This window comes from Seohaeicola zhoushanensis (assembly GCF_014656415.1).
GTDB lineage: Bacteria > Pseudomonadota > Alphaproteobacteria > Rhodobacterales > Rhodobacteraceae > Seohaeicola_A > Seohaeicola_A zhoushanensis.
In genome coordinates this window covers 692,652-748,303 of record NZ_BNCJ01000002.1, presented here as the reverse complement: position 1 = coordinate 748,303, position 55,652 = coordinate 692,652, and the positions used below count along the sequence as shown (strand labels likewise).

At 67.4% G+C, this 55,652-nt stretch carries 55 protein-coding genes and 2 tRNA genes (2 of these 57 cut by a window edge); 35 read left to right on the top strand and 22 right to left on the bottom strand.

Going from position 1 to position 55,652, the window contains the following annotated elements:
• The 3 genes from mraZ to IE266_RS07640 all read right to left on the bottom strand — a co-directional run.
• Window positions 1–77, bottom strand: partial view of a division/cell wall cluster transcriptional repressor MraZ gene (gene mraZ, locus IE266_RS07650; protein ID WP_189679433.1) — the start only. Its footprint begins 439 nt before the window's first position; the window shows 77 of its 516 coding nt (coding positions 1–77); it begins with the start codon at window positions 75–77; the stop codon falls past the left edge of the window.
• 1,358 nt (window positions 78–1,435) lie between these two features.
• Window positions 1,436–3,784: an ATP-dependent helicase gene (locus IE266_RS07645; protein ID WP_189679432.1), complete on the bottom strand. Its 2,349-nt coding sequence runs from the start codon at window positions 3,782–3,784 to the stop codon at window positions 1,436–1,438.
• Window positions 3,785–3,830: 46 nt separating this feature from the next.
• Complete coding sequence (locus IE266_RS07640) at window positions 3,831–4,406, bottom strand: MarR family winged helix-turn-helix transcriptional regulator (RefSeq protein WP_229863923.1); 576 nt, start codon at window positions 4,404–4,406, stop codon at window positions 3,831–3,833.
• Between the two features lie 127 nt (window positions 4,407–4,533).
• Between IE266_RS07640 and IE266_RS07635 the strand changes: the two genes are divergently transcribed.
• The 7 genes from IE266_RS07635 to IE266_RS07605 all read left to right on the top strand — a co-directional run bounded on the left by IE266_RS07635 (window position 4,534) and on the right by IE266_RS07605 (window position 12,217).
• The gene (locus IE266_RS07635) at window positions 4,534–6,030 is read left to right on the top strand and encodes an MDR family MFS transporter (protein WP_189679431.1); all 1,497 of its coding nucleotides are present in this window, start codon (window positions 4,534–4,536) and stop codon (window positions 6,028–6,030) included.
• 39 nt (window positions 6,031–6,069) lie between these two features.
• Window positions 6,070–7,233: an alpha-hydroxy acid oxidase gene (locus IE266_RS07630; protein WP_189679495.1), complete on the top strand. Its 1,164-nt coding sequence runs from the start codon at window positions 6,070–6,072 to the stop codon at window positions 7,231–7,233.
• A gap of 93 nt (window positions 7,234–7,326) precedes the next feature.
• A complete protein-coding gene (locus IE266_RS07625) occupies window positions 7,327–10,770 on the top strand; it encodes a pyruvate carboxylase (protein ID WP_189679430.1) in 3,444 nt (1,147 codons plus the stop codon).
• 213 nt (window positions 10,771–10,983) lie between these two features.
• Window positions 10,984–11,373, top strand: a complete 390-nt coding sequence (locus tag IE266_RS07620; RefSeq protein ID WP_189679429.1) for an MAPEG family protein — start codon at window positions 10,984–10,986, stop codon at window positions 11,371–11,373.
• Entirely contained in the window at window positions 11,370–11,894 is a 525-nt protein-coding gene (locus tag IE266_RS07615) for a DUF1697 domain-containing protein (protein ID WP_189679428.1), read from the top strand. The genes IE266_RS07620 and IE266_RS07615 overlap by 4 nt, the downstream gene beginning before the upstream one ends.
• Before the next feature lie 78 nt (window positions 11,895–11,972).
• Window positions 11,973–12,047, top strand: a tRNA-Gly gene (locus IE266_RS07610).
• 95 nt (window positions 12,048–12,142) lie between these two features.
• Window positions 12,143–12,217: transfer RNA gene (locus tag IE266_RS07605), tRNA-Gly, on the top strand.
• A gap of 159 nt (window positions 12,218–12,376) precedes the next feature.
• Here IE266_RS07605 and IE266_RS07600 read toward each other — a convergent pair.
• From IE266_RS07600 to IE266_RS07565, 7 genes are all read right to left on the bottom strand, one after another.
• Complete coding sequence (locus tag IE266_RS07600; protein WP_189679427.1) at window positions 12,377–13,678, bottom strand: calcium-binding protein; 1,302 nt, start codon at window positions 13,676–13,678, stop codon at window positions 12,377–12,379.
• 237 nt (window positions 13,679–13,915) lie between these two features.
• Window positions 13,916–15,895, bottom strand: a complete 1,980-nt coding sequence (locus IE266_RS27280) for an aminotransferase class V-fold PLP-dependent enzyme (protein ID WP_373310531.1) — start codon at window positions 15,893–15,895, stop codon at window positions 13,916–13,918.
• Between the two features lie 69 nt (window positions 15,896–15,964).
• Window positions 15,965–16,609, bottom strand: a complete 645-nt coding sequence (locus IE266_RS07585) for an aspartate/glutamate racemase family protein (protein ID WP_189679426.1) — start codon at window positions 16,607–16,609, stop codon at window positions 15,965–15,967.
• Window positions 16,610–17,446 (bottom strand): ABC transporter permease, encoded by an 837-nt coding sequence (locus IE266_RS07580; RefSeq protein WP_189679425.1) that lies wholly within the window; start codon window positions 17,444–17,446, stop codon window positions 16,610–16,612.
• Between the two features lie 2 nt (window positions 17,447–17,448).
• Window positions 17,449–18,345: an ABC transporter permease gene (locus IE266_RS07575; RefSeq protein ID WP_373310530.1), complete on the bottom strand. Its 897-nt coding sequence runs from the start codon at window positions 18,343–18,345 to the stop codon at window positions 17,449–17,451.
• Window positions 18,346–18,449: 104 nt separating this feature from the next.
• A complete protein-coding gene (locus IE266_RS07570) occupies window positions 18,450–19,715 on the bottom strand; it encodes an ABC transporter substrate-binding protein (RefSeq protein ID WP_189679424.1) in 1,266 nt (421 codons plus the stop codon).
• Between the two features lie 29 nt (window positions 19,716–19,744).
• On the bottom strand, window positions 19,745–20,719 hold the full coding sequence (locus IE266_RS07565; protein ID WP_189679423.1) for an ABC transporter ATP-binding protein: 975 nt from the start codon (window positions 20,717–20,719) through the stop codon (window positions 19,745–19,747).
• A 238-nt stretch (window positions 20,720–20,957) separates the two neighbouring features.
• Here IE266_RS07565 and IE266_RS07560 point away from each other — a divergent pair, with 238 nt between their 5' ends.
• The 9 genes from IE266_RS07560 to IE266_RS07520 all read left to right on the top strand — a co-directional run bounded on the left by IE266_RS07560 (window position 20,958) and on the right by IE266_RS07520 (window position 29,156).
• Complete coding sequence (locus IE266_RS07560; protein ID WP_189679422.1) at window positions 20,958–21,644, top strand: GntR family transcriptional regulator; 687 nt, start codon at window positions 20,958–20,960, stop codon at window positions 21,642–21,644.
• Window positions 21,641–22,468, top strand: a complete 828-nt coding sequence (locus IE266_RS07555; RefSeq protein ID WP_189679421.1) for a GNAT family N-acetyltransferase — start codon at window positions 21,641–21,643, stop codon at window positions 22,466–22,468. Before IE266_RS07560 ends, IE266_RS07555 begins: the two co-directional genes overlap by 4 nt.
• A gap of 333 nt (window positions 22,469–22,801) precedes the next feature.
• On the top strand, window positions 22,802–23,188 hold the full coding sequence (locus tag IE266_RS07550) for a cupin domain-containing protein (protein WP_189679420.1): 387 nt from the start codon (window positions 22,802–22,804) through the stop codon (window positions 23,186–23,188).
• A gap of 72 nt (window positions 23,189–23,260) precedes the next feature.
• A complete protein-coding gene (locus IE266_RS07545; RefSeq protein WP_189679419.1) occupies window positions 23,261–24,208 on the top strand; it encodes a diacylglycerol/lipid kinase family protein in 948 nt (315 codons plus the stop codon).
• On the top strand, window positions 24,205–25,062 hold the full coding sequence (locus IE266_RS07540) for a metallophosphoesterase family protein (RefSeq protein WP_189679418.1): 858 nt from the start codon (window positions 24,205–24,207) through the stop codon (window positions 25,060–25,062). The genes IE266_RS07545 and IE266_RS07540 overlap by 4 nt, the downstream gene beginning before the upstream one ends.
• A 123-nt stretch (window positions 25,063–25,185) precedes the next feature.
• Window positions 25,186–26,478, top strand: a complete 1,293-nt coding sequence (locus IE266_RS07535; protein WP_189679417.1) for a hypothetical protein — start codon at window positions 25,186–25,188, stop codon at window positions 26,476–26,478.
• Between the two features lie 70 nt (window positions 26,479–26,548).
• The gene (gene gatB, locus IE266_RS07530; RefSeq protein WP_189679416.1) at window positions 26,549–28,060 is read left to right on the top strand and encodes an Asp-tRNA(Asn)/Glu-tRNA(Gln) amidotransferase subunit GatB; all 1,512 of its coding nucleotides are present in this window, start codon (window positions 26,549–26,551) and stop codon (window positions 28,058–28,060) included.
• Window positions 28,057–28,545: a thioesterase family protein gene (locus IE266_RS07525; RefSeq protein WP_229863922.1), complete on the top strand. Its 489-nt coding sequence runs from the start codon at window positions 28,057–28,059 to the stop codon at window positions 28,543–28,545. The genes gatB and IE266_RS07525 overlap by 4 nt, the downstream gene beginning before the upstream one ends.
• A gap of 71 nt (window positions 28,546–28,616) precedes the next feature.
• The gene (locus IE266_RS07520) at window positions 28,617–29,156 is read left to right on the top strand and encodes a DUF4177 domain-containing protein (RefSeq protein WP_189679415.1); all 540 of its coding nucleotides are present in this window, start codon (window positions 28,617–28,619) and stop codon (window positions 29,154–29,156) included.
• Between the two features lie 21 nt (window positions 29,157–29,177).
• Here the strand turns inward: IE266_RS07520 and IE266_RS07515 are convergent, their stop codons facing one another.
• Complete coding sequence (locus IE266_RS07515) at window positions 29,178–29,453, bottom strand: BolA family protein (RefSeq protein WP_189679491.1); 276 nt, start codon at window positions 29,451–29,453, stop codon at window positions 29,178–29,180.
• An 88-nt stretch (window positions 29,454–29,541) separates the two neighbouring features.
• Between IE266_RS07515 and IE266_RS07510 the strand changes: the two genes are divergently transcribed.
• The gene (locus IE266_RS07510) at window positions 29,542–30,168 is read left to right on the top strand and encodes a J domain-containing protein (RefSeq protein ID WP_189679414.1); all 627 of its coding nucleotides are present in this window, start codon (window positions 29,542–29,544) and stop codon (window positions 30,166–30,168) included.
• 9 nt (window positions 30,169–30,177) lie between these two features.
• On the opposite strand, the gene IE266_RS07505 is transcribed toward IE266_RS07510, so the two are convergent.
• The 4 genes from IE266_RS07505 to IE266_RS07490 form a co-directional block, all read right to left on the bottom strand.
• Complete coding sequence (locus IE266_RS07505; protein ID WP_189679413.1) at window positions 30,178–30,276, bottom strand: DUF2474 domain-containing protein; 99 nt, start codon at window positions 30,274–30,276, stop codon at window positions 30,178–30,180.
• Complete coding sequence (gene cydB, locus IE266_RS07500) at window positions 30,276–31,304, bottom strand: cytochrome d ubiquinol oxidase subunit II (protein ID WP_189679412.1); 1,029 nt, start codon at window positions 31,302–31,304, stop codon at window positions 30,276–30,278. The genes IE266_RS07505 and cydB overlap by 1 nt, the downstream gene beginning before the upstream one ends.
• Window positions 31,304–32,716, bottom strand: coding sequence for a cytochrome ubiquinol oxidase subunit I (locus tag IE266_RS07495; protein ID WP_308434573.1), 1,413 nt, complete (start codon window positions 32,714–32,716; stop codon window positions 31,304–31,306). Before IE266_RS07495 ends, cydB begins: the two co-directional genes overlap by 1 nt.
• 181 nt (window positions 32,717–32,897) lie before the next feature.
• Window positions 32,898–33,452, bottom strand: a complete 555-nt coding sequence (locus IE266_RS07490) for a fasciclin domain-containing protein (RefSeq protein ID WP_189679411.1) — start codon at window positions 33,450–33,452, stop codon at window positions 32,898–32,900.
• Window positions 33,453–33,698: 246 nt separating this feature from the next.
• Between IE266_RS07490 and cobS the strand changes: the two genes are divergently transcribed.
• From cobS to IE266_RS07475, 3 genes are all read left to right on the top strand, one after another.
• Entirely contained in the window at window positions 33,699–34,685 is a 987-nt protein-coding gene (gene cobS, locus IE266_RS07485; protein ID WP_189679410.1) for a cobaltochelatase subunit CobS, read from the top strand.
• A gap of 136 nt (window positions 34,686–34,821) precedes the next feature.
• Window positions 34,822–35,196 carry a hypothetical protein gene (locus IE266_RS07480; protein WP_189679409.1) on the top strand — a complete coding sequence of 125 codons (375 nt, stop codon included), beginning with the start codon at window positions 34,822–34,824 and terminating at the stop codon, window positions 35,194–35,196.
• 60 nt (window positions 35,197–35,256) lie between these two features.
• Window positions 35,257–35,940 carry an aspartate/glutamate racemase family protein gene (locus IE266_RS07475; protein WP_189679408.1) on the top strand — a complete coding sequence of 228 codons (684 nt, stop codon included), beginning with the start codon at window positions 35,257–35,259 and terminating at the stop codon, window positions 35,938–35,940.
• 4 nt (window positions 35,941–35,944) lie between these two features.
• On the opposite strand, the gene IE266_RS07470 is transcribed toward IE266_RS07475, so the two are convergent.
• Window positions 35,945–36,553 (bottom strand): NADPH-dependent FMN reductase, encoded by a 609-nt coding sequence (locus IE266_RS07470; RefSeq protein ID WP_189679407.1) that lies wholly within the window; start codon window positions 36,551–36,553, stop codon window positions 35,945–35,947.
• Window positions 36,554–36,744: 191 nt separating this feature from the next.
• On the opposite strand from IE266_RS07470, the gene IE266_RS07465 reads away from it, so the two are divergent.
• Window positions 36,745–37,065, top strand: a complete 321-nt coding sequence (locus tag IE266_RS07465; RefSeq protein WP_229863920.1) for a winged helix-turn-helix transcriptional regulator — start codon at window positions 36,745–36,747, stop codon at window positions 37,063–37,065.
• Between the two features lie 112 nt (window positions 37,066–37,177).
• On the top strand, window positions 37,178–39,052 hold the full coding sequence (gene cobT / locus IE266_RS07460) for a cobaltochelatase subunit CobT (protein WP_189679405.1): 1,875 nt from the start codon (window positions 37,178–37,180) through the stop codon (window positions 39,050–39,052).
• 21 nt (window positions 39,053–39,073) lie between these two features.
• Here cobT and IE266_RS07455 read toward each other — a convergent pair whose 3' ends face one another.
• Window positions 39,074–39,904, bottom strand: a complete 831-nt coding sequence (locus IE266_RS07455) for a class I SAM-dependent methyltransferase (RefSeq protein ID WP_189679404.1) — start codon at window positions 39,902–39,904, stop codon at window positions 39,074–39,076.
• A gap of 94 nt (window positions 39,905–39,998) precedes the next feature.
• On the opposite strand from IE266_RS07455, the gene IE266_RS07450 reads away from it, so the two are divergent.
• The 4 genes from IE266_RS07450 (at window position 39,999) to IE266_RS07435 (ending at window position 43,112) form a co-directional block, all read left to right on the top strand.
• On the top strand, window positions 39,999–41,786 hold the full coding sequence (locus IE266_RS07450; protein ID WP_189679403.1) for an aminopeptidase P family protein: 1,788 nt from the start codon (window positions 39,999–40,001) through the stop codon (window positions 41,784–41,786).
• Window positions 41,787–41,820: 34 nt separating this feature from the next.
• The gene (locus tag IE266_RS07445) at window positions 41,821–42,165 is read left to right on the top strand and encodes a DUF427 domain-containing protein (protein WP_189679402.1); all 345 of its coding nucleotides are present in this window, start codon (window positions 41,821–41,823) and stop codon (window positions 42,163–42,165) included.
• 75 nt (window positions 42,166–42,240) lie between these two features.
• Window positions 42,241–42,720, top strand: coding sequence for a hypothetical protein (locus IE266_RS07440; RefSeq protein ID WP_189679401.1), 480 nt, complete (start codon window positions 42,241–42,243; stop codon window positions 42,718–42,720).
• Window positions 42,684–43,112 (top strand): hypothetical protein, encoded by a 429-nt coding sequence (locus IE266_RS07435; RefSeq protein WP_189679400.1) that lies wholly within the window; start codon window positions 42,684–42,686, stop codon window positions 43,110–43,112. Before IE266_RS07440 ends, IE266_RS07435 begins: the two co-directional genes overlap by 37 nt.
• Window positions 43,113–43,174: 62 nt before the next feature.
• Here IE266_RS07435 and IE266_RS07430 read toward each other — a convergent pair whose 3' ends face one another.
• The 4 genes from IE266_RS07430 to IE266_RS07415 are packed head-to-tail and all read right to left on the bottom strand — an operon-like array spanning window position 43,175 to window position 45,608.
• The gene (locus IE266_RS07430; RefSeq protein WP_189679399.1) at window positions 43,175–43,654 is read right to left on the bottom strand and encodes a DUF6505 family protein; all 480 of its coding nucleotides are present in this window, start codon (window positions 43,652–43,654) and stop codon (window positions 43,175–43,177) included.
• On the bottom strand, window positions 43,651–44,355 hold the full coding sequence (locus tag IE266_RS07425) for a biotin/lipoate--protein ligase family protein (protein ID WP_189679398.1): 705 nt from the start codon (window positions 44,353–44,355) through the stop codon (window positions 43,651–43,653). Before IE266_RS07425 ends, IE266_RS07430 begins: the two co-directional genes overlap by 4 nt.
• Window positions 44,352–45,413 (bottom strand): Mrp/NBP35 family ATP-binding protein, encoded by a 1,062-nt coding sequence (locus IE266_RS07420; RefSeq protein ID WP_189679397.1) that lies wholly within the window; start codon window positions 45,411–45,413, stop codon window positions 44,352–44,354. Before IE266_RS07420 ends, IE266_RS07425 begins: the two co-directional genes overlap by 4 nt.
• Window positions 45,414–45,608, bottom strand: a complete 195-nt coding sequence (locus IE266_RS07415) for a DUF6494 family protein (protein ID WP_189679396.1) — start codon at window positions 45,606–45,608, stop codon at window positions 45,414–45,416. It lies immediately after the preceding gene.
• Window positions 45,609–45,672: 64 nt separating this feature from the next.
• Between IE266_RS07415 and IE266_RS07410 the strand changes: the two genes are divergently transcribed.
• On the top strand, window positions 45,673–46,401 hold the full coding sequence (locus IE266_RS07410; protein WP_189679395.1) for a hypothetical protein: 729 nt from the start codon (window positions 45,673–45,675) through the stop codon (window positions 46,399–46,401).
• Here IE266_RS07410 and IE266_RS07405 read toward each other — a convergent pair.
• Window positions 46,395–48,347, bottom strand: a complete 1,953-nt coding sequence (locus tag IE266_RS07405) for a 4Fe-4S binding protein (RefSeq protein ID WP_189679394.1) — start codon at window positions 48,345–48,347, stop codon at window positions 46,395–46,397. The genes IE266_RS07410 and IE266_RS07405 overlap by 7 nt on opposite strands.
• A 178-nt stretch (window positions 48,348–48,525) precedes the next feature.
• On the opposite strand from IE266_RS07405, the gene IE266_RS07400 reads away from it, so the two are divergent.
• The 8 genes from IE266_RS07400 to IE266_RS07365 all read left to right on the top strand — a co-directional run.
• Complete coding sequence (locus IE266_RS07400; RefSeq protein ID WP_229863919.1) at window positions 48,526–49,083, top strand: DUF3305 domain-containing protein; 558 nt, start codon at window positions 48,526–48,528, stop codon at window positions 49,081–49,083.
• Window positions 49,080–49,658, top strand: coding sequence for a DUF3306 domain-containing protein (locus tag IE266_RS07395; RefSeq protein WP_189679393.1), 579 nt, complete (start codon window positions 49,080–49,082; stop codon window positions 49,656–49,658). The genes IE266_RS07400 and IE266_RS07395 overlap by 4 nt, the downstream gene beginning before the upstream one ends.
• Entirely contained in the window at window positions 49,655–50,263 is a 609-nt protein-coding gene (locus IE266_RS07390) for a TorD/DmsD family molecular chaperone (RefSeq protein WP_189679392.1), read from the top strand. Before IE266_RS07395 ends, IE266_RS07390 begins: the two co-directional genes overlap by 4 nt.
• A gap of 35 nt (window positions 50,264–50,298) precedes the next feature.
• Window positions 50,299–50,490 (top strand): ubiquinol-cytochrome c reductase iron-sulfur subunit N-terminal domain-containing protein, encoded by a 192-nt coding sequence (locus IE266_RS07385; RefSeq protein WP_189679391.1) that lies wholly within the window; start codon window positions 50,299–50,301, stop codon window positions 50,488–50,490.
• Window positions 50,491–50,570: 80 nt separating this feature from the next.
• Window positions 50,571–53,564 (top strand): formate dehydrogenase subunit alpha, encoded by a 2,994-nt coding sequence (locus IE266_RS07380; protein ID WP_189679390.1) that lies wholly within the window; start codon window positions 50,571–50,573, stop codon window positions 53,562–53,564.
• A gap of 13 nt (window positions 53,565–53,577) precedes the next feature.
• Window positions 53,578–54,171, top strand: a complete 594-nt coding sequence (gene fdh3B / locus IE266_RS07375) for a formate dehydrogenase FDH3 subunit beta (RefSeq protein ID WP_189679389.1) — start codon at window positions 53,578–53,580, stop codon at window positions 54,169–54,171.
• A gap of 150 nt (window positions 54,172–54,321) precedes the next feature.
• Window positions 54,322–55,578 (top strand): formate dehydrogenase subunit gamma, encoded by a 1,257-nt coding sequence (locus IE266_RS07370; RefSeq protein WP_189679388.1) that lies wholly within the window; start codon window positions 54,322–54,324, stop codon window positions 55,576–55,578.
• Window positions 55,579–55,581: 3 nt separating this feature from the next.
• On the top strand, window positions 55,582–55,652 hold the 5' end (the start) of the coding sequence (locus IE266_RS07365) for a c-type cytochrome (protein WP_189679387.1). The gene runs 1,204 nt beyond the window's last position; only the first 71 of its 1,275 coding nucleotides appear in the window; it begins with the start codon at window positions 55,582–55,584; its stop codon lies off the right edge, out of view.

Genomic DNA, 55,652 nt, shown 5'->3' with positions numbered 1-55,652 from the left:
CGAAAAGAGGCCGGGATCGAGACCCTGCCCTTACCGTCGATCTTGTTGAGGCTCTCGCCCCTGAAGCTCCGGCTCACCTTGCCTGCCCTTTTGTCCGCGCCCCCGCGTCCTTGAAATCGGTCCCCAGAAAGGAAAACGGCGGGTTGATCTGCTGCCACTGATCAACCCGCCGCCCTCGTCCCGCCTCGCGGGGTGTCCAGCTGCGCGCGCCACCTGGGGGGATGCTGCTCGCACACGCGCCGGATCTCTGTCGTCTGATGAAGCCGTTTGCCTGTATGAAACCTTAGGTTTTTCTTTTGTTTACGGGACCTTGGGTAGGTCCTCTTTGCCGTCCTCATCCGATGACCAAGGGATGCCACGGGAATTCATGGAAATCAACGGGAATTTTTGGGCAAGCACCCCACAGAGGCCATTCGGGGCAGTTCAGACACAGTTTTCATCTATAGGGAGGCAGAGCCAATTCGCGGGTGTGGTAGACCACCGAAAATTTTCCACAATATATTGATTGAACGGGTTCCCACCCAGCCGCTCCCATGAATTCCCGAAAAAATCCCAGGGCCAGCCGGGCCCGCGCCGATGTTGCTAATTCGTTCGCAAATCACGCCGCGATTCCCCCGCAGCTCCCGCGAAATCGCGACGAATCACCGGCGCGTGATCCGGAATCGGGCGTTTTCCCATCCCGGTGCCATGAAATCCCGGCCCGCGTTCGCGAACCGCCTGCAACTTGGGCAACACCCCAGGCGCGGCGCCGCTTCCTCGGACATATGGTGCACCGGCACCACACCTTCGGCCCGCCCATGCGCGTACTGCATGGCAGCAATGAGTTTTCCCCTATTGTGCACCTGCAGCAATCGTTTATGTTGAGAGCATGTTAAGGCGACGACATACGGCGCCGAAGCAACGAGACGAAAATGACGACCTACACTGCCTTCATCCAACCGCGCGCCGACATGGCCGTGCAGATCGCCGAGAGCATCGGCAGGTTCGCACGCCGCATCGTGTCCCTGCGGCGGAAGGGTTGACAAGGTCGCCGCGGTCAGCGCAATAGCGCAGCCAAGGCGGCCCGAAGGCAAAGACGATTGAATATAGGCCCTTAGCGGCCAGAGATACAAGGATCAGGCGCTTCTCTCCTCCTCCCTGAGGCGTCTGTAACCAGCGGCGGCATCATCCTCCTCCCCGATGCCGCCGCACCAAATACCACCGGCGAAAGCCGTGGAACGAAGCTCTCGGGTCGCTCCTCCTCCCTCGCGCCCGAGTGCTCAAAGAGACGGCGGCGCCCCTCCTCCTCCCTGGCGCCGCCGTTTTGTTTTTTCAGCCCCCCATTCGCAATGCTGCACAGCAGCGTAGATCGGCATCTGCGATGCTGCACAGCAGAATTGAATTGTGAAAGTTTTGTTACAAGCCCTGCCCCAGACGCAGGGCTCGGGCCTTTCGCTCAGAAGGGAATATCGTCCGCCGCCGTGACGAAACGCGCGACAACCTTCTTGATGCCGGCCTTCTCGAAGGAAATTTCCAGCTTGTCGCCCTCGATGGCGATGATCTCGCCATAGCCGAACTTCTGGTGGAAAACCCGCTCGCCCGTGGTGAAGGCGCTGACCGCGTCAAGGTCGATCACCGTGTTGCGGCTTTCCGAGGGCTGCGACAGCCCCCGCTGCCCGGCGCGCGACTGCAGCCGCTTCCAGCCCGGCGAGTTGTAGCCATCCGCCGCCGCCACCCGTTCCGACATCCCCGCCGAAGGGCGCGGCGCGGCCGACCCATAGCCGCCGCCATAGAGGCCCGGCGGCGTCAGCACCTCGACATGTTCCTCGGGCAGCTCGTCGATGAAACGCGAGGGCAGTGCCGACTGCCACTGACCGAACACCCGCCGGTTGCCGGCAAAGGAGATCGTGCAGACCTCCTCGGCGCGGGTGATTCCCACGTAGGCCAGCCGCCGCTCTTCCTCGAGGCCCTTGATCCCGCTCTCGTCCATCGAACGATGCGAGGGGAACAGCCCGTCTTCCCAGCCGGGCAGGAAGACCGCCGGGAACTCCAGCCCCTTGGCCGCGTGCAGCGTCATGATGCTGACCTTGGCGCCGTCCTCGGCCTGGTCGTTGTCCATGATCAGCGCGACATGTTCGAGGAAGCCTTGAAGATTGTCGAAGTTCTCCAGCGCCTTGACCAGTTCCTTGAGGTTCTCCAGCCGCCCCGGTGCCTCGGGCGTCTTCTCGTTCTGCCACATCGCGGTATAGCCCGATTCATCGAGGATGATCTCGGCCAGCTCGGTATGCGGAATGTCCTTGTCGCCGGCCATCCGGCCCCAGCGGTCCAGGCTCTCGACCAGGAAGCGCAGCTCGCCGCCGCCCTTGCCGGTGACATCGCCGTCCTGCAAGGCAAGCCGTGCGCCGTCGACAAGGCTCACGCCATTCTCGCGCGCCTTGACCTGCAGCTTCTGCTGGGCCTTGTCACCGAGGCCCCGCTTGGGCGTGTTGACGATGCGTTCAAAGGCCAGGTCGTCCTCGGGCGAGACCACCAGCCGGAAATAGGCCATGGCATCGCGAATCTCGAGCCGCTCGTAGAAGCGCGGCCCGCCGATCACCTTGTAGGGCAGCCCGATCGTCAGGAAGCGGTCCTCGAAGGCGCGCATCTGGTGCGAGGCCCGCACCAGGATGGCCATCTCGTCCAGGCCGTAGGGCCGCATCCCGCGCGTGCCCTTCTGCATCGACTCGATCTCCTCGCCGATCCAGCGCGCCTCTTCCTCGCCGTCCCAATGGCCGATCAGCCGCACCTTCTCGCCGCGTTCGGCCTCGGTCCAGAGTTCCTTGCCAAGCCGCCCCTGGTTGCCCCGGATCACCCCCGAGGCCGCCGCCAGGATATGCGGGGTCGACCGATAGTTCTGCTCCAGCCGCACCACATGGGCGCCCGGGAAGTCCTTCTCGAAGCGCAGGATGTTGCCCACCTCGGCGCCGCGCCAGCCATAGATCGACTGGTCATCGTCACCGACGCAGCAGATGTTCTTGTGCCCGCCCGCCAGCAGCCGCAGCCACATGTACTGCGCGACGTTCGTGTCCTGGTATTCGTCGACGAGGATATAGCGGAACCAGCGTTGATACTGCTCCAGCACGTCCGGATGGGTCTGGAAGATCGTCACCATATGCAGCAGCAGGTCGCCGAAATCGGTGGCGTTCAGCTCTTTCAGGCGGGCCTGGTACTGGGCATAGATCTCGGTGCCGCGATGGTTGAAGGCGCTGGCGTCCGCAACCGGCACCTTCTCGGGCACCAGCGCGCGGTTCTTCCAGCCATCGATGAGCGAGGCAATCATCCTCGCCGGCCAGCGCTTCTCGTCGATGTTGTTGGCCAGCACGAGCTGCTTCAGCAGGCGGATCTGGTCGTCGGTGTCGAGGATGGTGAAGTTCGATTTCAGCCCCACCAGCTCGGCGTGGCGGCGCAGCAGCTTGACGCAGATGGCGTGGAAGGTGCCGAGCCAGGGCATCCCCTCGACCGCCTCGCCCAGCATCGAGCCGACGCGGTTCTTCATCTCGCGCGCGGCCTTGTTGGTGAAGGTCACCGCCAGGATCTCGTTCGGGCGCGCCTTGCCGGTGGCCAGCAGGTGCACGATCCGCGCGGTCAGCGCCCGCGTCTTGCCGGTGCCAGCCCCGGCCAGCATCAGCACCGGCCCGTCCAGCTGCTCCACTGCCGCGCGCTGCGCGTCGTTCAGCCCGTCGAGATAGGGCGCCGGACGCGCCGCCATGGCCCGCGCGGACAGCGGGACCGCCCCGAAGGCGTCGATGTCGTCGTAACTGCTCATGTCCGCACCTTAGCAGCGGGGGTTGCACAGGGAAAGGGCGTTCGCGCTATGTTCCGCCGCCGCCCGTCGGCGTCAAGCTGCCTGCGTAACGGCCGAGCAGGCGCGAAAAGGTGGTGATCTCCTCCTCGCTCCAGTCCTCGAAAATGCCGACCAGCCGCTGCCACTTGAATCGGAAGAAGGCCTGCAGCAGCGCGCCGCCCCTGGCGGTGATCTCCAGCACCGACTTGCGCCCGTCGTCCTGCGCCGCTGCGCGTCGGACATAGCCCTTCTCGATCAGCGCCGCCGCGATGCGCGAGGCGCGCGAGGGGTCGATGCTGAGCTCTTCGGCCAGGCTGCCCACCGTCGGCTGCGCCGGCGCGGGCCGGCCGACGCCATTGGCCACGCGAACCACCGCCGCAAGGCCCTGGAACACCGCCGGCTCCAGCCCGCAGTCCTCCTGCCGCAGAAAGGCCGCGACCAGGTCGCCCTTCAGCACCTGCCGGCTCATCTGGAACAGCGTCTGGTCCAGCATCACCAGTGCCTCGCCCGCACCCGCCGGCACCCGCGAATTTCGCAGGTGTTCGTCGACGATGTCGCGATAGGTCTTGCCGTTGTAGGTCGGTTTGACGGGGGGCTGTGTCATGGCGGCAAGATAGGGGCCAAGCCTGCTTTCGTCAATCAGGTGACAACCCCATATACTTGACAAACGCACATATCAGTATCAGGTTCTGGCCCAACCCGCCCCGGCGGCGCGATGACAGGAACCCCCGATGTCCGATACCCCCACCCAGGCCAGCGCGCCCCAGCCCCAGGTCCGCTCGATCCGCCTGGTGCTCGCCTCGACCGCGTTGCTGCTCCTGCTGGCCTCGCTCGACCAGACCATCGTCACCACGGCGCTGCCCACCATCGTTGCCGACCTCGGCGGGGTCGAACACCTGAGCTGGGTGGTCACCGCCTATTTCCTCGCCTCCACCGTGGTGGCCCCGCTCTATGGCAAGCTCGGAGACCTCTACGGGCGGCGCAACACCATCTTCGTCTCGGTGACGCTGTTCCTGCTCGGCTCGGCGCTCTGCGGGCTGGCGCAGAACATGCTGTTCCTGATCCTCGCCCGCGCCCTGCAGGGGCTGGGCGGCGGCGGGCTCTTCGTGCTGGCGCTCTCGGTCATCGGCGAGGTGATCCCGCCGCGCGAACGGGGCAAGGTGCAGGGCCTCTTCGCGGCGGTCTTCTCGCTCTCCTCGGTGCTTGGCCCGCTGATCGGCGGCTGGTTCGTCGATGTCTTCTCATGGCACTGGATCTTCTACATCAACCTGCCCGTCGGGCTGGTCGCCATCGCCATCTTCGCCGCCTCTTTCAAGCCGACCGGCCGCCGGGTGAAGCACAAGATCGACTGGGCCGGCGCCGCCTTCCTGACCATCGCGCTGGCCTCGCTGACCCTGTTCACCAGCCTCGGCGGGCGCAGCTTCGCCTGGACCTCGCCGCAGACCATCGGCCTCGCCGCGCTTACGCTTTTCGCCACGCTCGCCTTCCTGCGCGCCGAGACCAAGGCGGCCGAACCGATCCTGCCGCTCGGCCTGTTCCGGCTGAACGTGTTCTGGACCTCCAGCGTCGTCGGCTTCATCGCCGGGGCCTCGATGTTCGGCACCATCACCTTCCTCCCGGTCTACCTGCAGATCGCCCGCGGCGTGACGCCCACCATCTCGGGGCTGATGATGGTGCCGATGACGCTCGGCCTGCTCACCGCCTCCAACCTGTCGGGGCGCTACATGCGGCGCACCGGGCGCTATGGGGTGCTGCCCCGGATCGGCACCTCGCTGCTGGTGGTCGGGATGCTGCTGCTGACGCAGATCGAGGCCGCCTCGCCCGCGCTCTACGTCTTCGCCTCCATCGCGACCGTCGGCCTGGGTATGGGCTCCATCCTCCCCGTCCTCACCACCTCGGTGCAAAGCGCCGTCCCGCGCGAACAGCTCGGCACCGCCACCGCCAGCGGCATCATGTTCCGCCAGATCGGCGGCGCGCTGGCCGTCGCGGTCTTCGGCGCGATCTTCGCCGCCCGCCTCGGCATGGGCGACAGCGCCGAGTCGCTCTCGCCCGAGCTGATCGCGTCCCTGCCCGAGGCCGCCCGCGCGGTCATCGGCGACAAGGTCAGCCAGGCGCTGCACCCGGTGTTCTGGCTTGCTGCCGGCCTCGGTCTTGTCGGCCTCGCCTTCTCGCTGCTGCTGAAGGAGATCCCGCTGTTTTCCAACGCGCCCAAGGCCGAAACCGCCTGAGCTATGGACAAGCCCGTGCCGGTTCAGCCAGATACCGGCATGGACCTGCACAGCACATACCCCGGGGTGATGGACCTCAAGTGGCGGGCGCAACAGCGCCTGCCGAAGTTCGTCTGGGAATATCTCGACAGCGGCACCGGGGTCGAGGCGACCAAGGCCCGCAACCGCGCGGCGCTCGACCGGGTGGGCTTCTTGCCCTCGATCCTGCACGGGCCGCAAAGCCCCGACCTGTCCTGCACGCTGCTGGGCCAGAAGATGCCCCTGCCCTTCGGCATCGCGCCGGTGGGCATGTCCGGCCTGGTCTGGCCCGACGCCGAGGGCCACCTCGCCCGCGCCGCCGCCACCGCCGGCATCCCCTATTCGATGAGCACCGTGGCGACGCAAAGCCCCGAGGACATCGCCCCGCACCTTGGCCCCCACGCCTGGTTCCAGATGTATCCGCCCAAGGACGAGGAGATCCGCCGCGACATGCTGGCCCGCGCCCGCTCCGCCGGCTTCACCGCGCTGATCCTCACCGTCGACGTGCCCGTGGCCTCGCGCCGCGAACGCCAGACCCGTTCGGGCCTGACCAACCCGCCCAAGCTGACCCCGCGCGTGCTGGCACAGGTGGCGATGCGCCCGGCCTGGGCGCTGGCCACCGCGCAGCGCGGGATGCCGCACATGCGCACGCTCGACAAGTATGTCTCGGGTCCGCAGGCCAACCTGCCGCCCACCGCCCATGTCGGCTACCTGCTGCGCACCTCGCCCGACTGGGAGTATGCCCGCTGGCTGCGCGACAACTGGGAGGGGCCGTTCCTCATCAAGGGCGTGCTGCGCCCCGAGGACGCCGAACCGCTGGAAAGGATCGGCGCCGATGCGCTCTGGATCTCGAACCACGCCGGCCGCCAGTTCGACGGCTCGCCCGCCACCGCCGAGGCCCTGCCGCTGGTGCGCGCCGCCACCAGGCTGCCGATCATCTTCGACAGTGGCGTCGAATCCGGCCTCGACATCCTGCGCGCCCTCGCCCTTGGCGCCGATTTCGTGATGCTCGGCCGCGCCTTCCACTTCGCGCTGGCGGCGCTCGGCCAGATCGGCCCGGCGCATCTGATCGACATCCTGAAAAAGGACATGATCGCCAACATGGGCCAGCTCGGCGCCGCCGATCTTGCCGGCCTGCCGCCCCCGATCACGCTCTCCGATCTCGGCCCGGTGTCGCCCGTGTAACGGGAAGGTGGCGTTTTTCGGCTTGCGCTGCGTTGCAGCGTATCGTCTTGTCCGCGCGACAAAGCGTCGCCATTGCGCCGGGAGTAAGACCAGATGACCGAGTTCTCGAAGATCCTCATTGCCAACCGGGGAGAGATCGCCATCCGCATCATGCGGGCGGCCAACGAGATGGGGAAGAAGACCGTCGCGGTCTATGCCGAGGAAGACAAGCTGGGCCTGCACCGCTTCAAGGCGGACGAGGCCTATCGCATCGGCGAGGGGCTGGGGCCGGTGGCGGCCTACCTGAGCATCCCCGAGATCATCCGCGTCGCCAAGCTCTCGGGCGCCGACGCGATTCACCCGGGCTATGGCCTGCTGTCCGAGAACCCCGATTTCGTCGATGCCTGCACCCGGGCCGGAATCACCTTCATCGGCCCCAAGGCCGACACCATGCGCGCGCTTGGGGACAAGGCCAGCGCCCGCAAGGTGGCGATTGCCGCCGGCGTGCCGGTGATCCCGGCGACCGAGGTGCTGGGCGACGACATGGAGGCGATCCGCAAGGAGGCCGCCGAGATCGGCTATCCCCTCATGCTCAAGGCCAGCTGGGGCGGCGGCGGGCGCGGGATGCGGCCGATCCAGGGCGAGAAGGAACTGGCCGAGAAGGTCATGGAAGGCCGCCGCGAGGCCGAAGCCGCCTTTGGCAACGGCGAGGGCTATCTCGAGAAGATGATCACCCGCGCCCGGCACGTCGAGGTGCAGATCCTCGGCGACAAGCACGGCAACATGTATCACCTGTTCGAGCGTGACTGCTCGGTCCAGCGCCGCAACCAGAAGGTGGTGGAACGTGCCCCCGCGCCCTACCTGACCGAGGAGCAGCGCGCCGAGATCTGCGAGCTCGGCTATCGCATCTGCAAGCACGTCAACTACGAATGCGCCGGCACCGTCGAGTTCCTGATGGATATGACCGACGGCAAGTTCTACTTCATCGAGGTCAACCCGCGCGTCCAGGTAGAACACACCGTCACCGAGGAGGTGACCGGCATCGACATCGTGCGCGCACAGATCCTGATCGCCGAGGGCAAGACCATCGCCGAGGCCACCGGCAAGGCCAGCCAGGACGACATCAAGCTGACCGGCCATGCCCTGCAATGCCGCGTCACCACCGAGGACCCGCAGAACAACTTCATCCCCGACTATGGCCGCATCACCGCCTATCGTTCGGCCACCGGCATGGGCATCCGGCTTGACGGCGGCACCGCCTATGCCGGCGGGGTCATCACGCGCTATTACGACTCGCTGCTGACCAAGGTCACCGCCAAGGCGCCGACGCCGGAAATGGCCATCGCCCGCATGGACCGCGCCCTGCGCGAGTTCCGTATCCGCGGCGTCAGCACCAACATCGCCTTTGTCGAGAACCTGCTGAAGCACCCGACCTTCCTGTCGAACGAATACACCACCAAGTTCATCGACACGACGCCCGAGCTGTTCCAGTTCCAGAAGCGGCGCGACCGCGGCACCAAGGTGCTGACCTATATCGCCGACATCACGGTGAACGGTCACCCCGAGACCAAGTCGCGGCCCCGCCCGCCGGCCGAGTTGAAACCGGCGCGCCCGCCGGCCCTGCGCACCGAGGAACCGCGCATGGGCACCCGCAACCTGCTGGAGCAGAAGGGCCCGCAGGCGGTGGCCGACTGGATGAAGGCGCAGCGCCAGCTGCTGATCACCGACACCACCATGCGCGACGGCCACCAGTCGCTGCTGGCAACGCGGATGCGCTCGATCGACATGATCAAGGTCGCGCCCGCCTATGCCGCCAACCTGCCGCAGCTCTTCAGCGTCGAATGCTGGGGCGGCGCCACCTTCGACGTGGCCTACCGCTTCCTGCAGGAATGCCCCTGGCAGCGCCTGCGCGACCTGCGCGAGGCGATGCCGAACGTGATGACGCAGATGCTGCTGCGCGCCTCGAACGGGGTCGGCTATACCAACTATCCCGACAACGTGGTGCAGTCCTTCGTGGCCCAGGCCGCCAGGACCGGGGTGGACGTCTTCCGCGTCTTCGACTCGCTGAACTGGGTCGAGAACATGCGCGTGGCGATGGACGCGGTGATCGAGGCCAACAAGGTCTGCGAGGGCACGATCTGCTATACCGGCGACATCAACGACCCCAACCGCGCCAAATACAACCTAAAGTATTACGTGCAGATGGCCAAGGACCTGAAGGCCGCCGGCGCGCATGTGCTGGGGCTCAAGGACATGGCGGGCCTGCTGAAACCCGCCGCCGCCCGCGCGCTGGTGCAGGCGCTGAAGGAAGAGGTCGGCCTGCCGATCCACTTCCACACCCATGACACCGCCGGGGTTGCCGTCGCCTCGATCCTCGCCGCCGCCGAGGCGGGCGTCGATGCGGTCGACTGCGCCATGGACGCGCTCTCGGGCAATACCTCGCAGGCGACCCTCGGGTCGGTGGTCGAGGCGCTGCGCCACACGCCGCGCGACACCGGCCTCGACATCGCCGCGATCCGCGAGATCTCGGACTATTGGGAAGCGGTGCGCGGCCAGTATGCGGCCTTCGAGTCGGGGATGCAGGCGCCCTCGTCGGAGGTCTACCTGCACGAGATGCCGGGCGGCCAGTTCACCAACCTCAAGGCGCAGGCGCGCTCGCTGGGGCTGGAGGAACGCTGGCACGAGGTGGCGCAGATGTATGCCGACGTGAACCAGATGTTCGGCGATATCGTCAAGGTGACGCCCTCGTCCAAGGTGGTTGGCGACATGGCGCTGATGATGGTCTCGCAGGGCCTGACCCGCGCCCAGGTCGAGGACCCGGATGTCGAGGTCGCCTTCCCCGATTCCGTCGTCGACATGATGAAGGGCAACCTTGGCCAGCCGCCGGGCGGCTTCCCGGAAGGCATCGTGAAGAAGGTGCTGAAGGGCGAAAAGCCCAACCTCGAACGCCCCGGCAAGCACCTGCCCCCGGTCGACCTCGAAGAGGTCCGCGCCCAGGTCAGCAAGGAGCTGGAAGGCAAGGCGGTCGATGACGAGGATCTGAACGGCTACCTGATGTATCCCAAGGTCTTCCTCGACTACATGGGCCGCCATCGCACCTATGGACCGGTGCGCACGCTGCCGACCAAGACCTTCTTCTACGGCATGGAACCGGGCGAGGAGATCTCGGCCGAGATCGACCCTGGCAAGACGCTGGAGATCCGTCTGCAGGCAGTGGGCGAGACCGGCGAGGATGGCGAGGTGCGGGTGTTCTTCGAGCTGAACGGCCAGCCCCGCGTGATCCGGGTGCCCAACCGCCTGGTCAAGGCCACCACCGCCGCCCGCCCCAAGGCGGCCAGCGGCAACGCCAACCACATCGGCGCGCCGATGCCCGGCGTTGTAGCAAGCGTCGGCGCGCAGGTCGGGCAGAAGGTCAAGGCCGGCGACCTGCTGCTGACCATCGAGGCGATGAAGATGGAAACCGGCATCCACGCCGACCGCGACGCCGTGGTCAAGGCCGTCCACGTCACGCCGGGCGCGCAGATCGACGCCAAGGACCTGCTCGTCGAGCTGGAATGACCCCCGAGGGCCCGACCGCAAGGCCGGGCCCTTTTCCCGCCTGTCCAGCAATGGACAGCCCTGCGCCGGGCCTGTCCAACCGGGGACACCCCCTGTCCAGCCAAGGACAGGCGCGCGCCAAACCTGTCCACGGATGGACAGCCCCGCACAATCATTGCGCCACGCTACGGCGCGGCTATCCTGTCGGCCAGACCCCCAGCCACAGGACTTCCGATGACCCTCGCCGTCACCCCGATCTACGCCGCCCTCCTAGCCCTTCTCTACGTCTGGCTCAGTGCCCGGGTGATTGCCGGGCGCTACAAGTTCAAGGCCTCGCTGGGCGATGCCGGCGAGGCCGAGATGGTCACCCGCATCCGCGGCCACGCCAACCTCGCCGAATATGCGCCGATGGGTCTGATTCTCCTGCTACTGGTCGAACTCCAGGGTGCCCCGGCCATCGCGGTGCACGCGCTCGGGCTGATGCTTCTCGCCGGGCGCACCCTGCACGCGCTCGCCTTCCTCGGCACCACCCCCGACCACCGGCTGCGCGGCCCCGGCATGGTCCTCACCTTCGCCATGCTGGTCTTCTCCGCCCTCGGCCTGCTCGGCCACGCCCTGCTGTGAGCGCCCGCCACGTCGCCCTGCTGCGCGGCATCAACGTCGGCGGCGCCAACACGCTGCCGATGGCCGACCTGCGGGCGACGGCGGAGACGCTGGGCTGGCAAGAGCCCAGGACCCATATCGCCTCGGGCAACCTGGTCTTCAGCGCCACTGGCACGCCCAAGGCCCTTGCCACCGACCTGGCCAAGGCGCTGCACCGGCGCCATGGCCTCGACATCGCCCTGCTGGTGCAGACCGCCGCGCAGTTCCAGGCAACCCTCGCCGCCTGCCCCTTCGCCCCCGAGGACGCGCGCCATGCCCATGTCTTCTGGCTGCTCGGCCCGCCGCGACTTGACCAGCCGCTCTGCGACTCGCTCCGCGCCGAAAGCGAGACCCTCACGCTTGGCCACTCCGCCGCCTATCTCGACGCGCCCGAGGGCATCGGCCGCTCGCGACTCGCTGCCCGGATGGAGCGTGTTCTCGGCACCCGCCTCACCGGCCGCAACCTGCGCACGGCACGGGCGATTTCAGCCCTTCTCGACTGAATTTCAAAAATCTTTCGCCGAGGCTCGTTTTTCCTCTTGTGGTCCCGAGCGGTTATTTATAAATCGCCCCCTACGGATGCGGGCGTAGCTCAGGGGTAGAGCATAACCTTGCCAAGGTTAGGGTCGTGAGTTCGAATCTCATCGCCCGCTCCAATAAAAACAGTCACTTACCCGGTGACTGGATACCCCGGAAAAAGATGGAAGACCAACCGGCCCCGGTCGGAATCTGTCCATCGCACCAAACGGACGCGGGCGTAGCTCAGGGGTAGAGCATAACCTTGCCAAGGTTAGGGTCGTGAGTTCGAATCTCATCGCCCGCTCCAATCAAAACAACGACTTGCGTTGTTGACTTCATCTTCGCACACCCCCGAAAGATCAGGGCGGCTGACACCCGCCGCAGGCCGCAAGGCCGTGCGTTTGCCCCGAAAACCATCTCTCGCGGGCCTCCCCCGCCCCGCAGGCCCAGGCGGACGGGCCGCCGATCAGACGAAGACGAACATGTCCGCGTCGAGCTGCGCCATGACCATGTTCTCGATGATCACGGTGCCATCCACCATGTCGATCACCACGTTGCCGTTCACGTCCGAGGCATGGCTCAGCACCTCGGCAAAATTGGTAGCCTCCAGGACGGTGAATTGCATCAGGTCGCCCTGCGCCTTGTTGTAGTCCTTCACCCGCGCCGTTCCGAACTGGTCGTCGAAGCGGAACACATCCGCGCCGAATCCGCCGAACATGACGGCGCTGCCGGTCTCGATGATCAGCGTGTCCTTGCCGCCGCCGCCCTTCATCACGTTGTTGCCCAGCCCGCCGACGATCCAGTCGTTGCCGCCGCCGCCGATCATCACGTCCCTGGCCGCCACCGCCTCGTCGTCGATCAGGGTGTCGTTGCCGTTCCCGCCGTTGAGGTAATCCGCCCCCTCGCCGCCGTTGAGGCTGTCATTGCCCCCGCCGCCGAACAGCCGGTCCTTGCCGCCCATGCCGAAAAGCCCGTCGATATCGCCGCCGCCCTTCAGCACGTTGGCGCGGTCATCGCCGGTGAGGTTGTCGTTGAAATCGGTGCCGATCAGCACCTCGATGCTCTTGAAGGTATGGCCTTGGGTAAAGCCGCCCACGATCACCGGCACGGTCATCGAGATCGTCACCCCGAAGGAGACATGGGCATAGCTCACCGTGTCGCGACCCAGCCCGCCATCGTAGAGATCCGCGCCCCAGGAGGCGACCATGAAGTCGTTGCCCTTGCCGCCGATCAGCTCGTCGGCATAGTCGAAATCGTCCGACAGGTTGTTGCCGTCGAGATAGTCGTTGCCATCGCCGCCCACCAGCTTGTCATAGCCATAGCCGCCGATCAGCCGGTCGTTGCCGGCGCCGCCGATGAAGAAGTTGTTGAACTCGTCCCCGGTCAGGAAATCGTCGAAGGCGGTGCCGATCAGGTCGTCGATCCCGATGAAGGTCTGGTTCTGCGCCAGCCCCTCGTTCAGGCTCTGGTTGGCGAGGTTCACCGTCACCGCCGAGCCGACATGGGCATAGCTCACCACGTCGTGCTGATCGTCGCCGCCGTCGTAGATATCCGCTCCCGCCGAGGCGATGAACAGGTCATCCCCCAGACCGCCGATCAGCGTGTCGGCCCCGTCCGGCCCATCCGACAGGTTGTTGCCGTCCAACCGGTCGTCGCCATCGCCGCCCTCGATACGGTCGGAGCCGCGCTTGCCCTTGATATTGTCGTTGAATTCCGTGCCGATCAGGTTGTTGTCGCCGATATCGCCGACGATAAGGTTGTCGTACATGGCCCCCTCCGAGAAAGCTCGTTCGCTTCGATCCGCAGTCGGGGACAGACCTGGACCTTCCATCGAAGTTGAACCGGCACGACCGGCCTGCTGTTATTGCCTTGCTCTGAAATCTCCAGGGACGTCCCACCGCGAAAAAGCCTGCGGCAACACCGCCCGCCTTGGCAAGCTTAATTGACGTAGCGTCAATTATCCGACCGGACGGTCCAACACCGCCGATCCCGGCTGCGGGGCGGCTCAGCCGCCCGGCACCAGCGCGATGGCACGGATTGGCGAGCCGGTGCCATTGACGATCTTGAGCGGCGTGGCGATCAGGATCGCCCCCTTGGGCGGCAACTGGTCGAGGTTGCAGAGGCTGGCGAGGCCGAAGCAGTTGTCGCGGTGCAGGAAGTTGTGCGCGGGATAGGGCGGGCTGAACTTGCCCGCCATTCCGGCGTCGGTGCCGATGCACTGCGTGCCCCAGCCGACGATGCCCTTGCCCAGCAGGTAGTCGATGCAATCGGTGCTTGGCCCCGGGCTGTGCGAGCCGTCCTCGAAGGGATCGGGATCCTCGTTCAGGAACAGCTCCTCGTCATGCGCCCGCGCGTCCCAGTCGGTGCGCATCACCACCCATTCGCCGGGCCCGATCTCGCCGTGTTTCACCTCCCAGGCCTTCACCGCCTCGGCTGTCAGCAGGAAATCGGGGTCGGCGGCGGCCTCGGCCGAGCAGTCGATCACGTTGACCGGCGCCACCAGCCGCTGCACGTCGAGCGTATCGGTGAAGCCGTCGGGAAAGTCCTTGCCGGTCAGCCAATGATGCGGCGCGTCGAAATGGGTGCCCGAATGCTCGCCCAGTTCCAGCCAGTTCCAGGCCCAGAACGGCCCGTCCCTGTCGTATTCGCTGATCTTGTGGACCACCACGCGCGGCGTGTTCTTCGCGATGTCCTTGGGCAGCCGCAGCAGCGGCGTCTCGGGGCCCAGCTGCGCCGTCAGGTCGACCACCCTGACCGCCCCGCTCAGCAGCGCCGCGCCCAGCTGACCCAGCGCGCCCGCGCCGGCCTGGCCCGCCGCCGCGCCCCGCCCGGCAAACCGCGCGCGACGCCGGCGCATCACCTCCTCGGTGATTGCGAAGACCTCCTCGATGGCGTCCTCCTCGGTCACGATGCCGGGCGAGAGCCGCAGGATCTGCCCCCGGAAGTCCACCGAATAGCCCTCGACCCCCAGCGCCCCGGTGATCGCCGCCGCCTCGGCCTTGTCCGGCAGGCGCAGCATCACCGACCCGCCCCGCCGCGCCGCCTCGCGCGGCGAGAGCAGCGGCAGGTCGAGCCGGTCGGCCCCGGCGATGATCTGGTCCACCATCCGCCGGTTGCGCGCCCCGATCTCGGCCACGTCCTGGGTGATGAACCAGTCGAGCGCCGGCAGCGAGGCCACCGCCGCCACCGACCCCGGCGTGCCGGAATCGAAACGGCGGATATCCGGCGCATAGGTGAACTTGTCGAGATCCCAGCTGAACGGGTTGTTCTGGCTGAACCAGCCACGCGTCTCGGGCTGCAACTCGGGCAGCAGCGCCTTGTCGGCATAGAGGATGCCCGCCCCCGGCGTGCCGCACATCCACTTGAGGCTGGTGGTCAGCACGAAATCGACCTTGGGGTTCATCACGTCGAAGGGCAAGAGCCCCGCCCCCTGCGTGATGTCCGCCACCAGCAGGCTGCCCATCTCGCGGCCATGCGCCACCAGCGCCGGGTAGTCCATCTTCGACGAGGCCGTCGAGGTCACCCAGGTCAGCAGCGCCAGCCCGACGTCCCTGCCCCAGCGATCCAGGAAATCCTCGGTCTCGACCCAGGAGGCGCCCTCGCGCAGCGGCACGGTGTCGAGCGTGAAGCCCATCCTGGGCGCCAGCCCCGCCAGCAGGAAATGCAGCGAGGGGAAGCAATCGCCCGCCACCAGCACCCGCTTGCCCCGCAGCTGCCCCTCGGGCAGCGCGCGCATCAGCTTCTGCATCCCCTCGGTGACATTGTCGACCGCGGTGATCGAGCCCTTGGGCGCATTGATGAGCCGGCCCCAGCGTTCCAGGAAATCCTGCCGCTTCCTCAGCACATAGCCCCATTGCTTGTCGTTCGGCGCCGCCCAGACCTGCGCGAATTCGGCCATGGCGCGGGCGAGGTCCTCCTCCTTGCCCGGATACATCCCGATGGAATGATAGAGGAAATATCCCCCCGCGCTGGAATTGGACTGCATGGCTCCCCCCGTCAGGCCCGCCTCTCGGGCCGGATCACCATAGACCGCCTCCGCGCGGGGGCAAGCCGCTCAGAGCCTTGCGTAGCCCGCTGCCGCCACCGCCAGCTGCGCCGAGGCCGCGACCCCGTCGATCAGCGCCACGCCGGTCCGCTTGGCGAGATCGCCGCGCAGCGGGGCCATGCCGGCGCAGCCCAGCACCACCGCCTGCGCGCCCGCGTCCCGCGCCCGCAGGATCTCGGCCGCCAGATGCGCCCGCACCGCCTCCGAGCCCTCGTCGATCGCCAGGACCGCCAGCCCGCTCGCCCGTACCCCGGCGCAATTGGCGCCAAAGCCCGCCGCGGCAATATTGCCCTCGATCACCGGGATTGCCGCCGCAACCGAGGTCACCACGCCGAACCGCCGCCCCATCAGCGCCGCCATCAGATAGCTCGCCTGGCCGATCCCCAGCACCGGCACCTGCGCCGCCGCCTGCGCCTCGGCGAGGCCGGTGTCGTCGAAACAGGCGATGACGATGGCATCAGCCTCGGCGCGCGCGACTTCGGCCAGCACCCCCGGCACCGCCGCATCGCCATCCGCCGGCCCCTCGATCGAGGCCGGCCCGGCGGCATTGGTCACGCCGGCGATCTCGGCCTCCGGGCAGGCCGCCCGCGCCGCCGCGACAATTCCCTCCGTCATCGAATGGGTGGAGTTCGGGTTGATATAGAGGATCTTCATTCACACGCCCTTGCCCGCATCGGATCCGCGCCGCGCCCGCCGCCTGGCCATCACCCAGGCCGCCAGCAGGAAGACCCCGATGATCGCGAAGGAGAACAGCGTGGTCAGCGTGCCCAGCGCATAGATCACCGGCGAGGTCACGTTGGTGGTCATCCCGAAGACCTCGAGCGGCAGCGTGTTGTAGCTTCCCGCGGTCAGCAGTGTCCGCGCGAATTCGTCATAGGACAGGGTGAAGCCGAAGAGCGCCACCCCGATCAGCGAGGGCGCGATGATCGGCAGTACGACGTGGCGGATGGTCTGCCAGGCCGTCGCCCCCTGGTCGCGCGCCGCCTCCTCGAAGCTCTTGTCGAAGCGGTTGAACACCGCGAACATGATGAGCAGGCCGAAGGGCAGCGTCCAGGTCAGCTGCGAGCCGAACCCGCTGGTCGCCCAATGCACCTTCAGCCCCAACTGGTTGAAGATCAGCCCGACCCCCAGCGAGATCAGGATCGAAGGGATCACCAGAGAGGTGATGGCGACATAGAAGAGCACGCCCGAGCCAAGGAACCGCTTGCGGAAGGCCAGCCCCGCCATCACCGAGAAGACCACGGTGGCGACCATGACCAGCAGGCCAAGGACCAGGCTGCGCCGGAACGCGCCCCAGATGTCGCCCACCGCCTGCTCCTCGAACAGGTCGCGGAACCAGTGCAACGAAACGCCGCGCATCGGGAATGTCAGCCCGCCCTGCGGCCCCTGGAAGCTGAGGATGCCGATGGTGATGGTCGGCCCGTAGAGGAACAGCACGAAGAGCGCGAAGAAGGCCGCGAGCAGGTAGAAGCTGAAGGGACGTTTCTCCATGCTCACAGCTCCTTCCGGATGTTGACGAAGCGCAGCAGGATGCCGATCACGATCAGCACCGTCAGCAGCAGCACCACGGCGGTGGCGGCGGCCGAGGGGTATTGCAGCAGCCCGATGTCGTTCGAGATCAGCCGCCCCACGTTGGCGCGCTGCGAGCCGGACATGAAGCGCACGGTGATGAAATCGCCCATCACCAGCGTGACCACGAAGATGGTGCCGATCATGATGCCCGGCTTGGTCAGCGGCAGGATCACATGCACCAGCGTCTGCAATCCGCTCGCCCCGTTGTCGCGCGCCGCCTCGAGCAGCGCGCGGTCGATGCGCACCATCGTGTTGAAGATCGGCACCACCATGAACAGCGTGTAGAGGTGGACAAAGGCCAGGATCACCGAGAAGTCGGAATAGAGCAGCCACTCCAGCGGCTGGTCGATCAGCCCCCAGTCGATCAGCGTCTGGTTGGCGATGCCGTTGCGGCCCAGGAAGGGGATCCAAGAAATCATGCGGATGATGTTCGAGGTCCAGAACGGAATCGTGCAGACCAGGAAAAGCGCGATCTGGATCGGCTGCGAGCGGATGTGGAAGGCCAGGAAATAGGCCACCGTGAAGCCGATGGCGAGCGTGAAGGCCCAGGTGATGAAGGCATATTTGAAGGTGGCGAGGAAGACCCGGTAGGTCACCTCCGAGCCGAAGAGGAAGGCGTAGTTGTCGAACTGGAAATCCGGGTAGATCGAGAATTCGGTGGCGCCCCAGAAGCTGACCACCACGATCATGGCGATCGGCGCCAGCAGGAAGGCCAGCAGGATCAGCGTCAGCGGCGCCGCCTGCAACCAGCCGGTCAGATCGTTCCCCGGCCGCCACGCCGCCTTCGGCGCCACCGCCTCACTCACGCCTTCGGACAAGACCTCTGCCCTTCCTTTTGCTCTAAATATTCCTCGGGGGGTGCGGGGGGCAGACAGCCCCCCGCTTTTCTTCTCGGGAGACCCTAGCCCCCCGCATCACCGCCTTACGCGGCGATGAACTCGTTCCACTTGCGGACCATGTACTGGTTCTCGTCCATGACGGCGTTCCAGCAGGCCACGCGGCCCATGCGCTCGTAGAAGTCGCCGCCGTCGCGGGTATCGCCCGCGCCCGCCAGCTTGTCGCCGGTCGGCGAGGTGATGTCCCCCGTCGCGGCCTTGCCCTCGAACCAGTAGCCCCATTCGTCGGCGGTCATGAACTCCTTCGAGGTCTCGGGCACCGCCGAGTAATAGCCCTGCCGCATCAGGTAGCCGCCGACCCAGCCGGAGAGATACCAGTTGATGTATTCGTAGGCCGCATCCAGCGGCAGCCCGGTCAACGACTTCGACAGGCCGATGCCGCCGCCCCAGGAGCGATAGCCTTCCTTCAGCGGCTGGTAGACGCAGGGAATGCCGCGCGACTTCACCGCGGTGATTGCCGGCGACCACATCGACTGGATCACCACCTCGCCCGAGGCCATCAGGTTCACCGATTCATCGAAGGTCTTCCAGAACGCCCGGAACTGCCCGGCCTTCTTCGCCTCGGTGAAGATGCCGATGGTCTTGTCGATCTCCTCGCGGGTCATGTTGCCCTTGTCGGCATATTTGATCTCGCCCATGGCCTCGCAGACCATCGCCATGTCCATGATCCCGATGGACGAGATGTCGAGGATCGAGGCCTTGCCCTTGAACTCGGGGTTCAGCAGCTCGGCCCAGCTCTCGATCGGACGGCCGATCAGGTCGGGGCGGATGCCCAGCGTGTCGGCGTTGTAGATCGTCGGGATCAGCGTCATCCAGCCGGTCTCTTCCTTGGCGAAGCTGGTGCCGTCCGGCCCGTCGACGAAGCCGACCGAATGCGGCGCTGTGCCCTGCGCGATCACGCTCTCGGGCGTCAGCTTGCCCGAGCGGAAGATGCCGACGATCTTGTCGTAGTTCTTGATCTTGCTGGTATCCATCGCCTGCAGGTTGCCGGTCGGCCAGACCTTCTTGCAGATCCAGTATTCGATGTCGGCGATGTCGAAGCTGTCGGGCTGCGTCGCCGCGCGCTGGGTCACAGAGTCGGAATCCAGCGCCGTCATCTCCAGTGTGAAGCCAAGGTCTTCCTTCACCTTCTTGGCCACGTCGTTGAGGTTCGACACGCCGGTGCCGAACTGGCGCAGCGTGATGTTCTTGATGTCCTGCGCCCAGACCATCGGCGCCGGAAGCGCGGTCGCGGCCACGGTGGCGACGCCACCCTTCAGCACCATGCGGCGGCTGTATCTCATCTTGGACATGGTCTTCTTTCCCCTGTTGCGAGTGATGTTCAGGCTAGGAGGCGGTGCATCCGCCCCTCATCCCAGGCGAGCGTCACGCCCTCGCCCGGCGATTTCGGTGACTTGAAATAGGCGTCCTCGGGCAGGATCGCGAAGATCTCCTCGCCCGCCTCGGTGCGGGCCGAAACGGCCACCGTCGCACCCTGGTATTCGACCGAGGTCAGCACCGCCGGCACGCCGGTCTCGGCCAGCCGCACCTCGTCGGCGCGCACCGCGACCTTGCCGCCGTTGAAGCTTATGACATTGTGCCCGCCCATGAAGCGCGCCACGAACTCGGTCTTCGGCGCGCCCCAGACCTCGCGCGGCGGCCCCGCCTGCTCGATCACGGCGTTGTTCATCACTACCACCTCGTCGGCCAGCGCCAGGGCCTCGTCCTGGCCGTGGGTGACGTGGATGAAGATGATCCCCAATTCGCGCTGCAGCCGCTTCAGCTCGGCCCGCATCTGGATCCGCAGGAAGGGGTCGAGCGCCGAGAGCGGCTCGTCCAGCAGCAGCACCTTCGGTTCGGTGATGAGCGCGCGCGCCAGCGCCACCCGCTGCTGCTGCCCGCCCGAGAGCTGCGCCGGCAGCCGGTCGGCGAACTGGGTCATATGCACCAGCGCCAGCAATTCGTTCGCCCGCTTGTGGCGCGCTTCGCGGTCGACACCCTTCATCCGCAGCGAAAAGGCGACGTTGTCGCGCACGTTCAGATGCGGGAACAGCGCGTAGTTCTGGAACATCATCGCCGTGCCGCGCCTGGCCGGTGGCATCGCCGAGATGTCCGACTTGTCGAGCAGGATCGAGCCTTCGCTGACGCTCTCGTGCCCGGCGATCATCCGCAGGGTCGAGGACTTGCCGCAGCCCGAGGGCCCCAGCAGGCAGACATAGCTGGCCGGCGCGAAGACATGGTTGATGTCCCTGACCGCCACGGTGTCGCCATAGCGCTTGGTCAGATGCACCAGTTCCAGATCGTTTCCTGTCCGCATGTTCGCCCCGCTGCCGTCGTTGCCCAAGTCTGTCGCGTCACATCGCCGGAGACTCAGAAAATTCGGCCTGATGCGGCGCGAATATCCGCAACTGCCCAGCATTTAAGCAGATGAACATCGCTTGTGCGCATTATCAAGCACAATTATGTATACAATCTCGTCTCCAATCCATCAGGGCCGCTCCGCCTTGCTCTTGGCGGTGGTTCCGAGCAGAATCATCCGCAACGGAGTTGGCGTGATGAACCATATGCAAATGCCCCCCTGGACGGTGGAAACCGTGGCGACCGATCTCGAGCGGGCGATCCACGAACACCGCCTGCCACCCGGCACCAAGCTGGGCGAGGACGAGTTGGGCGAGGTCTACGGCATAAGCCGCACCCTGGTGCGCGCCGCGCTGCAAAGCCTTGGCCACCGCCGCCTTGTCGAACACCGCCGCAACCGGGGCGCCTTTGTCGCGCAACCGACCGTGCGCGAGGCGCGCGAGGTCTTCGAGGCGCGTGCCCTGCTGGAACCGCGCACCGCGCGCTCCGCCGCCGAGCGCAGCACGCCCGAATCCATGGCGATCCTGCGCGCGCATATCCGCGACGAACATGCCGCGCTCGCCGCCGGCGAGCACGGCAAGGCACTGCATCTGTCGGGCCAGTTCCATATCGAGATCGCCCGCATGGCCGACCAGGCCACCATCGAGGCCTTCATCTCGGAACTGGTCGCCCGCTCGTCGCTCATCATCGCGCTGTACTGGCAGCGCCGCGCCGCCATGTGCGAGAGCCACGCCCACAACGCCCTGATCACCGCTTTCGAGAACAAGGACGGCACCCTCGCCGAAGACCTGATGAAACAACACCTGCTCGACCTGGTCACATCGCTCGACCTGCGCAACATCACCTCGATGCCCGGCTCGCTGCGCGAGGCGCTGGCCCGATGACCTGCCGCACCGCCACCGCCGAAGAGGTCGCGCTGATGCTCGATTGGGCCGCCGCCGAGGGCTGGAACCCCGGGCTCGACGATGCCGCCGCCTTCCATGCCGCCGACCCCGAGGGGTTCTTCATGGCCGAGGCCGATGGCGAAGCCGTCGCCGCCATTTCGGTGGTGAACCACGCCAAGGACTTCGCTTTCCTCGGCCTCTATCTCTGCCGCCCCGACTTTCGCGGCAAGGGCATCGGTTACGCGCTGTGGAAACACGCGCTCGACCACGCGGGCGACCGCACCGTCGGCCTCGACGGCGTGGCGGCGCAGCAGGCCAATTACGCTCGCTCGGGCTTTGTCCTCACCGGCGCGACCCGCCGCTTCGAGGGCAGCCTCGACGGCGCGGCGCATGGCCATATCACCCCGGCCACCGGGGAGGACCTCGACACCCTCGCCCAGCTCGACGCGGCGGCGAACGGCGTCGACCGTCCCCGTTTCGCCGCCGCCTGGTTCGCCAAGGCCCCCGACCGCGAAACCGTCGTCCTGCGCGGCCTGGCGCGGATCGAGGGTTTCGCCACCCTGCGCCGCTGCCGCGAGGGGGTGAAGATCGGCCCGGTTGTGGCCGATTCCGCCGAAGACGCGCTCGCCCTCATCCGCGCGGGCCTTGGCGCGGTGCCGGCCGAGCGGGTCATCATCGACCTGCCTGCCGCCAATGCAAAGCTTGCCGCCCAGCTCGCGAATCTGGGCTTTGCCGTGACCTTCGAGACCGCCCGCATGTATCGCGGCCCGGCCCCGGTGCCCGGCCCGTCCCTGCAGGCCATCGCCACCATGGAACTCGGCTGATTTCCCCGCGCTGGTGGCCGGATCGGGGGCCGGGCTAAGGCGGCGGTCAAGTTATTGGCCGCAAGCCACTGATATCGCTTGATTTACAGAGTTTTGCACAGCTTTATCCCGAACTATCCCCAGACCTGTCCCGTGCCTCGATTTCCGCACCGAAGCCCGCCTGCGAAACGCGCCCAAGCCCCGCAGAATCCGTGTCCCGGATTCACTCCCTCGAAAAACCCAGCCTTTTCAGCAACATGACCCCCCGTCCCAGCTGGGACACCCCGGACGCCTTGCGCGATGCCCTGCCGTGACCGACAGTGCCCCCGTCCGACCCCAGCCCGCGAGACCCCCATGGCCCGCAACGACTACGACCCGGCCTCCGCCCCGCCCGACGGCCGCCCCGCCGCCAAGGCCCCCCTCTTCGACGCAACCGCCACCCCCTGGCGCGGCTCGCTGAACGGCGAGGCGCTCGGCAGCCCGGTCACGGTGCTGGCCTACGGCAACGACACCCCTGGCGAAGGGCCGCGCCTGCATGTCCACCCCTACGACGAGACCTTCGTCGTCACCGCCGGCAACGCCCGCTTCTTCGTCGGCGACGCGGTGATCGACGCCTCCGCCGGCGAGGTGGTCTTCGGCCCGAAAGGCGTGCCGCACCGCTTCGTCAACCTCGGCCCCGGACGGCTGCAGACCATCGACATCCACCACTCCCCCCGCTGGATCCAGACCGACCTCGACTGACCGCCGCGGCGGAACCACCCCGCCCGCCCCGCGTTGGAGATGATGAAACCCATCGCCGACGCGGACGGACCCATGCAGCTCGCGCCATCCCATCAGTTCCGCGCCGAACAGGAGGACATCTGCGTCCTGCTGAACGGCGGCTCGGGCAAATACGACACCGAGGCCGCCGCCGGAGAGATCCGCGCCGCCTTCGCCGCCTCGGGCCGCGAGGCGAAGCTGCGCGTGCTGGACAAGGGGTCCGACATCCTCCCCGCCGCCCGCGCCGCGCTGGAGGATGGCTTCGCCACCATCGTCGCCGCCGGCGGCGACGGCACCATCTCGGCGGTCGCCAGCGTCCTGCGCGGCAGCGGCGTGACGATGGGGGTGATCCCGCTCGGCACCTTCAACTACTTCGCCCGCTCGCTCGACATCCCGCTGGAGATCCCCGCCGCCGTCGCCCTGCTGACCCAGGGCACCGCCCGCCCGGTGCGGGTGGCGACGATCAACGACCGGCTGTTCCTCAACAACGCCAGCCTCGGCGCCTATCCGGCGATCCTCAAGACCCGCGAGGACGTCTACCGCAAGTGGGGCCGCAGCCGACTCGCCGCCTATTGGTCGGTGCTGGTGGCCCTCGTCACCCTGCGCAAGCCGCTGCACCTGACGATCGAGGCCGCCGGCCAGAAGAGCGAACGCCGCACGCCGCTTATCTTCGCGGTGAACAACGCCTTCCAACTCGAACAGCTCGGCCTGCAGGGGCGCGAGGATATCGCCGCCGGGCGGCTCGCCATGTTCATCGCCCCCGACACCAGCCGCTGGGGGATGTTGAGGAACGCCGTGCTGCTGGCGCTTGGCCTGGCCGAGAAGGACCAGAACTTCGACCTGGTCGCCGCCGAGCGGATCACCATCACCGACAGCGGCCGCTCCTACGACATCGCCTGCGATGGCGAGCGCGGCAAGATGCGCGCGCCCTATACACTGCAGGCGATCGAGGACGAGCTGACCGTTATCGCCCCCCACGCGCGAAAGGACGACCTGAGGTGAGACGCATCGCCCATCTTTCCGACCTCCACTTCGGGCGCGACAATCCCGAGTTGCTGGAGCCGCTGGTTGACAGGGTGAATGCGCTGAACCCCGACCTCGTCGCCATCTCGGGCGATTTCACCCAGCGCGCGCTGCACGACCAGTTCCGCGAGGCGCGCGCCTTCATCGACCGGATCGCCGCGCCGACCCTTTCGGTGCCGGGCAACCACGACGTGCCGCTCTACAACCTGATCTTCCGCGTCTTCTGGCCCTGGCGGCGCTATCGCAAGTGGATCGACCGCCAGCTGGAGCCCGATTTCGCCGACGACGAGATGATCGTGATCGGCGTGAACACGGTCAACAACCTCGCCCATCAGAGCGGCTGGTTCCGCCGCCGGGCGCTGCGGCGCGTGCGGCAGGCCTTTCGCGACACCCATGGCCGGCGGGTGCGCATCGTGGTGGCGCATCACCCGCTCGAACACCTGCCGGGCGAACCTAAGAAGCCGATGCACGGCGCCGCCGAGGCGATCGAGGAACTGGCCCGTCTCAAGACCGACGTGATCCTCTCGGGCCACCTGCACAGCTGGCGCGCCGCGCCCTTTGCCCAGGCGCCGGGGCGCAGTGCGGTGCTGCAGGTCCACGCCGGCACCGGCCTTTCCACCCGGCTGCGCGGAACCACCAATGATTTCAACCTGCTCGAGATCAGCGGCCACCACATCACCGTCACCAGACATGCCGTGCCCGAAGGCGCGCGACAGTTCCAGGCCTCGGAAAGCCGCCGCTTCGTGATGGGGCCCGAGGGCTGGGTTGCCGAGGAGGAGCCGGAGGCAATCCCCGGCAATGTGCTGCCGTTCCGACAGGCCAATGGCCGATAGGGCGCCTTCCCTCTACCCGTCGGTCGACGAAATCTCCAAGAATTTCTTCGACCCGCCATCATTAGGCCCGAAACCCCGCGCAGAAGGACGGCAATCAAGATCGAGCACCAAGGCCAGATACAAATGTCCGACCGGATGACCGAAGCCCTCTTCGACCTGCTGGCCCGCATCGTTGCCCGACTCGCCACTCTGCGGCGACAGGGCGAAGAGGCCGCGCCCCCGCGCCTGGCCCTGCCCGCCCCGCCCGTGCCCCCCGAGGACTGCCTCTCGATCCCCGTCTGCGACAGCTCGCGCGATGCCGAGGCCGTGCGCCGCGCCCAGGACCGCGGCCAGTATCTTGCCCGGCAGGAGCGCTGGGACGAACTGGCCGAGGAGCTCTGGGCCGCCGACCAGGCCCGCGCGGTGACGCCGGGCGGCGCACCCATCGCCGAACTGCTCGCCTTCGGCGCCCGTGCCGACGTGGTGCTGGCCGCGGAACACGCGCTGATGGACGGCAATTGCGACGAGGAGGCGATCCTCGAAGGGGTAACAGCGCTGGAGCTGATGCGGCGCGAATTCCCCGACAACCCGGCGATCAACCTGATCGTCGCCCTCGCCCATGTCGATATCGGCTGGGCCTGGCGCGGCAATGGCTGGGACGCCACCATCCCCAAGCTGAACCGCAGCCGCTGCATGGCCCATTTCGAGCGCGCGGTCGACCTGCTCGCCCCCTTCGACGGGATCGAACTGAACAGCCCGTTGATCGCCTCGGCCCATTGCGCGATGCTGGCAACCCAGACCAGCCACGACATACGGGTGCCCGACCGCTACGAGGACTTGATCGACCTCGACCCGACCAACCCGCGCCACATGCGCGCCCTGGGCCATCACATGCTGCCGCGCTGGTTCGGCAATTACGCCAAGCTCGACCTCGAGGCGCGCCGCACCGCCTCGCGCACCGCCGACATCTGGGGGCTGGGCGCCTATGCCTGGGTCCATTTCGACGCCATCGCGCTCGACGAGGGGGCCTGCGCCCATGTCGACGTCGATTTCTTCATCGACGCGCTGCACGACATCGTCGAGCGCCGCCCCGACCAGGAAACCGTAAACCTGCTGGCCGCCTATTGCGCCGTGGCCATGCGGCAGGGGCCGGGGGGCGACAACCAGGCCGATTTCAACCGCCAGCGCATCGTCGACTGCGCCAACTGGCTGATCCGCGACCACATGACCGAGGTGCATCCGCTGATCTGGGCCCATGCCTCGGACGGGTTCGACAACAACGCCCGCGTGACCTCGGTCAACCGCTTCGCCGCGCGCGGCCGCGACTTTGCCCTGCGGGTGATCGCCGACCTATTCAGCGACGAGATCGGGCGCGGCTACAAGGTGACCTTCACCGACAAGGGCCTGCACCTCGACCGCCGCGCGAAGGCAGTCTAGGCCCTGCCCCCTTGCCCATCAGGCGGGCCTGACCTAGAACGCCCCGGTATCTTTCCGGACGAGGCGCCCCATGCTGGACCTGACCTATGAACCCCCGAAACCCAAGGTAATCGCCGGGGCAAAACACGACTGGGAACTGGTGATCGGGATGGAAATCCACGCCCAGGTCTCGTCCAGGGCCAAGCTCTTCTCCGGCGCCTCCACCGAATTCGGCGCCGAGCCGAATTCGAACGTGGCCTTCGTCGATGCGGCCATGCCGGGGATGCTGCCGGTCATCAACGAATTCTGCGTCGAACAGGCGGTGCGCACCGGGCTGGGCCTCAAGGCCGAGATCAACCTGGTGTCGGCCTTCGACCGCAAGAACTACTTCTATCCCGACCTGCCGCAGGGCTATCAGATTTCCCAGCTCTACCACCCCATCGTGGGCGAGGGCGAAGTGCTGGTCGAAATGGGCCCCGGCGTCGCGCGCCTGGTGCGGATCGAGCGCATTCACCTTGAACAGGATGCCGGCAAGTCGATCCACGACATGGATCCGAACATGTCCTTCGTCGACTTCAACCGCACCGGCGTGGCGCTGATGGAGATCGTCAGCCGCCCCGACATCCGCGGCCCCGAAGAGGCGGCGGCCTATGTGACCAAGCTGCGCCAGATCCTGCGCTATCTCGGCACCTGCGACGGCAACATGCAGAACGGCAACCTGCGCGCCGACGTCAACGTCTCGGTCTGCCGGGTCGGTCAGTACGAGAAATACCAGGAGACCCAGGATTTCTCGCATCTGGGCACCCGCTGCGAGATCAAGAACATGAACTCGATGCGCTTCATTCAGCAGGCCATCGAATACGAGGCACGCCGCCAGATCGCCATTGTCGAGGCGGGCGGCAAGGTCGAACAGGAAACCCGCCTCTACGACCCGGACAAGGGCGAGACCCGCTCGATGCGGTCCAAGGAAGAGGCGCATGACTATCGCTACTTCCCCGACCCCGACCTGCTGCCGCTGGAGATCGAGCAGGCCTGGGTCGATGGCATCGCCGCCTCGATGCCGGAACTGCCGGACGCCCGCAAGGCGCGCTACATGGCCGACTACGGCCTGACCGACTATGACGCGAACGTGCTGACCGCCGAGGTCGACACCGCCGCCTATTTCGAGGCGGTGGCGCAGGGCCGCGACGGCAAGATGGCGGCCAACTGGGTGCTGAACGAACTTTTCGGACGGCTCAAGAAGGACAACCACGAGCTCTCCGACAGCCCGATGAGCGCGGCCCAGCTCGGCACCATCCTCGATCTGATCGCCAAGGGCGACATCTCGGGCAAGATCGCCAAGGATCTGTTCGAGATCGTCTTCACCGAGGGCGGCGACCCGGCCGAGATCGTCGAGAGCCGCGGCATGAAGCAGGTCACCGACACCGGCGCCATCGAGACGGCAGTGGACGAGGTGATTGCCGCCAATCCGGCGCAGGTCGAGAAGGCCAAGGCGAACCCCAAGCTCGCCGGCTGGTTCGTCGGCCAGGTGATGAAGGCCACCGGCGGCAAGGCCAACCCGGCCGCGGTGAACGAGATCGTGGCGCGGAAGCTGGGGCTTTGAGCGGTCCCTTCCTCTCCGCCCCCATGTCGCTCGATCCCTCCTGGATCGACTACAACGGCCATCTCAACATGGCCTTCTACTCGGTGCTGTTCGACCGCTCGGTCGACCAGGTCTGGGAGGGCTTCGGCCTGGGCGACGCCTACCGGGCCGAACGGAACATGACCACCTTCGCCGGGTCGTTCCAGGTGCGCTACCTGCGCGAGCTGAAGCTGGGCGATCAGGTCACCTCGACCTTCCAGATCCTCGACCATGACGACAAGCGCATCCACTCGTTCCAGGAACTGCGCCATGTCGACGGCTGGCTGGCCGCCACGGGCGAGACGCTGCACCTGTCGATCGACGCCTCGGGCCCGCGCGTCGCGCCCTTCCCCGAGGACATCCTGGCCCGGATCCGGGCCATGGCGGCCGATCACGCCGCCCTGCCCTGGCCCGAAGCCGCCGGTCAGGGCATCGGCATCCGGCGGAAACAGGCCCGCGACGGCTGAGACCACACGCTTTTGCTTTTTCGCCCCCGCAACTCTGCTAGACTGCGCCGGAACTGGAGTTTGGGGTCAAAATGACCAGATACGAATACAAGGTCGTCCCGGCGCCCTCGCGCGGGACCAAGGCCAAGGGCGTGCGCTCGCCCGAGGGCCGCTTCGCGGTGTCCATCGAAACCGTGCTGAACGAGATGGGAGCCCAGGGCTGGGAATACCTGCGCGCCGAACTGCTGCCCAGCGAAGAGCGTTCGGGCCTCACCGGCAGCACCACCAACTGGCGCAACGTGCTGGTGTTCCGCCGTCCGCTCGACGCCGGGGCGATGCCCAACCTCGCGCCCTCCTGGCCCGAACCGCTGCACAGCCAGGTCGCGGAGACCGGCCTGCCGCCGCTGGGCGGCGCCGCGCGCCATGCCCCGGCCCCGGCCAACTCGGGCGAGCCGCTGCGCGCGCGCGCGGCCGAGGAGCTGCCGGCCGGCCGCACCCCGCCGCTGGTCGCCAGCCGCCAGGGCTCGGTCGATGAGGACGAGGAAGACGACACGCCGCCCGAGCCCAGGGGCCCCGAGACCGGCATCGAGAAGGTGATGCGCTTCACCGCGCGCAACCGGACGCCCGACTGATCGCCGGGCGCCCTCGGGCGCTCAGCCGTCGATATCCAGCGCCAGCGCGTGGATCCGGCCGACCAGGTCGGACCCCAGCGCCGCATGAACCGCCCGGTGCCGCGCCACGCGCGACATCGCGCCCAGTTCGGGCGCGCGGATCATCACGTTGAAATGGCTCTCGCCGCCCTCGCGGAACCCGGCATGGCCGCGGTGCCGCTCGGAATCGTCCACAACTTCCAGCTGAGTCACCGCGAAATTCTGCTCAAGTCGCGAGCGGATCTCCGCCGCTACGCCGCCTTGTCGGCTTTCTTCCAAAAAAGTCACTGCGCCCCCTTCAATCTGTCGCCCACTACTCTAAACTCTGGCCTCCGAGTCGAAAAGATGCGCCCGGAGGTATCCTGCCGTGACCAAGACAGACCCGTTCGGATTCGACATGTCCGTTTCCGCGTCCAAGAAAAAGAACCCGCGCGGGCGGCGGGGCATGACGGGTGCGTCCGAGACCTCGGTCCGGCAGTGCCAGCATGAAGGCTGCGAAGAGGCCGGCAAGTACCGCGCGCCCAAGGCGCCGGACGTGCTGGACGACTATTTCTGGTTCTGCCAGCAGCATGTCCGCGAATACAATCTCAAGTGGAACTTCTTCGACGGAACCACCGAAGCCGAGATCAACGCCCAGCAGACGAAGGACAAGGTCTGGGAGCGCACCACGCGCCCCATGGGCGACCCCGAGGCGCGGGCCTGGGCCCGGCTCGGGATCGAGGACCCGATGCAGGTGCTCGGCGCCAATGCGACCCAAAACCCCGGCCGCCGCGCCGCGGGCGGCCGCCGTCTGCCGCCGACCGAGAGGCGCGCGATCGAGATCCTGGACGCCAGCGAAAACGCGACCAAGGCCGAGGTGCGCAAGGCCTACAAGGCGCTCATCAAGGTGCTGCACCCCGACATGAACGGCGGCGACCGCAGCCAGGAGGAACAGCTCCAGCTGGTGGTCTGGGCCTGGGACCAGATCAAGGTTTCGCGCAACTTCAAGGACTGAGAGGCGGTCTCAGAGCAGCACCGCCCTGATCGCCAGCGCCACCAGCCCCACAGCGGCCACGCCGCCCAGCCAGAGCAGCACGAACCAGGCCAGGCGCCGCCCCCACATCAGTGATAGCCCTGGTCGGGGTCGAGCTTGCCGCGGAACACCCAATAGGCAAAACCGGTATAGGCCAGGATCAGCGGGATCAGCACCACTGCGCCCACCAGCATGAAGACCTGGCTCTTCTCCGGCGCGGCGGCTTCCCAAAGGGTCACCGACGGCGGAATCACGTAGGGCCACATCGAGATGCCGAGGCCCAGGAAACACAGCCCGAACAGCGCCAGCGCCAGCACGAAGGGCAGCCAGTCCCGCCCCTCGCGCAGCAGGCTGCGGGCCAGCGCCAGCGCCAGGGCGGCCACCGCCAGCGGCACGGGCGCGGTGAACAGGATCGCGGGCCACGCGAACCAGCGCTGCCAGTAGATGCCCACGAGGAAGGGCGTGGCAAGGCTGATAAGCACGATGAAGCCCACCGTCACCAGCCCGAGGATGCGGGCGAAATGCTTCACCCGCGCCTGGATCTCGCCCTCGAGCTTGAGGTTGAGCCAGCAGGCCCCGAGGAAGGCATAGCCCGCGACCACCGCCGCGCCGGTCAGCAGGGTGAAGGGTGTCAGCCAGTCCCACCAGCCGCCGCCATAGGCCCGGCCATCGACCTTCACGCCCTGCAGGATCGCGCCCAGGATGATCCCCTGCGCCAGCGCCGCCACCACCGATCCGCCGATGAAGGCGCCATCCCAGAAGATCTGCTCGCCCCGCGTGCCGCTGCGCCAGCGGAACTCGAAGGCGACGCCGCGGAAGATCAGCGCCAGCAGCATGGCGATGATCGGCGGATAGAGCGCCGGCAGCAGGATGGCATAGGCCATCGGAAAGGCCGCCATCAGGCCGCCGCCGCCCATCACCAGCCAGGTCTCGTTGCCGTCCCAGACCGGCGCGACCGAGTTCATCATCAGGTCGCGCTCCGGTTTGGAGCGGAACAGCGGGTAGAGGATGCCGATCCCGAGGTCGAACCCGTCGAGCACGACGTAGATGAAGATCGCCAGCGCCAGGATCAGCGCCCAGACAACGGTCAGGTCGAAACTGACGGCCAGGTTCTCCATCATTGCGCCTCCTCGGTGATGAGACCCGGCGCGTGCCCTGCCGCGCGCAGCGGTCCCGGTTCCTCCTCGGCCCCCTTTTCGCCCGGCATCGGCGCATGGGCCATCAGCCGCAGGATGTAGAAGACCCCGGCCCCGAAGACCGCGAAATAGACCACCACGAAGGCCAACAGCGAGGCCGCGACCGCCGGGGCGGCCAGCGGCGCCACCGAGTCGGCGGTGCGCAGCATCCCGTAGACGGTCCAGGGCTGCCGACCGACCTCGGTGGTGATCCAGCCCGCCGTCACCGCGACAAAGCCGGTCGGCCCCATCACCAGCGCCGCGCGGTGCAGCCATTGGCTGTCGTGCAGCCGCCCGCGCCAGCGCGCCCAGAGCGACCAGAGCCCCAGCCCCAGCATGGCAAAGCCCAGCCCCACCATGACCCGGAAGGCCCAGAAGACGATGCCGACCGGCGGCTGCTCGTCCCGCGGCACGGTGTCCAGCCCGGCCAGTGGCGCGTTCAGGTCATGCTTGAGGATCAGCGACGAGAGCTTGGGGATCTCGACCGCATAGCGCATCTGTTGCGCCTCCTGGTCGGGCAGGCCGAAGAGGATCAGCGGCGCGCCCTCGGGGTGGCTCTGGAAGTGGCCCTCCATCGCCATCACCTTGGCCGGCTGGTGCTCCAGCGTGTTCAGCCCGTGCATGTCGCCGATCACGATCTGCAAGGGCGCCACCACCGCCGCCATCCACATCGCCATCGAGAACATCGTGCGCACGGCCGCGTTGTCGCCCCGCCCGCGCAGGTGATGCCAGGCCCCCACCCCGCCGACCACCAGCGCGGTGGTCAGATAGGCCGCGGTCAGAGCATGGGCGAGGCGATAGGGGAACGACGGGTTGAAGACGATCTCGACCCAATCCGCTGGCAGGAACTGCCCGTTCTCGCCCAGCACGAAACCCTGCGGCGTCTGCATCCACGAGTTCACCGACAGGATCCAGGTTGCCGAGATCGCGGTGCCCACCGCCACCATCACGCAGGCGAACATATGGAGCCCCGGCCCGACCCTATCGCGCCCGAACAGCATGATGCCAAGGAAACCGGCTTCGAGGAAAAAGGCGGTCAGCACCTCGTAGGCCATCAGCGGCCCGATCACCGGCCCGGCCCGGTCCGAGAAGACCGACCAGTTGGTGCCGAACTGGTAGGACATGACGATCCCCGACACCACGCCCATGGCAAAGGTAATGGCGAAGATCTTCACCCAATAGGCGAACAGGCGCAGGTAGCGCTCTTCCTTGTGCCAAAGCCACAGCCCGTTCAGCACCGCGAGGTACGACGCGAGGCCGATGGTGAAGGCGGGAAAGATGAAGTGGAAGGCGACGGTAAAGGCGAACTGCATCCGCGCCAGGGTAAGGGCGTCCAGCCCCATCACGTCCTGCATCGTTCGGTCCTCGCTGGCCTGCACTCTGCACATGCCAGACTTGACCCGATATCTGCTCGGGGCAAGGGCGGTGCGACAATGCGCGCGGCGCGGGCGAGGGCCGGGCCGACAGGGACGTCCCCGCGACGGGTGCGCGGGGGCGTCCTTCCTGCCGGCACGAGGCCTTCGGCAGGACGGGAGACTACATCGCCGGCAGCAGAACCGTGTCGATCACATGGATGACCCCGTTCGACTGGTCGACGTCGGCGATGGTCACCTTGGCGGTGCGCCCGCGTTCGTCGGTCAGCACGATGGCGTCGCCTTTCATCGAGGCCTTGAACACGCAGCCGCCCACCGTCTTGACGTCATGGCTGCCGCCATCGTCCATGATCATCTTGCCGATCGCGTCCGACATCGCGTCGGCGGCCACCACGTGGCAGGTCAGGATCTTGACCAGCATGTCCTTGTTCTCGGGCTTGAGCAGGGTTTCCACCGTGCCCTTCTGCAGCTTGTCGAAAGCCGCGTTTGTCGGCGCGAAGACGGTGAACGGCCCCTTGCCCGAGAGCGTCTCGACCAGACCGGCGGCCTTGACGGCGGCGACCAGGGTGGTGTGATCCTTCGAGTTCACCGCATTTTCGACAATGGTCTTGCTGGCATACATCGGCGCGCCGCCGACCATCGGGTTCTCGGCCGCAACGGCAGCGCTGGCGATGGTGAGGCCGATCAGGCCTGCCGCAAAGGTTCTGGCAATGGTCATGTCACTCTCCTGTTCATGGCGCCGGCAACCCTGCCGGACGTGCCCCAGTCACGCAGGAACGCCCATGGGAGTTTCAGCCCGACAGGATTGACCCCATCACGTTAAGTTCAGGATCGAGGCATTGCCGCGCTCCGCTTCCGGGCTAAGCGCGCGCAGACGTGCCGACCCTCTTGCCCTTGCCGGGGATATGGTGCAGCAAGTGACGGTCCGGCGACCGGTCGGACATGCAGTAAGGGGACGAGGGTCATGGCCGACGGCGCAACCGACATCAACGCGAAACCGACCGAGGAAATCTCGGTGCACGATGTCTTCGGCATCGACACCCCGATGATGGTCAAGGCATTTCCCGAGCGCACCGACCGCGTGCCCGAGATCGACCCGACCTACAAGTTCGACCCCGATACCACGCTCGCCATCCTCGCCGGCTTCAGCCACAACCGCCGGGTGATGATCCAGGGCTATCACGGCACCGGCAAATCGACCCATATCGAACAGGTCGCCGCCCGGCTGAACTGGCCCTGCGTGCGCGTCAACCTCGACAGCCACATCTCCCGCATCGACCTGATCGGCAAGGACGCGATCAAGCTCAAGGACGGCAAGCAGGTCACCGAGTTCCACGAGGGCATCCTGCCCTGGGCGCTGCGCAACCCCGTCGCCATCGTCTTCGACGAATACGACGCCGGCCGCGCCGACGTGATGTTCGTGATCCAGCGCGTGCTGGAGCATGACGGCAAGCTGACCCTGCTCGACCAGAACGAGATCATCACGCCGAACAAGTATTTCCGCCTGTTCGCGACCTCGAACACCGTCGGCCTGGGCGACACCACCGGCCTCTACCACGGCGTTCAGCAGATCAACCAGGCGCAGATGGACCGCTGGTCGCTCGTCGCCACGCTGAACTACCTCAGCCATGACGCCGAGGTGGCCATCGTGCTGTCGAAGGCGCCGCATTACAACAACGAGAAGGGCCGCCGCACCGTCAGCCAGATGGTGACGCTTGCCGACCTGACCCGCACCGCCTTCATGAACGGCGACCTCTCGACCGTCATGTCGCCGCGGACCGTGATCACCTGGGCCCAGAACGCCGAGATCTTCCGCAACACGGGCTATGCCTTCCGGCTGTCCTTCCTCAACAAATGCGACGAACTCGAACGCCAGACCGTGGCCGAGTTCTACCAGCGCTGCTTCGACGAGGAACTCCCGGAAAGCGCCGCCTCGGCCAGCATGAGATAATAGACGTTTCAGACGGTTACCCTGAAACCCCCGCCATCGCGCGGGGGTTTTCATTTTCGCCACACCCATTCCATTCGATTCAAAGTTTTCAATCTGCCCGTTTGACAGGCGTCTTTCTGGGGTAGATGATGGATTCATGGGCACAAAAAGAACGCTTCTGTTTGCGTTGCTGATGTCCCCCGGCATGGCCGCCGCAGGGACGGACCCCCTTGTTTCCACCTTCGCCACCTGCACCGGCCAGCTTTCGGCCCTTATGGAACACCAGTGGCTGCTCTCCGACGCCAATGCCGACGCCACCCAGGCGCGGCGCGGCCGGATGGAGGCGCTGCTTTTCTCGGTGATGGCGCCGGGCACCGGCGAACAGGTGCTCGCCCGCCGGATCGACGCCAAGTTCGCCATGGCCCGGCTGCTGACCCGCGTCAGCTTCAACCACGACCCCGCCGACGCCGCCCGCGCGGCAAGCCGTGTCGAGGTTCAGATCGCCGCCTGCGACGCGCTCCTCCTCGGCTGAAGACGATTGCGCCCGCGGACGGCGCGCGCCAATCTGGCCGCGCCCAGCGGGAGAGGTCTCATGCATATCGGTCTGATCGGCGGCATCGGGGTGGCGGCCACGGTGGTCTATTACCAGCGGCTGACGGCCGAGATGGCACGGCGCGGCAAGCGGCTCGAACTGACCATCGTGCACGCCGACGTGCAGGAGCTGATCCGCAACAACCTCGCCGACAACCGCGCCGAACAGGCGGCGATCTATGCGCGGCTGATCGACCGGCTGAAAGGCGCCGGCTGCGATTGCGCCGCGATCACCTCGCTCGGCGGGCATTTCTGCTTTGACGAGACGGTGCCGCTGTCGTCGCTGCCGCTGGTCTCGGCGGTCGCCCCTCTGGACGACTTTTTCGCCGAGGAGGGTCTCGGCACCGTCGGCCTGCTCGGCACCCGCGTGGTCATGCGCACCCGGCTTTACGGGCAGTTGAACCGCACGCGCGCCGTGGCGCTGGATGACGAGATCGAGATGCTTGGCCAGACCTATCAAGACATGGCCGTGGCGGGCGTCTGTTCGCCCGAGATGCGCGCGCTCTTCCTGGAGGCCGGCGCGCGCATGGTTCGCGATCTGGGGGCCGAGGCCGTGGTGCTTGCGGGCACCGACCTCAACCTTGCCTTCGACGGGCAGGATCCCGGCTACAGGGTGGTCGACGCGCTGGACGTTCACGTAGCCCTGCTCGCCGACCTGGCCTCTGGCCGGAAATCCCTGCCCTGAGCGATCAGGCCGCCTTGGCCTGGGCTTCGGCGCGCGCGCCCTTCAGCAGGTCGGCCCACCAGTAGAGTTCGTCCACCAGCGCCTTGGCCGAGGGGCCGATCACCGGCTCGATATCCTCGATCTTGCCGTCCTGCACGCCGCCCAGCGGGTGCACCTTCATCAGCTCGCCGCCAGCGATATGCACGGCCGAGGCCACGTTCACCATCCGCAGCTCGACCGCGATGTTGCGCAGGTGCTCGACCGCGCGGGCCGCGCCGGTGCCGCCATAGCCGACCACGGCCGCCGGCTTCTTGTCCCATTCGACGAAAGCCTGGTCGAGCGCGTTCTTCAGCGCACCCGAGATCGAGTGGTTGTATTCGGCCACGATGAAGACATAGCCATCGTACTTGGCGAGGTCTTCCTGCCACTTGACGGCCTTCGGATCCTTCGAGGGCATCCACTTGTTCGAGGCCATTTCCTCGAACATCGGCAGGTCGTATTCGGCGAGGTCGAGGATGTCGGCGCTCATGCGGCCGTCCTGTTCGATCTTGCTCTTGATCCATTCGGCCGGCTTGTGGCCGAAGCGGGTGGGACGGGTGGTGCCGATGATGACGGCGATCCGGGGCGAGGTCATGTCTGTCTCCAGTTTCCGGTGGTTTCCGTTGGTAACCTAGGATAAAATGGTGCCCGCGAATTTCTCAAGGAGGCACCTTTTTGAAACCCGCCCAAAACGCCCTTCTCCTGCACACAGCGCCTGTGCAGATGGGCACAGAAGAAAACCCGCGCGCTCATCTTCACGGCGCAAGTTGCGCTGTCGTCTCGGAAATGCTCTCGCGCATCGGTGACAAGTGGTCGGTGCTGGTGGTCAGCTACCTCGGCCCAGGACCGATGCGCTTCAACGAGCTGAAGAAGGGAATCGGCGGCATCAGCCAGAAGATGCTGACCGCCACCCTGCGCAATCTCGAACGCGACGGTTTCGTCAGCCGCACCGTGATTCCGACCCGCCCCGTCTCGGTCGAATACGAGCTGACACAGCTTGGCCACTGCCTTCTGGTGCCGGTCCAGGCGCTGGCGCAGTGGACGATTGCCAATATCGCCCGCATCGACGCCGCCCGCGCCGCCTATGACGCGCGCCCGCCCGAATGAAAGGGCGCGCGTGAAAGGCCCGGCGAAAGGCGCATAATCCTTGCCCGGTGGACTGGCCAAGCCCCGAGAATGGGCTTAGGCTCCCACCCCGAACACCACTGCCGGAGCCGTCATGGCCGCCCATTCTGACAATCCCGCCGATCCCTTCAAGAAGGCGCTGGCCGAGGCCACCAAGGTCATGGCCGACGACCCCGAGCTGAACATCAGCTATACGGTCGATCCTTCCGGGCTATCGGGCGAGAACATGCGCCTGCCGCAGGTCAGCCGCCGGATGACCCGCGAGGAGGTGCTGCTGGCGCGCGGCACCGCGGATTCGCTGGCGATGCACCGCAAGTATCACGACGACGCCACCCACGCGCGCTATGCCCCGCCCGGCGACATGGCCCGCGACCTCTACGAGGCGATGGAAACCGCCCGCTGCGAGGCGATGGGCGCGCGCGACATGCCCGGCACCGCCGGCAACATCGACGCCAAGATCGGCAACGACGCCCTGCGCAAGGGCTATGACCAGATCACCAAGACCTCGGAGGCGCCACTGGCGACCGCTGCCGGCTACCTGATCCGCCACCTCGCCACCGGCCGCGACCTGCCGCGTGGCGCGCAGAACGTGATGGACCTCTGGCGCGGCTTCATCGAGGGTGAGGCCGGCGAGACGCTGGGCGACGTCAACGCCCTGCTGCACGACCAGGCCGCTTTCTCGCGCCTGGCGCGGCAGGTGATCAAGGATCTGGGGTACGGCGACCAGCTGGGCGACGACCCCGACGCCGGCGACGACCAGGAAGACCAGGCCGAAGAGAACCAGCAGGACGACCAGGACCCCGACAGCACGGGCCAGGACAGCGACGACGACCAAGACGCCGACGCCGATCCCGAGCGCAGCCAGGACGACACCGCCGACCAGGCCGAGGCGCAGGTCAGCCTAGACGACCTCGCCGAGCAGGACATGGGCGAAGAGGCCGAGTTGCCCGATGGCGAGGCCCCGCTGGAACCGCCCCCGCCGCCCCCGGTCAGCGATGCCGACCCGCTTTACAAGGTCTTCCGCACCGAGTTCGACGAGGAGATCGCCGCCGAGGATCTTGCCGACCCGGCCGAGCTGGAACGCCTGCGCGCCTATCTCGACCAGCAGCTCGAACCGCTCAAGGGCGCGGTGTCGCGGCTGGCCAACAAGCTGCAGCGCCGGCTGCAGGCGCAGCAAAATCGCAGCTGGCTCTTCGACCTCGAGGAAGGCATCCTCGATGCCGGCCGCCTTGCCCGCGTGGTCGCCAACCCGACCACGCCGCTCTCCTTCAAGGTCGAGAAGGATACCGAGTTCCGCGACACCATCGTGACGCTGCTGCTCGACAACTCGGGCTCGATGCGCGGGCGCCCCATCTCGATCGCCGCGATCTGCGCCGACGTGCTGGCGCGCACGCTGGAACGTTGCTCGGTCAAGGTCGAGATCCTCGGCTTCACCACCCGCGCCTGGAAGGGCGGTCAGAGCCGCGAGGCCTGGCTGAACGATGGTCGCCCGCAGCAGCCCGGCCGCCTCAACGACCTGCGCCACATCATCTACAAGTCGGCCGACGCCCCCTGGCGGCGGACCCGGCCGAACCTTGGCCTGATGATGAAGGAAGGGCTGCTGAAGGAGAACATCGACGGCGAGGCGCTGGAATGGGCGCACCGGCGCATGATAAACCGCCGCGAACAGCGCAAGATCCTGATGGTGATCTCCGACGGCGCCCCGGTCGACGATTCGACGCTCAGCGTTAACCCGGCCAACTACCTCGAAAAGCACCTGCGCGACGTGATCGCCATGGTGCAGAAGCGCAAGCTGGTCGAACTGCTCGCCATCGGCATCGGCCACGACGTGACCCGCTACTATGACCGCGCGGTGACGATCACCGATGTCGAGCAGCTGGCGGGCGCGATGACCGAACAGCTCGCCGCGCTCTTCGACAACGACCCGCGCGCAAGGGCGCGGATCATGGGAATCCGCAAGGCGATGTGAACCGGCATCGGGGCGGCGCGCCTATCCGCGCGTCGCCGAGATCACCACGCAGGGCATCGGGATCGTCCAGACCGGCCCATCGCCGTGATGCGCCCGCACCGCGTCGACGACCGCCTGCCGGATCGCCTCTGCCCGCTCGGCCGGCTGTGCCCGCAGCAGCGCACCGCCCCGCGCGGTCCCCTCCAGGAAAAACAGGTAGGCCGCCGCGGGCTCCTCGGCCTCCCAAAAGCTCGCCACTTCGATCAGTTCCGGATCGCGGAACCCGGCCGCCTCCAGCGCCGGAAAGGCGCGCGCCGGGTCGGCGTAATCCGAAGCCCCCGGCCCAGGCGGCAGCGAGACCGCCGGATCACCATGCGCGCCGATCGCCTTGAACACATAGGCCATTGCGCTGCCCTCCGGCTGGCCCGACCAGACCGAAAAGGCAAAGCGCCCACCGGGCTTCAGCAGGCGCGCGACCTCGGCCATCGTGCGCGGCGGATCGGGCACATGCGGCATCCCGAAGCCCATCGTCACACCGTCGAATGCGCCCGCAGGAAGGCCGGTGTCCATCGCGTCGCCCTCGATGAACGCGGCGCCCGGCGCGTTGCTCCGCGCCAGCGCCAGCATTGCCGGAGAGAAGTCGAGCGCGGTCACCCGCGCCCCGGTCTCCAGCAGCCCGCGCGTGACATTGCCATGGCCGCAGCAGAGGTCGATGATCGCCTTTCCGGCCCCAGCCCCCGCGCCCTGTACCAGAGCCGGTACCGCCATGTCCGCCGCCCTTGCAAAGTCGGCCGCATAACCGGCGGCGACCGTCTCGGTCGCCCATTCCCGCCGTTCGAGTTCGGCGAAGGTCTCGCTGCGCTCATCCGTCATCGGCTGACAGGCTAACACGGTTCGGCGCAAGAATCTGCCCTTGAATCCCCCCGGCGTTGCGCGTTCTCTCGGGCCAGCAAGATTGGAGACCCGCATGTTCCAGACCTTCGAGGTGACCGCCCGCCCCGAGCAAGGCCCGCCCCGCCTCGCCGCCCTGCGCGCCGAACTGGCCGCCGAGGGGCTCGACGGCTTCCTGGTGCCCCGCGCCGATGCGCACCAGGGCGAATATGTCGCCGATTGCGATGCCCGCCTTGCCTGGCTCACCGGCTTCACCGGCTCGGCCGGTTTCTGCGCGGTGCTGACGGACGTGGCCGGGGTCTTTGTCGACGGCCGCTATCGCACCCAGGTCAAGGCCCAGGTCGCACCCGTCTTCACGCCCGTCGACTGGCCCGAGACCCAACTTGTCGACTGGCTGCGCGCGCAATTGCCCAAGGGCGGGCGCGTCGGTTTCGATCCCTGGCTGCATACCGTGGCCGAAGTGGAGAAATGGGCGGCGCTGGAGGCCGAGGGCATCAGGATGGTGCGCAGCGACAACCTGGTCGACCGCATCTGGCCCGACCGCCCGCCGCGCCCGATGAACCCGGTCAAGGCGCATCCGCTCGAGTTCGCGGGCGAGGCGGTGGCAGAGAAATGCGCCCGCCTTGCCAGGACGCTCAAGGCCGCCGGGGATGACGCCGCCGTGCTGACCCAGCCCGACTCGGTCATGTGGTTGCTGAACATCCGCGGCTCGGACATCGCCCGCAACCCGCTGGCCCAGTGCTTTGCCCTGCTGAACGCCGATGCCACGGTCGATCTCTACATCGAGGCCGGGAAGCTGTCCGAGGTGCGCGACCATCTCGGCCCGCAGGTGCGCCTCCATGCGCCCGAGGCCTTCCTGGCCGATCTTGCTGACCGCGAGGGTCGCATCCGCATCGACAAGTCCAGCGCGCCGCAGGCGGTGGCCGATGCGCTGGGGGCCCATGCCGTTCATGGCGACGATCCCTGCGCCCTGCCCAAGGCCCGCAAGAACGCTGCCGAGATCGCCGGCACCGCCGAGGCCCACCTGCGCGACGGCGCGGCGATGGTCGAATTCCTCGCCTGGCTCGATGCCCAGGCGCCCGGCACCATCACCGAGACCCAGGTTGTCACCCGGCTGGAAAACGCCCGCCGCCGCGACAATGCCCTGCAGGAGATCAGCTTCGACACCATCGCAGGCACCGGCCCCAACGGCGCGGTGATCCACTACCGCGTGACCGAGGAGACCGACCTGCTGCTCGAATCCGGCCAGCTGCTGGTGCTCGACTCGGGCGGCCAGTATCTCGACGGCACCACCGACATCACCCGCACCATCCCCATCGGCCCGCCCGGCGAGGAAGAGCGCGCCGCCTTCACCCGCGTGTTGCAGGGGATGATCGCCATCTCGCGCCTGCGCTGGCCCAAGGGCCTTGCCGGGCGCGATATCGAGGCGATCGGGCGGATGCCGCTCTGGCTTGCGGGGCAGGATTTCAACCACGGCCTCGGCCACGGCGTCGGCGCCTATCTCAGCGTTCACGAGGGGCCGCAGCGCCTCTCGCGCCTCAGCCCGGTGCCGCTGGAACCCGGCATGATCCTGTCGAACGAACCCGGCTACTACCGCGAGGGCGCCTTCGGTATCCGCATCGAGAACCTGCTGGTGGTGCAGGAGGCCGACGCCCTGCCCGGCGGCGATGCCGAGCGGCGCTTCCTGAACTGGCGCACGCTGACCTTCGTGCCCATCGACCGCCGACTGATCGTGACCGCGATGCTGAGCGCGGCCGAGCGCGCCTGGCTCGACGCCTATCACGCCGAGGTGGCCGAAAAGATCGGCCCCCGCGTCACTCCGTCTGCAAGAAGCTGGTTGGAAGCGGCCACCGCTCCGCTGTAGTCTGCCGCCAAGACACAAAACCAAGGGAGCGAAGATGGCCGACCACATCACGATCAGGAAGGCGCCGGGCATCTGGACCGTGCGCTCGGGCGGGGCGGTGCTGGCCGAAACCGCCAATGCGCTCGAGCTGCTCGAAGGCGATTATGCCCCGGTGATCTATTTCCCGCGAGGCGATATCGCGATGGCCTTCCTCGACAAGACGGCCAAGACCAGCCATTGCCCGCACAAGGGCGACGCCAGCTACTATTCCATCGTCAGCCCCTCCTCGACGCTCGAAAACGCCGCCTGGAGCTATGAAGACCCGTTCGAGGCGATGGCCCCGATCAAGGGCCACCTCGCCTTCTACACCGGCGACAAGGTCACGGTCGAACGCATCTGACGCCCGCCTGTTGCCCGATGCGGACGGCGGCGGCATACTGGGCCGCATCCTCTGGCTGCACCTGGGGCGCGAGCGATGCCCTCCGACCTGTCGAAGCTGCGCAAGGACCTGCTCGATGCCGAGACCGCCTCCGACAAGCGGAAGCGGGCGGCCGCCTTCCGCGCGGCGGTCGAGGCGCAGCTTGCCGCCCTCTTCGACGACCCGGCTTTCCCGGCGCGACGCCGCAGCTTCGGCGTGATCCGCCGGCGGCTCGGGGTCTTCGATGACGATCCCGCTGCGCTGGAGGCCGTCCTCACCGGGATGGGCGCCCGCGCGGTAGACGGCGCAGGCGACGCCGCGCTCTGGGAACTGCCCGCGCCGCCCGTCCCCGCCCCGGCCAGACGCTCGTCCGTCGCGCGGGCCGCCGCCCTTTCCCTTCTCGCCCTGCTCGCCACCACGCCCGCGGTCGTCCGGCTGCTGCGCGGCAGCCACGCCGATTGCCTCGCCCGCGCCGAGGGCGCCTTCCTGGAGATCATCGAATGCCACAAGCGGTTCGACCTGTTGCGGCGCTCCTGATCGCGCTCGCCTCCCTCGCCCAGGCGCAGGAAGCACCGAGCTGCGCCGCGCTCGACCCGGCCCGCCCGCAGGACGCCTACCGCGCCTTCGACTGCGTCTCGCGCCTGGATGCCGAACTGAGCGCAACCCGCGCAAGGCTTGCCCAGGCCGAAGCCCACCTCGACCAGCTCGAACGCCGCCTTGCCGCGCTGGACCCGTCCCGCTTGCTGGGGCCGGTGAACGAAAGGCTGGATGCCCTGACCGTCAAGCTCGCCACCGCAAGCGCCGTGCCCGCGCATCGCGCCGTGGTCGCCTTCACGCCCCGGTCCGACGGACAGCCCTGCCCCGACCACTGGCACCGCTTCGAGGGTGGCCAGCCACCTTCGGGCCTCACCTATTGCGTCAGGGACTGAAGATCACGGGACGGCGGGCGGGGCGTCTTCGGGCGCAAGCCGGAACAGCGCCGGCCAAGTCCCTATTCGTCGAGCGAGCCATGCACCGCGAATTGTTCGATATTCGCCGCGCCGGGCGCGATGGTGCGATAGCTCTCGCGCACCCCGTCCTCGGTCAGTTCGCGCGCCACGGTCAGCAGCGTGTTCGCCGCCTGCCCCTCGCAGAGCTCGGCCATATGGGCGATCTCCTCGCGCGCGACGCCCAGCGCCGCCGCCAGCGAGGGGGCGCCGTAGACCGCCACGAAATGCTCGGCCAGCGCGGTCTCCAGCGCCGCCAGCTCGGCCTCCTCGATCCGGGTCACCGCCACGAAGGTCACGCGCCCGAAGGTCTCGACCCCCAGCCAGCCGTTGCTGAACGCCTGCCGCGCCTTACCCTCCAGGTCGGCTTCGGTGAAGTTCGAGAACTCGAACCCGCCCGAGATGCACCATTCCCCGGTCCGCGCCGGAGAGTGGAAGACGTTCATGTCGCTCTCGTCGAAATGGATCGCCCGCGCCAGGTTCATGGTCCCTCCTCCACCAGCGCCGACAGCGGCACCAGATGCGTTGTTTCACCATCCCGCAGCAGCATCCCGAAACGCTCGTCGGTGCCGATGAAGACCCCGCTGCGCCCCGCGACCCCGGCCGCCCCGTTCAGCCCCCAGGCCAGCCCCGACCATTCGGCGTGTAGCGGCCGGTTGCCCTCGTCGTCCCATCGGTTCAGCCAGACCAGCATGTGCCGCGCATAGGCCTCGAGCAGCCCCACCGGATCGACCTCGGCGCAGCCCTCGTCATAGAGCGAGGTCACGTCCGGCGTCTCTCCCGGTGCCTCGGCGAGGCGGATCAGTGTAAGGTCCAGCCCCACCACGAGCCAGCCCGGCACCGCCTCTGGGTCGCGGGTGTTGCCGGCCAGCGAGAGCCGCCCGCAGGCGCCGCCGTTGACCCGGATGCCGCCGTCCCATTCCAGGTGCACCGCCACCTCGGGCGGGGCCAGCGCACCCAGCGCGTTCTGCAGGCCGACGCCGCAGACCACCAGCACCGCCGCGGCCTCGGCCAGGGGCACCTCGGGGGCAAAGATCACCGCCGCCTGCAGGCGGTCGGCCCTCACCGAATGCACCAGGGTGCCCCCATCGCAGCCCGCCTCGGCCATCTCGCAGGCCAGTGCAAAGGGGTCGCGCCCCTCTGCATCCAGCCCGGTCAGCAAAGGCGGGAACTGCGGTTCGCTCATGCCAGCCCTTGGGCCACCAGCGCCTGAGCCACCTTGCGGAAGCCCGCTGCCTGAGGGCTGTCGGGCTGTGTGGCGACAATCGGCGCGCCGCTGTCGGCGGCAACGCGGATGTCGAGGTGCAGCGGGATCTCGGCCAGCAGCGGCACGCCCAGCTTCTTCGCCTCGGCGGCAACGCCGCCATGGCCGAAGACATGCTCCTCATGCCCGCAGTTCGAGCAGATATGCGTGCTCATGTTCTCGATCATGCCCAGGATCGGCGTCTTCATCTGGCGGAACATGTCGATCGCCTTGCGCGCGTCCAGCAGCGCCACGTCCTGCGGGGTGCTGACGATGATCGCCCCTTCGACCTGGAACTTCTGCGTCAGCGTAAGCTGCACGTCGCCCGTGCCCGGCGGCAGATCGATCACCAGCACGTCGAGCGCGCCCCATTGCACCTGGTTCATCATCTGCTGCAGCGCGCCCATCAGCATCGGCCCGCGCCAGACCACTGCCTGGTCCTCGTTGGTCATCAGGCCCAGCGACATCATGGTGACGCCGTGGTTGCGCAGCGGCAGGATGGTCTTGCCATCCGGCGAGGCCGGCCGCCCCGAGACGCCCAGCATCCGCGGCTGCGACGGCCCGTAGACATCGGCGTCGAGCAGCCCGACGCGCCGCCCCTCGGCGGCCAGCGCCACGGCGAGATTGGCCGAGACCGTCGACTTGCCGACGCCGCCCTTGCCGCTCGCCACCGCCAGAATGCGGTCGACGCCTGGCACCGGCTGCGGCCCCTGCGGCGCGGCGGGCTTCTTCGCCGCCTTCAGGTCCGGCGGCGCCTTGGAGGAATGCGCGGTCATCATGGCCGAGACCTTCTCGACCCCCAGCGCCTTGACCCGGGCTTCCGCCTCGGCCCGCACCGGCTCCATCAACTGCGCCTTGGCCGGGTCGATCTCGAGCACGAACCGCACCATGCCGTCCTCGACCGTCAGCGCCCGGACGATGCCGGCCGTGACGATGTCGCTCCCGCTCACCGGGTCTTTGATCTGTTTCAGTTCCGCAAGAACCGCGTCGCGCGTGGCCACTTATTCGGCCCCCTTGATCGTTCCGGTAACCGTGTGATGCACGTCAAGCCCATCGACCGTCAGCACCACCTTGGCCTCATAGCTCTCTCCGGCCTTCGCGCCCTTCTTGCGCAGGCCTTCCTCGATGGCCTGCTGGCTGGTGACGCCGACCTGCTTGAGGAACTTGCGCATCGACATGTTGAAATCGTCGCTCATGTCCGTTCTCCTTCGCCTGACCCGATCATTGACGCGGCAGCCCCGCGCCGCCTAGGGTCGATCCATGCGGATGATCCTGTTGTGCCTGAGCCTGCTGGCGAGTGCCAGCCCCATCGCCGCGCAGGAGGCCCTGGGCCTCGCCGCGCCCGCGGCGGTGGCCGAGAGTGGCCTGCTGCAATACCTGCTGCCCCGCTTCTCGCTGAAGACCGGCATCCGCGTGACGCCCGACCCGGCGGGGCCGATGGTGCTGGCCGAGACCGCGCCCGGCACGCCGGTCTTTGCCGGCGCGGGGGCGACCTGGCACCTGCGCCCCGGCGACGACCCGCGCGCGGCGCGCTTCCTCGACTGGCTCACCTCCGACATCGGCAGGCGCACCGTCGCCAGCTTCGTGAAGGACGGCGCGAACCCCTTCACCGCCGACCTCGCCCCGCCCGAGGAAGCCGCCGCGATCGAGATCACCGGCGACGCGCGGCGCGGCGCGGAACTCTCGCAGGCCGAATGCGGGCGCTGCCATGTCATCGGCGCGCATGACCGCAACAAGGGCATCGGCTCGACGCCTTCCTTCCCGGTGCTGCGCAGCCTGCCAGACTGGGACGAGCGCTTTCAGACCTTCTATGTCCGCGCGCCCCATGCCGCCTTCACCCAGATCGCCGGCATTACCGAGCCCTTCGACATCACCCGGCCCTCGCCCATCGTGCCCGTCGAGCTGGAGCTCGAGGACGTCGAGGCGATCCTGGCCTTCGTGGCGGCCATCGCCGCCGCCGATCTGGGCGCGCCGCTGCAACTTCAGTGATCCCGCCGCTTGCTGAGGTAGTCATCCGTGGTGCGCGGCGCCGGGCGGTCCGGGCCTTTGAACGGGTTGTTCTCGCTGTGATACTGCGCCTGGATGCGGCAGTTGTCGCACATCTGGATCATCCGCGCCGCCGAGGAGGTGGCGAACATCGCGTGCTTGCCCGCGAGCTTCTCCATGATCCGCTCGACCGTCGATTTCACCCCGAAGAGCGCACCGCATTCGACGCAGGCGAAGGGCTCTTCCTCGTGCAGCACCTGCTGGCGCAGCGCCGCGTCCGACAGGTCGAGGCGCGGCTCCAGCGTGATCGCCTTCTCGGGGCAGATCGTGCGGCAGATGCCGCATTGCAGGCAGGCGTCCTCCTGGAAGCGCAGCTGCGGCATGTCGGGGTTGTCCATCAGCGCGCCCGAGGGGCAGAGCGACACGCAGGAGAGGCACAGCGTGCAGGCGTCGGTATTGACCAGCACCGCGCCATAGGGCGCGCCTTCGGGCAGCGCGATGGGCGCTTCGGGTGCCGGGTTCAGCGCCTTGGCCGCCATCCGCGCCGCCTGCCGCCGGTTGCCCAGCACCAGCACCGGCGCGGCGAGCGCCTCTGCCGCCTCTGCCCCGTAGAGCGCATCGCTCATCTGGTCGGGGTCAACCACATCGAGCAGCGCCACCTTCCCCGGCCCGGCAATCGCCGAGGCCAGCGCCAGTTCGCGGTCCAGCGCGTCACGCTCGGTCTCGGGTGAGAGCAGCACCGTGACCGAGGCAAAGCCCAGCGCCAGCGCCGCCAGCATTTCGGCATGGCCAAAGCCCGAGACCACCCGCAGCTCCAGCGGGATCACATCCGCCGGCAGCCCCCGGCCAAAGCGCGCGGCCAGGCGGATCATCTCGGCCCCATGCGCGGTATGGACCAGCAGCCGCGGCGCCTGACCGCCTGCCGCCACAAAGGTCTTAGCCAGCACCTGCATCCGCTTCACCAGCCCCGCCAGCGCCGGATCCTCGGCGGTGATCGCGGTCGAGGGGCAGAGCGCCGCGCAGGCGCCGCAGCCGGCGCAGATCATCGGGTCGATGGCGACATGCTCGCCCGCCGGGGTGATTGCCCCGGTCGGGCAGGCGTCGAGACAGCGGGTGCAGCCGACCTGTTCGGCCCGCGAATGGGCGCAGAGCGTCTCTTCCAGCCGCACGTAAAGCGGCTTCTCGAAGGTGCCGACCATCTGCGCCGCCTCGAAGGCCAGCCGCGCCAGCGCCAGCGCATCCTTGGGATCGGCCCTCAGATAGCCTTCGCGCTTGTCCGGGGCGGGTACGAAGGCCATGCCGCCGGTCACGTCGATCAGGATATCACAGGTGGACACCCCGCCATCGCGCGGCTCGGACAGTTCGAAGGCACCGCGCCCCACCGGCACCACCTGCCGCAGCGCGTCGATCGTCACCTCGAAGCCGCCCAGCGCGCCCGTGACGCGTTTCAGCCGCCCCGCCACCACGTCGAAATCGCGCCGCGCCGGCACCTCGGCCCCATCGGTCAGCAGCACCGTCACCGCCAGCACGCCGGCCAGTTGCTCGGCCAGCGGCAGCGTCGCCGCGCCCGGCCCGGCGATCAGGCAGACGCCCTCGCTCACCACATCCACCGCCCGCACGAGTTGCGCCGGCAGCAGCGCCTCGGCTGCCAGCGCCGCCATCTTGGGCGTTGCGTCGCTCCCGTCGGCCCAGCCCGCGCGGTCGCGCAGGTCGACGAAACCGGGAACCTCGGCGCCCACCTGCTCGGCCAGTGCCGTGAACAGCGCGCGTTCCTGCTGGCAGGCGATCACCACATCGCCCCCGGCCATCGCCTCGGCCGCGCGCTCCACCTCGCGGGTGCAGAGCGCGCCGTGGACCTTCGAGCAGGCCACCCCGGCCGCAGCCGCAATGCGCTCGGGATCAACCGCTTGCGATCCACCGCAGTCGCACAGAATCAGCCGCCTGGTCATCGATGTCCTCTCCCGCATCTCGCCGACTCGGACCCTAGCGCGCCGATCTCGCCGAGTTCCAGCCCGAACTGGTCAGAAAATCTGAGCGGTTAACTGTATTTTGACTTGGCCGGAGGAAAAGATTGCCGCATAAATCATCAATAAGCAGGGCGGAATAGCCCGTCTGGGGAGATCATTCTTGACCGCGAGCGGCACAATCCATGTGCAAATCCCACTCGGCATCGTGCTTCGCCGCACGCCGGGTGTGACCCGCTGGGCAAAATGGTACTGGCAGGCGGTTGCCGTTCTTCCCGGCGCCGGCCCCGCCGACTGGAAGGAACTGCGGCGCGACGGCGACACCACCGACTATCATGCCGCCACCGTTCCGCTGACGCTCTGGGCCACCGATACCGAGGCCTACCACGTCAATCTCGCCGACAATCCGCCCTCGGTCTACGTCATCATCCGCAACGAACCCGACGGCGACATGCCGCTGCGGGTTCTGCTGGCCACCGCCTCGCCCTACGAGGCGCAGGACTATGCCGACAGTGGCGAGGAACTGGTCGAGAAGGTGGCGATGCCGCCGGGCCTCGTCGCCTGGATGCACGAGTTCACCGAGGCGCATCACGTCGAGGAACCCTTCGTCAAGCGCCGCCGCAACGGTACGCTTACCGACCGGGTCGAGGACGGGCGGGGCGACCTGCGGATTCGCCAGGACAGCGACGTCTATCGCGCGCCGCGCCGGGTGACGCCATGAATGCACCGCGCGATTTCTGGTCCCGACGCCGTGCCGCGGTAGAGGCCGAGGCCGAGGCCGACCGCCGCGCCCTGGCCGAACAGGCGCTGGCGTCCGAACAGGCCGCGCTAGCGGAAAAAACCGACGAGGAGATCCTTGCCGAGCTCGACCTGCCCGACCCGGACAGGCTCGAACCCGGCGACGACATCGTGCGCTACATGGCCCGCGCCGTGCCGGAACGGATCCGCCGCCGCGCCCTGCGCAAGCTCTGGACGCTGAACCCGGTGCTGGCCAACCTCGACGGGCTGAACGACTATGACGACGACTATACCCAGGTGGCGACCGGCCCGGTGAGCACGACCTACCAGGTCGGCAAGGGCCTGCTGGCCCATGTGAAGGAACTCGCCCGGCAGGCCGAGGCCGCGCTGGAGGAACCGGAGGCCGAAGTGGCCGAGGACGCGCCGCTTCCGCTGACCGAGGCAGAGGCCGCGGCGGAACCGCAGCTGCCCGAACCCGAGGCCGAACCAGAAGAGGCCCTGCCCCGCGCGCCGCGCCGGATGCGCTTTGCCTTCGCCGCACCGGAGGGAAGCGCATGACCCAGACCGCCCGCGACACCGCCATCGCCGAGGAGGACCGCCTGCGCGCGGATCTCTACAACTTCCTCGGCGTGCTGCTTTCGGCCCCGCCGGAACAGATCCTGCTCGACCAGGCCGCCGGCCTCGCCGGCGACGAGAGCGCGCTGGGCCAGGCCATCGACGGGCTGGCGCGGGTGGCGAAGGTCACGAAACCCCAGGCCGCCGAACGCGAGTTCAACGCGCTTTTCATCGGCCTCGGCCGAGGCGAGCTTTTGCCCTATGCCAGCTACTACCTGACCGGCTTCCTGAACGAAAAGCCGCTGGCGCAGCTGCGCGCCGACATGGCGGCGCAGGGCATCACCCGGGCGCCCAATGTCTATGAACCCGAGGACAACATCGCCTCGCTGATGGAGATGATGGCCGGCATGATCGTCGGCCGCTTCGGCGCGCCGGTGGCGCTGGCCGGTCAGCGCGCCTTCTGGAACCGGCACATCGGCCCCTGGGCGCCGCATTTCTTCGCCGACCTCGAAGGCGCGAAGAACTCGGTGCTCTACGCCTCGGTAGGGGCGGTGGGGCGCATATTCATGACGATCGAGAAAGACGCATTCAAGCTGGCGGCAGGCTGACCGCCGCACCAACAGGATAGGAGAGGAGCCAGGTAATGAGCAAATCCAGCGACCAAGGCGCCAGCCGGCGCGATTTCCTGAAGATGGCCGGAACCGCCGCGCCGGCGGCAGTCGCCGCCGTTGCGCTTTCGGGGAGCGAGGCGCAGGCAGCGGCCGCACCGGAGGATCAAAACCGCATCCAGGACACCGCCCACACGCGCGCCTATTACGACAGCGCCCGCTTCTGACACGCCACGCCGGGCGCCAGCCCAGGCCCCAGAACACCAAGCGAGCCGGCGCATCCGGCCAGCACGGGAGGATTAGAAACATGCTCCGGAGAAAGACCAGCGGGACGACGACACGGCTCCCGCAACGCACCAGCATCCTGTCCCAAGTCAGCGAAACCACGGTCGACCGCCGCGCCTTCCTGCGCGGCTCGGGCCTTGCCATCGGTGGCCTCGCGGCCATCGCGGCAACCGGCGGCACGGTGACGCGCGCCTCGGCGCAATCGGCGGCGACGGCGGCGGTTAAGAACGTCAAGTCGGTCTGCACCCACTGCTCGGTCGGCTGCACCGTCATCGCCGAAGTGCAGAACGGCGTCTGGACCGGCCAGGAACCCGGCTGGGACAGCCCCTTCAACCTGGGCGCCCATTGCGCCAAGGGCGCCTCGGTGCGCGAGCACGCCCACGGCGAGCGCCGGCTGAAGTATCCGATGAAGAAGGAAGGCGGCGTCTGGAAGAAGATCAGCTGGGAGGACGCGATCAACGAGATCGGCGACCAGATGCTGAAGATCCGCGACACCAGCGGCCCGGATTCGGTCTACTGGCTCGGCTCGGCCAAGCATTCCAACGAACAGGCCTACCTGTTCCGCAAGTTCGCCGCCTACTGGGGCACCAACAACGTCGACCACCAGGCGCGGATCTGCCACTCGACCACCGTTGCGGGCGTTGCGAACACATGGGGCTACGGCGCCATGACCAACTCCTACAACGACATCCACAATTCCAAGGCCATCTTCATCATCGGCGGCAACCCGGCCGAGGCGCATCCCGTCTCGCTGCTGCACGTGCTGAAGGCCAAGGAAGAGAACAACGCGCCGCTGATCGTCTGCGACCCGCGCTTCACCCGCACCGCGGCCCATGCCGACGAATACGTCCGCTTCCGCCCCGGTTCGGACGTCGCCCTGGTCTGGGGCATCCTGTGGCACATCTTCGAGAACGGCTGGGAGGACAAGGAGTTCATCCGCACCCGCGTCTGGGGCATGGACCAGATCCGGGAAGAGGTGAAGAAGTGGACGCCCGAAGAGGTCGAGCGCGTCACCGGCGCGCCGGGCAGCCAGCTCAAGCGGGTGGCGATGACGCTCGCCAACAACCGCCCCGGCACCGTGATCTGGTGCATGGGCGGCACCCAGCACACCAACGGCAACAACAACACCCGCGCCTATTGCATCCTGCAGCTGGCGCTTGGCAACATGGGCACCGCCGGTGGCGGCACCAACATCTTCCGCGGCCATGACAACGTGCAGGGCGCAACCGACCTCGGCGTTCTGGCCGACACCCTGCCCGGCTACTACGGCCTCGCGGCAGGATCCTGGGCGCATTGGGCCCGTGTCTGGGAAGAGGACCTCGACTGGCTCAAGGGCCGCTTCTCGGTGATGGCCGGCGCCGGCAAGGACGGCAAGGACCGCCTGATGATGGAAGAGACCGGGATCCCGGTCAGCCGCTGGATCGACGGCGTTCTGGAAGCGCGCGAGAACCTGGACCAGCCGGACAACACCAAGGCCATGGTGCTCTGGGGCCACGCGCCCAACTCGCAGACCCGGATGAAGGAAATGAAGACGGCGATGGAGAAGCTCGACCTTCTCGTCGTGGTCGACCCCTACCCGACCGTCTCGGCGGTGCTGCACGACCGCACCGATGGCGTCTACCTGCTCCCGGCCTCGACCCAGTTCGAGACCCGTGGCTCGGTGACCGCCTCCAACCGCTCGCTGCAATGGCGCGACAAGATCGTCGAGCCGCTGTTCGAGAGCAAGCCGGACCACACCATCATCGCGATGTTCGCCAAGAAGTTCGGTTTCGACGACCGGATGTTCCGCAACATCAAGATGGACGGGGACGAGCCCAACGTCGAGGACATCACCCGCGAGTTCAACCGCGGCATGTGGACCATCGGCTATACCGGCCAGTCGCCGGAGCGGCTCAAGCTGCACATGGAGAACCAGCACACCTTCGACCGCACCACGCTGCGCGCCGTGGGCGGCCCGGCCGATGGCGATTTCTACGGGATGCCCTGGCCCTGCTGGGGCACACCCGAGATGAACCACCCGGGCTCGGCCAACCTCTATGACATGTCGATCCCGGTGGCACAGGGCGGCATGGGCTTCCGCGCCCGCTACGGCGTGGAATACAAGGGCGACAACCTGCTCGCCGAAGGGGTCTACCCCGTCGGGTCCGAGATCCAGGACGGCTACCCCGAGTTCACCATGCAGATGCTGATCGACCTCGGCTGGGACGGCGACCTGACCGACGAGGAACGCGCCAGCATCGAGAAGGTGGCCGGCTACCAGGCCCCGCAGAATGCCGGCGACGGCAAGGCCGAGGTCGGCGAGACCTCGCAGACCGGCGAGCGGCCTTCGGACTATGCCAAGCAGGTCGGCGGCATCAACTGGAAGACCGACCTGTCGGGCGGCATCCAGCGGGTGGCGATCAAGCATGGCTGCGCGCCCTATGGCAACGCCAAGGCCCGCGCGGTGGTCTGGACCTTCCCCGACCCGGTGCCGCTGCACCGCGAACCGCTCTACACCAACCGGCGCGACCTGGTGGCGGATTACCCGACCTATGCCGACAAGAAGTTCTGGCGGGTGCCGACGCTCTACAAGACCATCCAGGACAAGGACTTCTCGAACGACTACCCGATCATCCTCACCTCCGGCCGCCTGGTCGAATACGAGGGCGGCGGCGACGAGACCCGGTCCAACCCCTGGCTGGCCGAGCTGCAGCAGGACATGTTCATCGAGATCAACCCGCGCGATGCCAACAACCTCGGCGTGCGGGATCGGTCGCAGGTCTGGGTGGAAGGCCCGGAAGGCGGCAAGGTCAAGGTGATGGCGATGGTGACCGAACGTGTCGCCAGCGGCGTGGCCTTCATGCCCTTCCACTTCGGCGGTCACTTCGAGGGGGTCGATCAGCGCAGCAAGTATCCCGAAGGCGCCGATCCGATCGTGCTCGGCGAAAGCACGAACACGGCACAGACCTACGGCTATGACTCGGTCACCCAGATGCAGGAGACGAAAGCGACTCTCTGCAAGATCTGGGCAGCGTAAGGAGGACGGACAGATGGCAAGAGCCAAGTTTCTTTTGGACGCCGAACGCTGCATCGAGTGCAACGCCTGCGTCACCGCGTGCAAGAACGAGCACGAGGTTCCCTGGGGCATCAACCGCCGCAAGGTGGTGACGATCAATGACGGCAAGCCGGGCGAACGCTCGATCTCGGTGGCCTGCATGCATTGCTCGGACGCCCCCTGCATGGCGGTCTGCCCGGTGGACTGCTTCTACCAGACCGAAGAGGGCGTGGTCCTGCATTCCAAGGACCTCTGCATCGGCTGCGGCTACTGCTTCTACGCCTGCCCCTTCGGCGCGCCGCAGTATCCGCAGGCGGGCAACTTCGGGTCGCGCGGCAAGATGGACAAGTGCACCTTCTGCAACGGCGGCCCGGAAGAGAACAACTCGACCGCCGAGTTCGCCAAGTATGGCCGCAACCGGATCGCCGAGGGCAAGCTGCCGATCTGCGCCGAGATGTGCTCGACCAAGGCGCTGCTTGCCGGTGACGGCGACGTGGTCTCGGCGATCTACCGCGAACGCGTGGTGGCCCGCGGCTTCGGCTCGGGCGCCTGGGGCTGGGGTACTGCCTACGACCAGAAGGGCGGCTGAGCCCTGAACCCTTGCGGCGGAGCGGGCAACCGCTCTGCCGACTTCCGGCAGAACCGGAATTTCGCGAAAATTCCGGGCCGGAAAATTCGGAATTTTCCGGCCGTTTTCCGTGACGGAAAACGGCCCCCCGTCACCCGACCGGAGAGAGTGATGCGCGCATTCCTGGCCCTGGCCCTGATCCTGTTCACCGCCCTGCCGGGCGTCGCCCAGGACATCCCCACCCGCGAGACGCCGCTCTCCCCCGACCCGATGATGAACGTGCGCCCGCCCGAGAACGGCGCCGTCGCCGCGCGTCCCTCGACCGGCGGGGCGACCACGCTCGAAGACATCATGCGCCGCCAGCGCGGCGAGAAGGTCGATCTCTCCTTCCGCACCGAGGGCACCAACGACCCCGACAGCGCCGCCGCCATCGCCGGGCAGCTGGGCACCCGCGGCGCCGCCTCGGATGCCGAGGTCTTCCGCGCCATCCGCTACGGCACCGCCGATGTCACCGTTTCCAACAACGGCCCCGCCTCGGGCGTGCTGATCCAGGACGGCGGCATGTGGTGGCTCGACATCCGCCGCACCATCCTGCCGGAATACGGCGCCTGGCTGCTCGGCGGGATGCTGGCGCTGCTGGCGCTGTTCTACCTGATCCGCGGCCGCATCCGCATCGAGGGCCCCAAGACCGGCATCCGCATCACCCGCTTCTCGGGGTTCGAGCGGTTCGGCCACTGGCTCTTTGCCGGCAGCTTCCTGCTGCTGGGCGCCACCGGGCTGATCTCGCTCTTCGGGCGCAAGCTGCTGATCCCGGCCTTTGGCCATGACGCCTTCTCGACGCTGGCGATCGGATCGAAGTGGATCCACAACAACGTCGCCTGGGCCTTCATGCTGGGCCTGGTGATCGTCGTCATCAACTGGGTGGCGCACAACATCCCGAACCGGCTTGACCTTGTGTGGCTGGCCAAGGGCGGCGGGCTGTTCTCGAAGCACTCGCACCCGCACGCAAAGAAGTTCAACGCCGGGCAGAAGATCATCTTCTGGGCCTGCGTGCTGCTGGGCGTGTCGATCTCGGCCTCGGGGCTGTCGTTGCTCTTCCCCTTCGAGATGCCGATGTTCGCCGACACCTTCCGCCACATCAACGCCCTCGGCCTGCCCGAGCTCTTCGGCTATGCCCCCCTGCCCGAGGTGATGGCCCCGCATGAAGAGATGCAATACGCCCAGCTCTGGCATTCGATCATCGCCTTTGTCTTCCTCGCCATCATCTTCGCCCATATCTACATCGGCACCATCGGCATGGAGGGCGCCTTCGACGCGATGGGGTCGGGCGAGGTCGAGTTGCAATGGGCGCGTGAACACCACGACCTCTGGGTCGAGGAGGTCGCCGGGCGCGAACCGGCCGCGGCCAAAGCCAGCCCTGCCGAATAGACCATGCGGGCGGCCCTTCTTGCCGCACTGCTTCTTTCCGCGCCCGCCACGGCGCAGGACTTCTTCACGCTGAA

Excerpts from the sequence above, each read along its gene's own strand:
- IE266_RS07490 (WP_189679411.1), bottom strand. The coding sequence starts at position 33,452 with ATGACCATTGCCAGAACCTTTGCGGCAGGCCTGATCGGCCTCACCATC.
- IE266_RS07645 (WP_189679432.1), bottom strand. The coding sequence starts at position 3,784 with ATGAGCAGTTACGACGACATCGACGCCTTCGGGGCGGTCCCGCTGTCC.
- IE266_RS07475 (WP_189679408.1), top strand. The coding sequence starts at position 35,257 with ATGCATATCGGTCTGATCGGCGGCATCGGGGTGGCGGCCACGGTGGTC.
- fdh3B (WP_189679389.1), top strand. The coding sequence starts at position 53,578 with ATGGCAAGAGCCAAGTTTCTTTTGGACGCCGAACGCTGCATCGAGTGC.
- IE266_RS07585 (WP_189679426.1), bottom strand. The coding sequence starts at position 16,609 with ATGAAGATCCTCTATATCAACCCGAACTCCACCCATTCGATGACGGAG.
- IE266_RS07535 (WP_189679417.1), top strand. The coding sequence starts at position 25,186 with ATGTCCGACCGGATGACCGAAGCCCTCTTCGACCTGCTGGCCCGCATC.
- IE266_RS07380 (WP_189679390.1), top strand. The coding sequence starts at position 50,571 with ATGCTCCGGAGAAAGACCAGCGGGACGACGACACGGCTCCCGCAACGC.
- cobS (WP_189679410.1), top strand. The coding sequence starts at position 33,699 with ATGGCCGACGGCGCAACCGACATCAACGCGAAACCGACCGAGGAAATC.
- IE266_RS07570 (WP_189679424.1), bottom strand. The coding sequence starts at position 19,715 with ATGTCCAAGATGAGATACAGCCGCCGCATGGTGCTGAAGGGTGGCGTC.
- IE266_RS07470 (WP_189679407.1), bottom strand. The coding sequence starts at position 36,553 with ATGACCTCGCCCCGGATCGCCGTCATCATCGGCACCACCCGTCCCACC.
- IE266_RS07395 (WP_189679393.1), top strand. The coding sequence starts at position 49,080 with ATGAATGCACCGCGCGATTTCTGGTCCCGACGCCGTGCCGCGGTAGAG.
- IE266_RS07415 (WP_189679396.1), bottom strand. The coding sequence starts at position 45,608 with ATGAGCGACGATTTCAACATGTCGATGCGCAAGTTCCTCAAGCAGGTC.
- IE266_RS07390 (WP_189679392.1), top strand. The coding sequence starts at position 49,655 with ATGACCCAGACCGCCCGCGACACCGCCATCGCCGAGGAGGACCGCCTG.
- IE266_RS07385 (WP_189679391.1), top strand. The coding sequence starts at position 50,299 with ATGAGCAAATCCAGCGACCAAGGCGCCAGCCGGCGCGATTTCCTGAAG.
- IE266_RS07430 (WP_189679399.1), bottom strand. The coding sequence starts at position 43,654 with ATGAACCTGGCGCGGGCGATCCATTTCGACGAGAGCGACATGAACGTC.
- IE266_RS07625 (WP_189679430.1), top strand. The coding sequence starts at position 7,327 with ATGACCGAGTTCTCGAAGATCCTCATTGCCAACCGGGGAGAGATCGCC.
- IE266_RS07620 (WP_189679429.1), top strand. The coding sequence starts at position 10,984 with ATGACCCTCGCCGTCACCCCGATCTACGCCGCCCTCCTAGCCCTTCTC.
- IE266_RS07455 (WP_189679404.1), bottom strand. The coding sequence starts at position 39,904 with ATGACGGATGAGCGCAGCGAGACCTTCGCCGAACTCGAACGGCGGGAA.
- IE266_RS07635 (WP_189679431.1), top strand. The coding sequence starts at position 4,534 with ATGTCCGATACCCCCACCCAGGCCAGCGCGCCCCAGCCCCAGGTCCGC.
- cobT (WP_189679405.1), top strand. The coding sequence starts at position 37,178 with ATGGCCGCCCATTCTGACAATCCCGCCGATCCCTTCAAGAAGGCGCTG.
- IE266_RS07410 (WP_189679395.1), top strand. The coding sequence starts at position 45,673 with ATGCGGATGATCCTGTTGTGCCTGAGCCTGCTGGCGAGTGCCAGCCCC.
- IE266_RS07555 (WP_189679421.1), top strand. The coding sequence starts at position 21,641 with ATGACCTGCCGCACCGCCACCGCCGAAGAGGTCGCGCTGATGCTCGAT.
- IE266_RS07370 (WP_189679388.1), top strand. The coding sequence starts at position 54,322 with ATGCGCGCATTCCTGGCCCTGGCCCTGATCCTGTTCACCGCCCTGCCG.
- IE266_RS07480 (WP_189679409.1), top strand. The coding sequence starts at position 34,822 with ATGGGCACAAAAAGAACGCTTCTGTTTGCGTTGCTGATGTCCCCCGGC.
- IE266_RS07600 (WP_189679427.1), bottom strand. The coding sequence starts at position 13,678 with ATGTACGACAACCTTATCGTCGGCGATATCGGCGACAACAACCTGATC.
- IE266_RS07630 (WP_189679495.1), top strand. The coding sequence starts at position 6,070 with ATGGACCTGCACAGCACATACCCCGGGGTGATGGACCTCAAGTGGCGG.
- IE266_RS07550 (WP_189679420.1), top strand. The coding sequence starts at position 22,802 with ATGGCCCGCAACGACTACGACCCGGCCTCCGCCCCGCCCGACGGCCGC.
- IE266_RS07560 (WP_189679422.1), top strand. The coding sequence starts at position 20,958 with ATGAACCATATGCAAATGCCCCCCTGGACGGTGGAAACCGTGGCGACC.
- IE266_RS07445 (WP_189679402.1), top strand. The coding sequence starts at position 41,821 with ATGGCCGACCACATCACGATCAGGAAGGCGCCGGGCATCTGGACCGTG.
- IE266_RS07495 (WP_308434573.1), bottom strand. The coding sequence starts at position 32,716 with ATGCAGGACGTGATGGGGCTGGACGCCCTTACCCTGGCGCGGATGCAG.
- IE266_RS27280 (WP_373310531.1), bottom strand. The coding sequence starts at position 15,895 with ATGCAGTCCAATTCCAGCGCGGGGGGATATTTCCTCTATCATTCCATC.
- IE266_RS07565 (WP_189679423.1), bottom strand. The coding sequence starts at position 20,719 with ATGCGGACAGGAAACGATCTGGAACTGGTGCATCTGACCAAGCGCTAT.
- IE266_RS07580 (WP_189679425.1), bottom strand. The coding sequence starts at position 17,446 with ATGGAGAAACGTCCCTTCAGCTTCTACCTGCTCGCGGCCTTCTTCGCG.
- IE266_RS07545 (WP_189679419.1), top strand. The coding sequence starts at position 23,261 with ATGCAGCTCGCGCCATCCCATCAGTTCCGCGCCGAACAGGAGGACATC.
- IE266_RS07640 (WP_229863923.1), bottom strand. The coding sequence starts at position 4,406 with ATGACACAGCCCCCCGTCAAACCGACCTACAACGGCAAGACCTATCGC.
- gatB (WP_189679416.1), top strand. The coding sequence starts at position 26,549 with ATGCTGGACCTGACCTATGAACCCCCGAAACCCAAGGTAATCGCCGGG.
- IE266_RS07405 (WP_189679394.1), bottom strand. The coding sequence starts at position 48,347 with ATGACCAGGCGGCTGATTCTGTGCGACTGCGGTGGATCGCAAGCGGTT.
- IE266_RS07435 (WP_189679400.1), top strand. The coding sequence starts at position 42,684 with ATGCCACAAGCGGTTCGACCTGTTGCGGCGCTCCTGATCGCGCTCGCC.
- IE266_RS07450 (WP_189679403.1), top strand. The coding sequence starts at position 39,999 with ATGTTCCAGACCTTCGAGGTGACCGCCCGCCCCGAGCAAGGCCCGCCC.
- IE266_RS07520 (WP_189679415.1), top strand. The coding sequence starts at position 28,617 with ATGACCAGATACGAATACAAGGTCGTCCCGGCGCCCTCGCGCGGGACC.
- IE266_RS07440 (WP_189679401.1), top strand. The coding sequence starts at position 42,241 with ATGCCCTCCGACCTGTCGAAGCTGCGCAAGGACCTGCTCGATGCCGAG.
- cydB (WP_189679412.1), bottom strand. The coding sequence starts at position 31,304 with ATGGAGAACCTGGCCGTCAGTTTCGACCTGACCGTTGTCTGGGCGCTG.
- IE266_RS07505 (WP_189679413.1), bottom strand. The coding sequence starts at position 30,276 with ATGTGGGGGCGGCGCCTGGCCTGGTTCGTGCTGCTCTGGCTGGGCGGC.
- IE266_RS07425 (WP_189679398.1), bottom strand. The coding sequence starts at position 44,355 with ATGAGCGAACCGCAGTTCCCGCCTTTGCTGACCGGGCTGGATGCAGAG.
- IE266_RS07465 (WP_229863920.1), top strand. The coding sequence starts at position 36,745 with ATGCTCTCGCGCATCGGTGACAAGTGGTCGGTGCTGGTGGTCAGCTAC.